Genomic DNA, 57,671 nt, shown 5'->3' with positions numbered 1-57,671 from the left:
CCTGGGTGAAGTTAATCAGTGTAGTTTAATGGCATTTGAGCATGGTTTATTTTTGGATGGGATAACCCGCATCCATCCAACTGCGCAACCCACCATTAAGTGAAAAGATTTGGGTGTATCCCATTTTTTGTAATGAATCAGCGACTAGAGCACAACGAAATCCACCACTGCAATACACCACTATGGGGGTATGAAGATCAGGGATCTGTTGTTCAATATCACGTTCAATAATTCCTTTACTTAAATGAATTGATGTGGGAATGTATCCATCAGATAATTCATGATCTTCCCGGATGTCTATTACTATGATGTGTTCTTTGTTATCAATCATTCGTTTTAGATTTTGAGGGCTTATTTCATTAATTCGTTTTTTTGCATCGTCTACTAAATTAAGAAATCCAGGGGAATGATTCTTCATAAACAATACTCCTCAAATTATTTTTGTTAAGCTTACCTTATTTTATTTAAAGTTGATAACTGAACCATTTTAAATTACTAATCAATAGTCTTAATCTGTATAAGAGGTAGCTAGTGTAATTTTATATTATAGGTCTGAAAATCAAGTTGGAGAGAATCATGCTAAAAATTACAACTCATGTTTTTATACCTATAGAGGAAATTGAGTTAACTCCAATACGAGCTCAGGGAGCTGGTGGGCAACATGTAAACAAAAATTCAACCGCCATCCATTTACGTTTTGATATTCACAAGTCTACTCTGCCTGAGGAATATAAATCGCGTCTTATGCTTTTAAATGATTATCGAATCACTGCTGAAGGTTTGATTATTATTAAGGCTCAGCGGTATAAAAGTCAGGAACAAAACAAGTCAGACGCTTTACAGCGATTAATTGGAATAATTAAAAAAGCCAGTTACGCACCCAAGAAACGTAGAGAAACGAAACCGTCAAAATCTTCAATAACTAAAAGACTGGATAGGAAAACGTTGAGAGGAACAATCAAAAAATTACGGCAACCTCCCTTATAAAAAGTACTCGTTAAGTTGGCTTTATTTGTATATTTTATTGAATAATGATGTACTGTAACGTACCGATTCAGGATTGATGGAGGTATCTCAGTGTTATGGATATCGGCACCCCATTTATGGGTTGCATTAGCGGCTACGCTTTTTTTAGTGATATTCCACTATTTAAGTCCATGGTTTGCAAATCATTTACCTGGCAATGGAAGTGCTTTTGTCTCTTTTGCAGGTGGCGTGGCTGTAGCCTATGTTTTTTTGCATATGCTGCCTAATCTGGTTGAGTACAATAAACCCATTGGTCGCTTTCTTATGACTAATCAATGGCTCACTCCCTTTACTGAGTTGTTAATTTATATAGTCGCACTACTAGGATTTCTTATCTATTACGGTTTTGATCTGGTTGCAGAACGGTATCGTGATGAAGGGGACTATGACGGCATGGTTTATGGATTGCATCTCACCATGTTCTGTCTCTATAACTTTTTGATTACCTATACCATGTCGTTACGGGCTTTAACCAGTATCTCTGCTACCGTTTTGTTTACTTTTGCTATGGCCTTACATTTTGTTTTGACGGATCGTAAATTCTGTCGATTTTATAGCACGCAATTTAATCATTTAGGGCGTTTTATATTGATAAGTGCTTTGTTAGTTGGCTGGATTTGTTCAGTACTTTTTGACCCTGTTAACGTATTAATTGCTGCTTTCATGCTGGCATTTCTTGCAGGCTCTGTGTTATTAAATGTGTTTAGAGAAGAAATACCTGTATCAGGTCTGGCCAGTTATTATTGGTTTTCTTTTGGTGCCTTGCTCATTATGTTTTTGTTATTATTACAAACATGGATACTGGTGTGGTATCCCGTTTCGATTAAACCAGAACTTGCCATGCTGACTTCTTCGTTGCATTAAAAGCAACTTCCTAAGGAATTGTCAACTTTCTCTGTTGAGTACAATTATTTAATCACTGGCTAAATAATGTACTATAATAATGGGAGAAATCCTAAGCTACATGGAGGTCTTATGGGCTATGTTATAGCAGTCAGCCAATCAAAGGGTGGAAGTACTAAAACAACTACAGCCATTAATTTGTGTGGTGCTTTATTAGAGAAAGGCTATAAAGCAATAGTTGCGGATATGGATAAAGATAAACCTGATGCTATAAATTGGGCTAAACAAGGGAATCACATCAATTTTGTAATCGAACTTTTTGAAGAAAAACCCATGGATACAATGGAGTCATTAAGGAGGACTTATGATTTTATTGTTTTGGATACTCCTCCCAACTACATGCCTGCCGCATTTAAAGCAATAATGCTTTCAGACTTAATTATTTTACCTTGTTCTCCAAGTTTTTTGGATCAAAGTAATCTCACGGATGCTATATCCATACCTAGAATGGCGCAAAAACCTTTTAAAATTTTGGGCTGCAAAATCAATAAACGACATAAATTATCAGAAAAATTATTGTCTGAACTCATTAAATCTGGACAAGCATTTGAAACGTCCATATCCACTAAAGCAGCAGTATTGGAAAGTCCATTTCAGGGGAAATGGCTAGGAAATTATCGTCCAGGATGTGATAGTCATAAAGAGTTTTTGTCTTTAGCAGATGAGGTCATTAAAATTGCTAATATATGGGCGAAACCATATCCTCCTCTCCATTCACAAAATACAGATACAGTGGCACAAAGGGTAAGTCCTGTATAGGAAAATGAAGGAGTACAAAATGCAGAATTTTTGTCTATCTGATGCGATCCTTGAACGATTTAAATCCGTTGAGCAGGAACTGGGATATTCTGAACATATTGTAAAGTTAGATTGTAACACAATTGATACATGGGAGTATCGCGAACGAAGCTCATTTGAATTAGGGTGTATTGATTCTTTAGCTTTAAGTATTAAACAAGCGGGGCAGTGTCAGCCTATCATTGTGGTCAGAGTATCTGAGACTTTCAAGCCTAAAGATAATCCATCCGCACAATATGTTGTCATTGCAGGGTATAGGAGATGGATGGCGTGCAAGACTCATCACCTTGAAGTTCAGGCAGTTATTAGAAATTTAAGTTTTGAGCAGGCAATAACCGTGCTTATAGCCGATTATGAGAAAGAAACTGTTTCTGATTATTCGAAAGGAATGCTCTATCATACTTTATTAACTACAGCGAAAATCACTCCTGATCAATTATGCCACAGATTAAATATAAGTCGACAACAACTTGAGAGTTACCTTGCGTTCGCTCAGGTACCAGCAGAACTCTGGCGAGCAGTTGGAGATATGTCCAAAGTATCTGCCAGGACTGCAGTTACAATCAAGACCCTATCTGATAAGGGAACCGTTTATCTTGATGCCTTATTCAGTATTGCAAAAAAAATTGCTCAGGGCTTTGGTGAAAAGCGAATAATCAGGGCAGTTGAGACTAAGATTAATCTTCAGCTGAAACGCAGACCACCCGAAAACCTCAGCGATCACCAAATTGAATTTAATGGAAAAATTTTGATGAACCTGCATCAAGGAAGAATCAAATTGGATAAATCGTTGGTCAATCATGGTAATTTTAAAGAGCTGGTCGGTACACTGGAGAAAAATATAACGGATTTTGCCAATAATTATTTTAAGGATAACTTCAAGGGATGATCCCATTGGCCCAGTTTATTGGGATTTTTTAGTGTTAACTCCAATAAATGTAGAAATTCTTTTCTACTGATGACGGTGGCACCCAACCGAAGTAAATGATTGGTTGGCATTTGGCAATCGATGAAATCAAACTCCCAATCTTTAAGTGTCTGGCACAGATAGTATAAAGCAATTTTTGATGCGTCAGTCACTTTATGGAACATGGACTCACCGAAGAAACCTTTTCCCAGGCTGATGCCGTATAATCCACCAACAAGCTTTTCATCCTGCCATACTTCAAATGAATGGGCATAGCCCATTGCGTGAAGAGTAGTGTAGGCGGTAATCATTTCATGGGTAATCCAGGTATTATTGAAACGCCCTGAACAGGTGGCGCATGAAGTAATGACCTGTTGAAATGCGGTATCTATGGATAATTTGAAGGGTTTTTTTAACGATTTTCCAAGACTCCTTGATACGTTCATTTGGTCAGGAAGCAGAATCAATCTGGGATTGGGCGACCACCATAGAATAGGACATCCTGGTTCAAACCAAGGGAAAATACCTTGAGTATAGGCTTGAATTATACGCTGTGGACATAAATCACCGCCTATAGCAAGCAGTCCTTGTTTGTCGCTGGTTTCAGGGTCCGGAAAAATATAGCCAGTATCAACCAATGTAGTCCTTAATCCTTAAGGTCATTTTATAAAGAATACAGCCAACACTCTCTGTTGGCTCTATTATCCTAAATTTGGCAGTTGGATCTTCTACGAAGCCCGACTGCACTATTTTATAATGAATCCAGATATTTCTCTGCATCCAGCGCTGCCATGCAGCCAAATCCTGCTGAAGTAATGGCTTGTCTGTATACATGATCAGCAACATCACCACAGGCAAATACACCGGGTATCGATGTACTGGTCGCCATCCCATCCAAACCAGACTTGATTGTCAGATAGCCGTCTTTCATTTTTAATTGGTTAGTGAACAATCCCGTATTGGGGGTGTGGCCAATAGCGATAAAAACCCCATCTAAGGCTAATTCTGTTTTTTCATCTGTAAGCACATTGCGAATGGTTGCCCCAGTTACTTTTTTTCCATCACCCAGAACTTCATCCAGAGTTGAGTTCCATATCAATTTAATGTTGCCAGTACGCGCCTTCTCAAACAACTTATCTTGGAGAATTTTTTCAGAACGTAAACTGTCTCTTCGGTGAATCAACGTAACCGATGCAGCAATATTAGATAAATAAAGTGCTTCTTCAACCGCTGTATTTCCACCTCCAATGACGCAGACTGCTTTGTTACGATAGAAAAATCCATCACAGGTTGCGCACGCTGAAACACCTTTCCCCTGATATGCTGATTCTGATTCCAGACCCAGATATCGGGCAGAAGCACCTGTAGCAATGATTAATGCGTCACAGGTATAAGTCGTGCTGTCTCCTTGTAATGTAAATGGAGCTTGTGCTAAATCAGCTTTGACAATATGATCAAATATGATTTGAGTATCAAAGCGCTCAGCATGCTTTTGCATCCGTTCCATTAGAGCAGGACCTTGCAGACCTTCAACGTCGCCAGGCCAGTTATCTACCTCGGTGGTAGTGGTTAATTGACCGCCCGGTTCCATACCAGTGATTAATACTGGATTTAAATTGGCTCTTGCGGCATAGACTGCGGCGGTGTAACCTGCTGGACCAGAACCAAGTATGATTAAGCGGTGGTGATTGCTTGTGCTCATCGTCTCTGCCTTCCTTATATTTTGTGTTAAGATGGCAAATATTATGACAAAAACGAAAATAATAAAATACCTATGGCAAAACAAGACTCGGGAAAACAGGCTGGAACCCCTAAAAAATCCATGCCGAATTATGTTACAAAGCGCTTGAGTGAAGGCGGCTTCATACTCATTTTATCAATTGCACTTTTCGTGCTTTTGTCCTTATTTACTTATAAGGTAAGTGATCCAGGTTGGTCTCATGCTACTCGGCCCGGAGTCGATATTGCCAATGCTGGTGGGCAAGTTGGTGCTTATCTGGCGGATGCATTGTATTTTGCTTTTGGTTATTTTGCATTTTTGCTACCAATAGCTTTTGTATACGTTGCCTGGTCGATATTAAAGGATTTTCAAACTTTAAAATTCATTGACAGAACCGTTCTGATGCTTCGTTCAGCTGGATTTCTTTTGATGGTACTTGGTGGATGTGGCCTGTTAACTCTTGAACCGGAGATTAAAGCAGTCGACTCTATTCATAGTGCAGGGGGAATTATAGGTCAGGCAGTAAGTAATGGATGGTACCACATGTTGAATTTCCAGGGCGCGACTCTTGTTTTATTAGCCATGTTTTTAGTGGGGACTACCTTGTTAACTGGCTTGTCCTGGCTTAACGCGATTGAATTAATTGGCAAGTATACACTTGTAGGGATTAATGCGACGTATATGGCTCTGAAAAAAGTCATTAATTTAGGTAAAGCCAGAGCGGCATCTATTAAATCCAGTGAAATAGCTTCGGAACCTGCAGAAGTATCCACTAAAGAAAAATCAGTACCGCAATTATTCAGACCGAAAAAGGAAAAAGAACGAGGAAGAGAGCGTGAAAAATCACCTCCTGTTCTCATCGCTCCTGAGGAAGTTAAACCGGAAGTGATAAAAAACGTACGAGAGTCCAGAGAAATTCGTCCTCCTAAATTAACTACATCAGGTACCTTACCGGGATTGAATTTATTGGATAAAGGTCAGCCGGGTAAACCTATGGGTGGTTATACACATCAGGAATTAGAAAATGTATCGCGCGATGTAGAGCAACATTTATTGGACTTTGGTATACAGGCCGACGTAGTGGCTGTGCATCCGGGACCTGTCGTTACTCGATTTGAATTGCAGCTTGCTGCCGGTGTTAAAGTAAGCAAATTAACGGCATTAGCCAAAGATTTAGCTCGTTCATTATCTGTGATTTCTGTTCGTGTGGTAGAAGTTATTCCAGGCAAGACGGTGGTTGGCCTTGAATTGCCAAATCATTCGCGTGAGGTGGTTCGATTATCCGATGTTTTATCTGCCGATGTATATCAGCAGGCTCATTCACCACTTACCTTGGCTTTGGGAGTGGATATTGCAGGGCATCCCATGATCGTGGATTTAGCTAAAATGCCTCATTTGTTGGTGGCTGGTACGACTGGTTCAGGAAAATCAGTGGGTATCAACGCCATGATATTAAGCATCTTGTTTAAAGCAACACCTGAGCAAGTTCGTTTGATTATGGTGGATCCCAAGATGCTTGAATTATCTGTATATGACGGTATTCCGCATTTATTAACGCCCGTTGTAACCGATATGAAAGAAGCAGCCAGTGCATTGCGTTGGTGTGTTGAGGAAATGGAACGAAGATATAAACTAATGGCTGCTCTGGGAGTACGTAATTTAGCAGGCTATAACACTAAAATCTCAGAAGGAATTGCTAATGGTGCGCCATTGGTTAATCCTTTATGGAAACCTGTAGATTCTATGGATGATACAGCGCCTCAATTACAAGCACTGCCTTATGTTGTGGTGGTCATTGATGAGCTTGCTGACATGATGATGGTGGTTGGCAAAAAGGTTGAGCAATTGATTGCACGTATCGCTCAAAAAGCTCGAGCAGCAGGGATTCATATGATTCTTGCTACGCAAAGACCCTCTGTTGACGTATTGACCGGACTGATTAAATCCAACATTCCAACGCGTATATCATTTCAAGTATCATCAAAAATTGATTCTCGTACTATACTTGACCAACAGGGCGCAGAACAGTTATTGGGTCATGGCGATATGTTGTATCTGGCTCCTGGAAGTGGCGCACCTTTGCGTGTCCATGGCGCATTTGTGGACGATAAGGAAGTCCATCGTATCGCTGATGATTGGCGCGCCAGAGGTGAGCCTGATTATATTGAAGACATTTTAAAGATGACCAATGATGGTGGTGAAGGAGGATTTGACGAAGAAGGGCAATCAACAGAAGATGATGATCCTTTATACGATCAGGCCGTAGAGTTTGTTATTCAAACCCGGAAAGCTAGCATTTCTGCAGTGCAAAGAAGATTAAAAATTGGATATAACCGTGCAGCACGAATGGTTGAGGAGATGGAGCGAACTGGAATAGTTGGCCCACTTGATGGTGGATACCGGGATGTTCTGGTTTCATCAGTAACTGAGGAATGAGAATGAAAAAATTAATTTTAATGATCCTGTTTTGTTTTTCCAGTAGTTTGTTCAGCCAGACTTCGGGTGAGTTATTACAAGAGAAACTTAATGCGATCAGAACTATGACTGCAAATTTTAATCAAATAGTAAAAGCTAAAAAGAAGGAAGTCTCTCGTTCTTCAGGAACAATGGCTCTACAGAGACCAGGACGTTTTCGTTGGCAAACGATCGATCCAATGGAGCAGCTTGTTGTTGCTGATGGAACGAAAATGTGGGTTTATGATGTGGATTTAGAGCAAGTCACAGTTAAAAAGCAGGAAAAAGGGTTAGGTGGAACTGCCGCGTTATTTTTGAGTGGTTATGATGATACAGTCACCAGAGATTTTGAAGTAACCCAGAAAACTGATGGGCAGGTAACTACTTTTGATTTGAAATCGAAATCTCCAAAAGAAAATTTTCAGCAAATTAAATTGATTTTCACAGAGGATAAATTAACGGGTCTGGAGTTGCATGATCAATTAGGGCAAGTAACTACTGTTAAATTAGTGCAAATAAAATCCAATCCTAAGTTACCAGCTAAACTGTTTCAATTTAAGCCGCCCAAAGGGGTCGATTTAGTCCAGCAATAAATAACTGACCGTTTTGAGCTGTTTTAGCGTTCAAATCGGTCAGCTTAGCTATTATAGATCATGGCATAATTCATAATGGTATGTACGAATGAGCTTGTTTAATACGGAACCTGTCCCTCCTTTAGCTGAATTTTTAAGGCCCAAGCATCTTGATGAAGTGATTGGACAAAGTCATTTGCTTGGTGAAGGTAAACCCTTACGATTGAGTTTTACCGGTCGGAAACTTCATTCCATGATACTTTGGGGGCCACCCGGGGTAGGTAAAACTACGATTGCGCGGTTAACAGCTCAGGCCTTTGACTGTGAGTGGATAGCCTTGTCTGCCGTTTTTTCAGGTGTTAAAGAAATTCGCGCAGCCATGGAGCAAGCGCAGGAACATTTAATACATGATAAACAGACTATTTTATTCATTGATGAAATTCATCGTTTCAATAAAGCACAACAAGATGCATTGCTGCCTTATACTGAATCAGGACTCGTAACATTTATTGGAGCGACCACCGAAAATCCTTCATTTGAAGTAAATTCAGCGCTGCTGTCCCGCGCACAGGTTTATGTTTTAAAATCTTTATCGGATGATGAATTAAAGGAGTTATTTCAACGAGCCCATACAGCTGTTTTACCCCATCTGCAATTTGATGATCAGGCTTTGGATGTCATTATCGCCTGTTCTGATGGTGACGCAAGAAGGCTCCTTAATCTGCTTGAGCAAATTAATACAGCTTGTACAGCAATGAATGTTACTGCAGTAACTAATGAATTGGTAACGAATGCATTGGCTCCAAATTCCAGACGTTTTGATAAAGGCGGCGACAATTTTTATGATCAAATTTCTGCATTGCATAAATCGGTACGTGGTTCTGATCCCGATGCAGCACTATATTGGTTATGTCGTATGCTTGATGGTGGAGTAGATCCGCATTATCTCGCCAGACGCATCGTTCGAATGGCCTGGGAAGATATTGGATTGGCTGATCCCAAGGGTATGCAAATAGCTAATGATGCAGCCACTACTTATGAGCGATTGGGTTCTCCCGAAGGGGAGTTAGCTTTGGCCCAGGCAGTAATTTACCTTGCGGTTGCCGCAAAAAGTAACGCCGGTTATGTTGCGTTCAATCAGGCCATGTCTTTTGTAAAAAAAGATAAGTCCAGAGAGGTTCCTGTCCATTTACGTAATGCTCCTACCAAGTTATTGAAAGAGTTGGGACATGGACGGGAATATCGTTATGCTCATGATGAGCCACTGGGTTATGCTGCTGGTGAACATTATTTTCCAGATGGCATTAAAGATCCTCAATGGTATAAACCGGTGCCAAGAGGATTGGAAATCAAAATCGCTGAAAAACTCGCATTTTTAAAAAAATTGGATGAAGATTCAGAAAGTTAGACTGTTACGTGTAACTTCCCAACAAATCCAGGAATTTCACCACCCAAAGCATAGTGAAGGATCTCTCAATGCAGGTACAGCACCACATTCAGGAGATCCCTCGTTTCACTCGGGATGACGGGTGTTTTTAATTCGTCATCCTGAGCTTAGTGGGGGATCTCCAATTGCAGGTATAGCACCACATCCAGGAGATCCCTCGTTTCACTCGGGATGACGGGTTTTTTAATTCGTCATTCGGAACTTAGTGAGGGATCTCCAATTGCAGGTACAGTACCACATTCAGGAGATCTCTCGTTTCACTCGGGATGACGGGTGTTCTATTTCGTCATCCTGAGCGTAGCGAAGGATCTCCAAATGCAGGAACAGCACCACATTCAGGAGAGCCCTCGTTTCACTCGTGATGCCGGGTGTTTTATTTCGTCATCCTGAGCGTAGCGAAGGATCTCCCCATACAGGCATTGTGCCGGCTTGAGGTGATGCTTACTGTATTCGAGAGGAGGGGGAGCGAGCTATTGAACACGTTAAATTTCAGTAGTTGCATTAAATTTTATCCAATCCACTGATTCTTTATTGATTTATATCACAAATTTCAGGTATAAATATCAATCTTAACAAATAAAGGGATTTATGTTCATGAAAAAATGTTACAAACTAGCTCCAGCTTGTCTTGCATTAAGTATTTCTTCAATAGCCGTTGCTGGAACTATGGGACCCGCTGTACAGCCAGAATCCTGGTATCTAGTTGGTGGAGCAGGTTCTTCCTGGTCAAACGATGCCGATATCACTGTTGACCCCGCAATCTGGGATTTTTCCAATCAAGGTTATTCAAATGATTTAGATTCAGCGGCACTGTTATTTTTTGGAGTGGGACGTTACATCACCGACTATCTGCGTTTGGACGCTCGATTTGAACACCGAGGTGATTACGACTATTCGAAGTATCAAACCGGATCAAACAATGGCGTTCCTGGATTTACCGGTGATGTACGAACCCGAAAATTTAAAATGGACAGTAACAGTGTCATGGTTAATGGTTGGGTTGATCTGGGCACTCTCACTTCAAAGTTATTATGGCAGGTTGGCACTTTTTCACTTCAACCCTATGTCGGTGGTGGAATTGGGGTAGATTATTTAAATGTTAAAGATTTTAGAACAATATCAGCACCTTTTGGAGCTGGTCGAACAGAAATCGCCTCGGTCAATCAAACAAGCACTGATAGTGAATTTGCCTGGCGGGTTGGTGCTGGTATCTCTGCTCAATTAACGCAACGAACTTCACTCGCAGTTGGTTATGATTACTTTGATGGGGGAAAGATACCATTTCCTAACTACATTCTGTCATCTTTATCAGCGCCTAGTGGTAGAACCGGTGTGAGTGTTACTCCCTGGAACGGTTCCTTTACGGCAAATGAGGTGTATGCAGAGTTACGCGTACTGATTTGATGCACAGATGTTGAATTATATCATTTATATCCAGGTGCCTGTTGCTGATTCATAGAAGCATGCACCGAATCGATTTCATGAGATTGCTCTGAACAATGTCATGAAATCGATGCTGTTTGAACTCATGCACGTCCAGTGTCAAAGTTATGACTAATATTTTCACTAATTCCTAAAAATACTGTGTTTTTTAATGATCTTTCAATTTTGAATGCATCATCCAGAGAGCTAATGGATAGCTCTGAAAAGCGCTGCTGAATAGGACTTTTGACTATTCAGTACTTCATGACATGTCAAAAAAATCTGGAATAAAGAGATTATCTTGTGCAAAAATTAAAAAACATTCACTTCAAAGTAATTAATTAATTGATTTTAAAGACATTTTCATTTTGGCGTGAAATTTGCTAAAGTCATAATTATTTATCTTATTAATTATTGATTTTATGCAATATTGTAATTACGAGACATGTGCGGTAAAACCACAGATTGAATTTTCTGAATGGGATATCTTATCCAGTTTACCTATTGCGCTTGTAATATTGAATGCACAAGGGCGTGTGGTATGGTTAAATCCTTCCGCTGAAGCGATGCTAGGCTATGGATTAATCGGATCCTTATGGTTGGATGTCATTCAACGGGCATTTGTTCCACGTGCTGATGATGGTCATGAGGTGTCTTTGGCTGATGGACGACGGGTACATGTTGCTATTTCATCTCTTGATAGTTTACCTGGTATCTTAATTACTCTATCGGATATTACTGCGACACGGGATTATGAGAAAGCGAGAGAAAATGAGAAACGATTGGTATCTATAGGAACGATGACTGCCCAGCTGGCTCATCAAATCAGAACTCCCTTGTCTTCAGCAATTTTATATACGGAGCATTTAAATAACTTACCTGAACTTGATCCCCGCATAAAAAACTGGATACGGCGATTACAGGAGTGTCATGGGAGTATTGAACAACAAATTCATGATTTACTCTTGTTTGCCCGAGGTACATCAATTAAACCGACATTTATAGATATGACTTACTGGTGCTCTCAATTAATGCAAAGAGCACAGCCTTATATAGAGTCATCTTCTGCATTATTTAAAGTAAACAATCAGTTGATAACTCGTGAATCATCCATTCACGGAGAGTCATTAATTGGTGCAGTTTTGAATCTTGTAATCAATGCTTTGCAATCAGAAGCGACAGAAATATATTTAACTCTTGCATCTATGGATGATTCAGGTATACAAATATCAGTAGAGGATAATGGAAAGGGGATGAGTGACGAGGTAAAAGCACAAGCCTTTTCACCATTCTTTACTACTAAAGCACAAGGCACTGGTTTAGGATTAGCGGTTGTTTTTGCAGTTGTGAAAGCTCATGGAGGTAAAGTGACCTTAGAATCTGTTGAAGGCGAAGGTACACAGGTAAATTTGTATATACCAGGTATGAACAGAATCGAATGAAACTAGAATAAAGGATATTTATGAGCCATGTTTTAATTGTTGAAGACGATCCGGTATTAAGAGAAGCTCTAGCTGAAACTATGACTATTTCCGGTCATACTTATATTACAGCCAAAGACGGCAAAGAAGCATTAACTTTGCTTGAGTTACATAATCCTGCAGTGGTATTAACTGATATCAGAATGGATAAACTGGATGGCAATCAATTATTAACGGAAATCCAAAAAAAACGTCCTGGATTACCTGTTATATTAATGACTGCTTTCGGATCTGTAGAGGATGCGGTTACTGCCATACGTCATGGTGCCGTTGATTATTTACAAAAACCGTTCAGTGCTCAGGTATTAACTGAAAAAATCAACCAATTCATTAAAATTGAAGTGGATGATAGTGGTGAACCTATAGCCCAGGATCCCAAAAGTCAGGCTTTACTCACTATGGCATTAAAGGTCGCGCAATCAGATGTTGGTGTCATGATTAGTGGGGAAAGTGGAACTGGAAAAGAAGTATTGGCTCACTTTATTCATGATCATTCTCCACGTAAAAAAAATCCGTTCATTGCAATTAACTGTGCAGCAATTCCAGAACAGATGCTTGAAGCAACTTTATTTGGTTATGAGAAAGGTTCATTCACCGGGGCTTATAAATCGACTCCTGGAAAATTTGAGCAAGCTCAGGGCGGCACCTTGCTTCTCGATGAAGTGAGTGAAATGTCTTTAAGTTTACAAGCTAAATTACTGAGAGTATTGCAGGAAAAAGAAGTAGAGCGAATCGGCTCGAATAAAATGATCAGCCTGGATGTTCGTATTCTCGCAACTACAAACAGACAATTGAAAGATGAGGTGCAGGCCGGTCGATTTCGTGAAGATTTGTTTTATCGATTAAATATATTTCCTTTGCAATGGCATCCTTTGAGAGAAAGGAAAAATGATATTATTCCATTGGCTAATTATTTAATCAGAAAACATTGTCAACACAAACAGCCTGTTGTTCCGGTAATTAGTCCGACGGCACAAAAACTGATGTTGTCTTATCCTTGGCCAGGTAATGCAAGAGAGCTGGATAATGTGATACAACGAGCTCTGGTGTTGCAAACTCAAGGGATAATTGAAGGGGAACATTTACAGTTATCACTAACCTCAACGATGACGCCTGAAACAACTGCAGCTGCAAGCAGTAAAAATTTACAAATACATGAATTTGAATTGATTGAGAAAACTTTATTGGAGCATGAAGGAAACAGACAACAGGTAGCAGCATTATTAGGCGTAAGTGAACGAACTTTAAGATATAAGCTGGCTAAAATGCGTGAAGAAGGATATGTCGTTTAACCTTAAGCAAATTCGATACAGTATGCTTTGATGGTTGAGTTGATTTCAATGGATAGGATAAGGGGCAGGGAAGTGAGTGAAATAAATACAGTAAATTTAATGAATCAAATACGAACAATGGCTGCTCAGGCAGAAGGGACAGTAAATGAGACGGATGTAAAACAAACGCCCTTTAATCTTGTTTTTCAAAAGGCCTTGAGTCAAGTCAATGATATGAATCAAACGGCAGATGCCTTGAAAACACGTTTCGAGCTCGGTGATCCCAATGTAAGTCTTGGTGAGGTAATGATCGCCAGTCAAAAATCCAATTTGGGTTTTGAAGCAACTTTACGGGTTAGAAATAAAGTGGTTCAGGCTTATCAGGACATAATGAATATGCCTGTGTAATACGGGTATTTGAATGGATCAGGACGTACGAAACACCCCAAGATAGAGGCAAACGGAATTTTTAACGAAGAGATTGGGTGTTATTCGTAAGTCCTGTGGAATCCTTGGGCTAATTCCTTGGGTACAGGACAAAACTACAGGAGTTTATAATGGCACTGGCTGATAATGCTTCTACTGCGGCGGCAAAATTTGCAAGCTTATCTATCCCTCGCCAAATTGGTTTGCTGGTAGGCTTGGCCGCAAGCGTCGCAATAGGTCTGGCCGTTGTTTTATGGTCACGCGATCCCAGTTATATTCCTCTCTACAGTCAATTGAACCCTCGAGATACATCGGACGTGCTGGCTGTTCTGGAGCGGAGTGGAATTGAGTATAAAATTGATCAAAATCATGGTACGTTGTTAGTACCTGCTGATGAATTACAAAGTGCGCGATTGAAACTGGCTGCAGAAGGATTGCCTCGTGATTCCAGCGGTACAGAAGGAATGTTTGCAGGAAATGGAACATTTAACAGCAGTCAATTTATGGAAAATGCCCGCTACAAACAGGCTCTTGAAACAGAGTTAGCACGTACCATCAGTAAATTTAATGACATTAAATCAGCACGGGTTCATTTGGCCATTCCAAGAGAGTCAGCATTTGTCAGAGACAGTCAGCAACCTAGTGCCTCAGTATTTATCGACGTGTATTCAGGCCTGGAGCTTAAAAAACACACGATTGCGGCTATAGTCAATCTGGTCGCTTCAAGCATCCCAAGTCTGAGTGCAAGCAGAGTCACTGTAGTGGATCAGGATGGCCAGTTACTGAATGAGGGGGCAGGGCAGACATTATTTTCAGATACAGAGCGTTTTCTTGATTATCGCCAAACTTTGGAACAACAATATTCACAAAAAATTCAGGAAATTTTAACCCCGATTCTGGGCTACGGCAGAGTACGAGCGAAAGTTTCAGCGGATATTGATTTTACCAGTTATGAACAGACACAGGAATTGTTTAATCCTGAACTGTCATCGCTTCGAAGTGAGCAGACCATGCAGGAACAACGAAGTGCAACCAATGACGCCAGTGGTGTTGCTGGTTCTCTTTCAAATACACCACAACCGAATGCTGCGATTGGTCAGAAAAATATTCCACCTAAAAATGCGGCTAATGGAGCAGCGCCCCAACAAACAACAACAGATCAAAGTAAAGCGAATGATATTCGCACCCAAAGTACAAAAAACTTTGAATTGGACAAGACAGTCAGTCATACAAAAAATCAACCAGGTACCATCAAACGATTATCTGTTGCTGTATTAGTTGATAATCGTGCCGTGATGAATGATAAAACTAAAAAAATGGAGAAAAAGCCTTTAACTCCACAGGAAATCGAGCAAATAAAACTGCTTGTATCCGATGCTATAGGTTTGAATGTTAAACGTGGCGATAGCTTGAATGTTATTAACAGTAATTTTGTGAAACCGGACCCCATTGAACGGTTACCCGATGAACATTTTTGGCAGAAGGACAGTTTTTGGTCAATCATAAAACAAATTTCAGGTGCATTATTTCTACTTGCCCTGATTTTTGGTGTGTTACGTCCCATGCTTAAAACTTTGGCCAATAATAAGGATGTAGAGCAGACTAATTCGAAAGTAGCTGGAGAATTAGGCTTGGATGGCCAAATGTCTTTAAGCGATGCAAGTGATTATGAATCTCAATTAAGTTTATTACGTCAGGTAGTAGATAAAGAGCCCAAGCGGGTAGCACAGGTTGTTAAATCATGGGTTGACAGAGGATAACGATGGACGGAATAGAGCGCGCAGCAATTTTGTTACTCAGCATGGGTGAGAAAAATGCTTCAGAAGTATTAAAACATCTTGAACCCAGACAGGTTCAAAAAGTTGGCATGGCCATGTCTACATTAAGTTCAGTTAGCAAGGCTAAAATGCAGACCGTTTTAATTGATTTTATCAGTGCCATCGAGGATCAAACCAGTTTGACTGTAGATACAGAGCATTATCTACGAACTGTACTCATTGAAGCATTGGGCGAAGAAAAGGCCACTCCTTTTATAGACAGGATTTTAGTCTCTGATAAAGACAGCGGTTTGAATCGATTAAAGTGGCTCGATGGACGATTAATTGCAGATGTCATCCGTAATGAACATCCACAGATTATAGCCACTATATTAATTCATCTTGACAGTGAACAATCAGCAGAAGTAGTCAGCTATTTCAGTGCAGAAAAGCGTGCTGAGGTTTTGTTACGTATGTGCAATATTGATACGGTAAAACCAGAAGCCATTTCTGAATTAGGAAAAGTTATTGAAAAACAATTGAGTGGCCAAACAGTAGGAAAATCAGCATCCGTAGGGGGGATTAAAACGGTTGCTGACGTAATTAACTTTCTGGATGGTGCCATGGAAGAAGAGGTTCTTGACAAGATTAAGGATTGGGATGAAGAGCTGAGTGATAAGATTCGCGATAAAATGTTTGTTTTTGAAAATATAGTCGATATGGACGATCGAAGCGTACAGACCTTATTGCGGGATATTACTTCCGAACAATTGAAGTTGGCATTGAAAGGTACTACTGAAACAACGAGAGATAAAATCTTTTCAAATATGTCTAAACGTGCTGCTGATTTGTTGCGTGATGATATTGAAGTACAAGGCCCAGTTAAGGTAAGTGACGTTGAGCGTGCGCAAAGAGATATTCTTGCTGTTGCCAGAAATCTTGCTGAAGACGGAAAGATCTCACTTGGTTCGAAGGGTGGCGACGAAATGATTTAATCGTGCCAGAAACGGTTGTATTGCGTCTATTCAGCACGTTATATACATGTATTCATGCCATGGTAGTTGGTGTGTTATTTGGTGAGTTCAGTCGTTCTCGCCAGATGGATGTCATTACTCAATAACAAAAGGAATTACGCCACTTACCGAGCAGTTACAGATAGAGTAATTAACGGTGTATTCCTATTTAACTTAATTTAAGGTATTTCATCCTATGTCTAATGAATTTGAACCTTTTCACCTGGAACGCAAAAACACCGAGTTTAATGCCTGGGATTATCAGGGGACTAAAGGTGATGAAACGCCAGAAATTAATCTGGAAGAACAGTTGGTTGATGAAATAGCGCTTTTAAAGCAAGAAGCAATTGAACAAGGTTTTGCTGAAGGAATGCGACAGGCGCAGGTCGCGATTGATGAAAAAAAGGCGGAACTGGTCCAATGGATGGATTTATTTAAAAATCCCGTCCAGCTTCTTGATGAACAGTTAACTCAGGAGTTGATTCAAACGGTTATTTGGTTAAGCCAACATTGTATTGGGGTTGAACTTACTGTGCATCCCGATAAATTTAAATCACTGTTCAATGAAATTAAGAATGAATTACCCTCATTGAGTGGATCCAATATTCTGGGTCTGAACCCCTCGGATGTTGAGTGGGTTAAAACTGAAATCGGAGATAAAGAAGTTCCGGGAATTACTAATGCTTTATTTGCCGATCCTGCTTTGAATAGAGGTGATTTTTATTTAAAGGGAGAGCATAGTGAATTGGACGGCAGACTACATACCCGATTGATGACTTTATTTGCTCAATATATTAATAAAGACAACCTTAACGATTCTATTGAGCACCAGGACTAAATAATGACTCTTTATAAGTCAAAATTACATCAGATCATTTCAGATATCACACAGAAAAAAAACTCTGGTTTATTGCATTGTGGCAGGATAAGTCGTGCTATAGGATTGACTCTTGAGGCTAAAGGATTTAATCAACCTGTTGGTGCACGTTGTCTTGTTACTATAGATGATTCACGTTCAGTTGAAGCTGAGGTAGTAGGGTTCAGTAATGAGAGTGTGTATTTAATGTCTATTGGAGCGATACAAGGTCTTGCTCCAGGAATGATTATCAGTCCAACTGGGCGAACTGCTCAGGTAGGAGTTGGCCCTCAATTATTAGGACGTATATTAAATGGTTCAGGGGCATTGATTGATGAAGGACCTTCGCTGGAGTTGGTCCATTCCTATCCGCTTATTGGTCCGATTATTAATCCGTTAAAAAGAGCCCCAGTGGACACTCCGCTGGATGTTGGAGTTCGTTCTATCAATGGCTTATTAACTATAGGCCGGGGGCAACGAATCGGGTTATTTGCAGGAAGCGGGGTAGGAAAATCCGTTTTGTTAGGGATGATGACCCGTTATACGAATGCCGATGTGGTCGTTGTCGGTTTAATAGGCGAGCGCGGTAGAGAAGTAAAGGAGTTTATAGAGTTTAATCTGGGAGAAGAAGGCCTTAAAAGGGCTGTTGTCGTTGCAGCACCCGCAGATGAAAGTCCTTTAATGCGATTGCATGGCGCAAAGGTCGCCACCAGCATTGCCGAATATTTTCGTGATCAGGGAAAGCATGTGCTGCTGCTCATGGATTCACTGACTCGATTTGCTCAGGCACAAAGAGAAATCGCTTTATCAATTGGAGAAGCACCAGCAACTAAAGGGTATCCTCCATCCGTATTTGCCAAACTACCCAAATTAGTTGAGCGAGCAGGAAATGGCATGCCAGGAAAAGGTTCAATAACGGCATTTTATACAGTATTAACTGAGGGAGACGATTTGCAAGATCCGATCGCTGATGCCGCACGAGCCATCCTGGATGGTCATATTGTTTTAAGCAGAACGCTTGCTGAAGAAGGACAGTATCCCGCTATCGATACGGAAGCGTCAATCAGTCGAGTGATGCAGTCTATAGTTACTAAAGAGCATATGAAAGACGCACTATCATTTAAAAAACTGGTTTCCGTCTATGAAAAAAATAAAGATTTGATATTGCTTGGAGCCTATGCAAAGGGAAGTGATCCTTTGCTGGATAAAGCCATATTGGTTATAGACCGATTTAAAGAGTATATAGCCCAGGGCATCAATGAGCAGGTAAATTATAAAGAAAGTGTCTTAAATCTTTCACAATTGATTTCAACCTCTATTGGAGGTAATTAATGAGTCAGCGATTGGAACGTTTAATTCAGTTACTTCAGTTAAAAAGAGAAATAACAAATCAATCTTTAATGGAATTAATAAAATCCAAAGAACAATTTAATCAAAATAAATCACGTCATGATCAGCTTGTAATGTATCGACAGGATTATTTGCATGAATTGGAGCAAATAGGCAATGAGGGCAGCACAGTAGGGCGTTTAAGAAATCGTATTGATTTTATTAGTCATTTAGATACAGCTCTAATACAATTGAATTCTCATTTGGCTCATCTTGCTAAAGCAAGAAGTAAGCTGGAGTTGAACTACAAACATGCAAAAGCGGCTGAAGAAGGTGTAGCCAAACTTATTGAACGGGTTAAAAAAACGGAACAAATCAAATTAGAGCGTCAAGATCAAAAAGAAAGTGATGAGTATGCTCAAAAGCAATGGTATAGTAAAAAACCTTATGATCAATCGAATCCTTTCGGTGAATAATATAATAAAGAAAATCTGGATAGCACTGGCTATCCTAATTATATTAGCGGCTGTTTTTTCAAGCATATTCCGCTCTTTAACCCCATGGGCGAAACAATATAAAGGTGAAGTAGAACACCATTTAACTCTTCTTTTAGGTCAACCAGTTACTATTCAAACGATGGAAACAGGATGGTATTGGTTTCAACCGGTACTCAAGCTAAAGCATCTGAGTATTCAGGATGGTAAAGAAAAAGCATTACATTTGGAGCAGCTGCTGGTAGGGATTAACTTATTCAAATCACTTTGGTACTGGCGTATTCAGCCGGGAGTTCTTTATATAGATGATATCCATCTTATGTTCCGTGAGAAAGACGGTCATTGGAAAATTGATGGTATTTCTCCCGCTTCAATTAAAGATAATGAATTTACTCCAGAACGGACACAGCAAATTCTAGGTTGGCTTTCCCAACAAGAACGGTTAATAATCAAACACGTTTCAGCCCATTTTTATTTTAGCGATGGTGGAATTATTCCGGTTAGCGGCCTTAATGTCTCCATTGTTAATCGAAGTGGTCGGTACAAGATTAGAGGTGAAGCACGGCTTGAGCAAACAGACAGTACTGATTTTCAACTCTTGGGTGATTTGCGGTTTGATCCCAATCATATTGATCATACTCAAGGGCAAATCTATTTCGCTGCAAAACATATAGTCCCCGCTCAATGGCAAACTGTTTTTCCAAAAACCACTGAGCAATTGGAAGGGGGGAAAGGTGACATAGCTGTGTGGCTGGATCTGGATAAAGGAACTGTTACTTCAGCTCAGGCTCAGGTGAAATTTAAACGATTAGCCTGGCGTTTAACCAATAGGAAAACGAGTGAGTTAATCCAATCTTTCTATGCAAATCTAGCATGGAAACCTAAAGTTACAGGATGGGAGCTTCAGGCCAATCATATTAAATTGCGTGCTGCCGGAATCAGTTGGCCAGAGAATCAATTGTTGATTAACTACAACAAATCGGAACATCGTTATCAGATCTTTGTCAAATCAATAATTATTGAATCGTTGTTAACAGACGCAATAAACTGGCCTTCTTCGCTACTTCCTTTATTACAGGCAAAGCCACATGGTGTATTGACTGATACTCAGGTCTTCATAAAGGATAAAGAAGTAAATTATATCCTTACCCGATTTGATCATCTGGGTTGGAACCCAATAAATTCTATTCCAGCGGTGGAAAACCTCTCAGGTGCAATAAACTGGCAGCCAGAGGAAGGTCGACTTGAGCTGGATTCAGAGAATACTACTGTTAAAATAAAAAACTATCCCGAACAGCAATTGGATCTTTTTAATGGAGCATTTGAGTGGAAGGAATTAAGCAATGGTTTAAGGGTAAGTATTGAACGATTCATTTTAAGCAAACCTGATTTGACGATTAGCGCACAGGGTGTGCTTGATCAGGTAACCCAGCAATCTGTTGGACATGTCCGTCTTGATGTTGATTTTTCTGGCAAAAATTTGCAACAATGGGCTGCGTACCTACCAAAAGAATATTTGAAACCTAAATTGTATCTATGGTTAACCACTGACATCAAAAAAATAGCCAATGCAACTGGAACAATACGATTGAATGGTATGGCTAGTGATTTCCCATTTGATAATAATAATGGGGAATTTACTATAGTAAGTCATGCCAGCGGAGGGGAATTATTCATTACTTCCAAATGGCAGCTAATTAAAGATCTGGAAGGTTATATTCGGTTAAAAAATCGCAATCTTGAAATTGATCTGGTGCATGGTGATTTTCAAGGTGTTCCAGTGAATCAAATGAATTTTCGTATTGATGATATTGGCAAGGATAAAGAAACGCTGTTAATTCATGGAATTATCCATGGACAGGCACAAAAAATGATGAATTTTGTGATGTCATCCCCATTAAAACAAAAACTTGCTGCATTAAAAAGGCTGGCAGTTGATGGTTTGATCTTATTAAATTTACGTGTGGAACTGCCTTTATATCCTGAAAATGATGATAACCTCGTTAGAGGAGATCTGTCTTTTGAAAATAACACAGTTTCAGTGAAACATCAGGTAGGATCAGTTAAAGTTGAGGATGTACGCGGTGACTTATCTTTTGATGAAGACGGTGTGACCCATAGTGCTTTGGTAGCCAATGCATTTGGCTTTCCTTTAAATATCAAAATTCAATCCGTTAAAAAACCAGAACCCGAAACGTCCGTACTCGTTGAGGGTGAGTGTACAGTGGATTCATTAAAAAAACAGTTTAATATTCCCTTATTATCGGTTCTTAAAGGGATGTTTTCAGTCAATGCGACAATTAAAATGACTGATGATCCTAATGATATGGACAGTATTATACTAAAATCCAACTTGCAGGGATTAGCTATTAATCTTCCCTCCCCAATGGGAAAACCGTTTAATACTCAGGTGCCATTGGAAGTTAAACTGGATTTTAATCCTCAAAAAGCAATACGATTACGATCAAATTATAACGGTCGCTTAAGTTCAGATGTATTGTTACAGGAACATAACGGAGCATTTGAATTTAAGTCTGGGCAAATCAGATTAGGGAGTTCAGAAGCCATCTATCAAGATAAACCGGGTTTGTCCGTAGTCGGTACTTTAGCCGGTTTTGATTTATATGAATGGAAAAAAGTATATGATACTTTTGCTACCGAGCAGACAGGAACTTCTTTATTAGACCAACTACGAATAATTAATGTCAAATTGGGCAAGTTAAGTTTTCTCAATCAACATTTTGATAATATGACTGTGAAAGCTAAAGTCCTTCCTGGAAGAGATTGGTCATTTAATCTGAATCAGAACAACATATCAGGTGATTTGACTTATCGTTCTGCATCACATTCACTGAGTGGATTTATTAAGTACTTACATTTGGCTTCATTTGAAAAAACGGGAAATTATTCTGAGGGCTCAGATAAATCGAGTCCTGATCACATTCCTAACCTCAATTTACGTATCGATAATTTCTCGATAGGGACAAAGCGGATCGGTAATATGACCTTGAAGAGTCAATCCTCTCCAGAACGGTGGTTTATTGATTACTGTAGAATTGATTCATCATTTTATCAGGTTAATATTAATGGCGAATGGACACAGAAAGGAAAGGTCAATCAATCGAAATTGCAGGTTAAATTGCATTTAAAAGATTTGGCTAAAAGCCTGGAGCTCTGGCAGATTACACCCGCGGTTGATGCCAGCAAAGGCGATATGGAATTTAATGGAGGCTGGAATGGTACTTTGTATGATTTTTCTTTAGCTTCATTAAATGGAACCATGTACCTGCAGCTTAAAAATGGCCGAATAACTCATTTGAGCCCTGAAACCGAGGAAAAACTCGGTTTAGGAAAGCTATTAAGTATTTTGAGTCTACAAACCATTCCAAGACGTTTGAAACTCGACTTTAGTGATCTCTCTCATCAAGGCTACAGTTTTGATGTATTTAAGGGTAATTTTACCGTTAAAAAGGGCATTATGAATACACAGGACAGTTATATTGATGGACCTGTTGCATACGCCAGTATGAAAGGGGATCTTGATTTGGTTCGTCGATTGTATGATTTGAATTTGAGTATTTCGCCCCACATCACTGCCAGTTTGCCAATAGTTGCTACCATAGCGGGTGGTCCTATTGCTGGTCTTGCTGCCTGGGTAGCAAATAAGATTATTAATCAAAGTATGCAGAAAATTACTGGATATAGTTATAAGGTTTCGGGTCCATGGAATCAACCTATAGTTCAGCAGTTGAGCATTGAAAAGAAAATTATCAAGAAATGATTTAATTATGCTGGCATCACTATTTTTAGTCTATTGGAAGCTTATCAGGTTTCAGGAAACTCCTGACAATACCCCCTATTCGCATTTTTTATTGGGTATCAGTATTCTATTCTTAACTTTGGTAATGACCCTTCAATGGAGATTTTCAGAATTTGAGTTCTCTGATGATTTGTTACTTACCACTTTGATTGCAGTAAGTTTGGTTTTTTCTTTTGTATTGTATACTTATGCCATTCTTTATTTTAGAGGTCTTGGTTCGCGATGGGTGCAGACAGTGACTTGTTTATGCACCTCGCATGCCATTATTCATCTATTGGCCAGTCCCTTATTTTTAGTTGATCCCTACCTGGAACATACCAGTTTAAAAAATCCACTCGTTTTATTTATTGCTGTGATATATTTATTCGTAACTCTGGGTTTGTCTGTATGGCAATTTGTAATAACTGCCTATATCTATAAATCTGCAATGGACAGTACCAATGTTCAATCTGTTTTGGCTGCTTTTGGTTTAATTGCAGTTAATGTATTAACGGTTTCTTTTTGGCGATGAAATTATGACACATTTACATGTATTAGGTTTAAGTGGAACGTTCATGAGTGCTTTAGCTTTGCTTGCGAGGGATGCTGGATTTAAAGTTACCGGAAGTGATGCTAACTGTTATCCGCCTGTAAGTGATTTGCTTGCAGCCAAAGGTATCACCTGGACAGAAGGATATGAAGACAGCACACAGGCTTTGCAAGCAGATTTGGTGGTCGTTGGCAATGCCATCAAACGTGGAATGCCCGTTTTGGAGGCCGTTATTGAAGCTGGCAAAAATTATACTTCGGGTCCACAATGGCTTGCAGAGAATATTTTACCTCGATATCAGGTTATAGCCGTAGCGGGTACTCATGGAAAAACAACAACTACGTCTATGATTGCCTGGATACTCGATCAGGCAGGATTAAATCCTGGTTTTTTGATTGGTGGCGTCGCAACAGATTTTAATACCAGTGCCTGTCTGGGCAAAGGATCATGGTTTGTTATCGAAGCGGATGAATATGACTCTGCTTTTTTTGATAAACGCCCCAAATTTATGCATTACCGACCAAGAGTCGCAGTTTTAAATAATCTTGAATTTGATCATGCGGATATTTATCCCGATTTAGCGGCCATTCAACAGCAATTCCATTTTTTATTAAGAACAATCCCAGCCAGTGGTGTTGCTATAAAGCCAGGTGATGACAAAGCGTTGAATGAGGTTTTAGCTCGTGGTAAGTATTCTCGAGTAGAAGAGTTATCCCTGACGGGTGAGGCAGACTGGGCTGCTGAACTGCTGGATGAGAGTGGCTCAGCATTTAAAGTACGTCATTCAGGTAAGGTAGTAGCGGAGATCCATTGGAATTTGATTGGACGGTTTAATGTGGAGAATGCTTTGGCTGCTATTGCTGCCAGTGCCAATGCCGGCGTGAGCCCTGAGGTTGCCGCAAGGGCCCTGGAGCGTTTTACACCGGTTAAAAGACGTTTGGAGGTAAAATCGAATCGTCATGGCATCACGGTATATGATGATTTTGCACATCATCCTACGGCCATTACCAAAACGATTGATGCATTAACCCGTAGCAAAAGGCATCAGCGCATTTTTGCGGTCATGGAATTTGCTTCTTATACTATGCGTACTGGTGTTCATGCTGGCGAAATGGCGCATGCTTTGGCACCTGTCGATGGCGCATATGTACTGGAGCCACAGGATTTTAATTTGAATGAAACAGTGTCTGCATGGACTTGTCCTTATAAGATTTGTAAAAACAACGATGAGATTGTGAAGGAAATTACTGGAATAGTAAGGGAAGGAGACGCTGTTTTAGTAATGAGTAACAGAGGATTCAACGGTATTCATCAACAATTGGTACACTCGATAGATCAGCGTTATTTATAATCTCTATCTCTTTCGTCATCCTAAACATGTTCGTCATCCTGAACGTAGTGAAGGATCTCCTCAACGTGGCACAAGAATCATTTTCTTGCCGCATTCAGGAGATCCCTCGTTTTACTCGGGATGACGGTTTATTATTCGTCATTCCGAATAAGTTCGTCATCCTGAACATGTTCGTCATCCTGAACGTAGTGAAGGATCTCCACGAAGTGGCACAAGAATCATTTCCCTGCCACATTCAGGAGATCCCTCGTTTTACTCGGGATGACGGTTGATTATTCGTCACTCTCAACATGTTCGTCATCCTGAATGTAGTAAAGGATGACGACATTGAGCAGTTACTTCCCTGCGTTAATTTAACGATTTGAAATATTTGTTGTCAAATAGATAAATTAATAGTTGCAATATTTTTTATAGGTTGATATAAAAAATGAAGGTGTCTTGATTATTAGGGACAAATTACTCGCTGCTGTTTTTGCGGGTGAACACAAGCGGGAGGACAGCCATGCTCGAGTTTGCCGTATTTAAGCAAAACGCAATGCTACTTACCAGAAAGTTAACGCGAAGCAATTCTCAATATCTGGGCTGCATGGGCTTCTTTTCTGCATTAATACCTGACACTGGTTCTTTGGATGACTCAATAACTATTGGCATGATAGCCAATAATTTCAATACGGATCTTGATGCCAGTTTACTTTTATACGTAAGATCATTTTTTTGTCATTCAGTAGTTAAACCTGAAGAGTTTATAGATTTTAAAAACAAGGTGCTTATAGGAATATACATAGTGATGCTATCGCGTTATAGTTCAACTGTTTGTTCTTATGTAAATAAAAATTTTATCGATCTATTGCAACACGATTTAGGTATCAGCTCATTGTCGGATCTCAATAATGATGTGTTTAATCAAAGTTTGACAGCACTGAGCCAATATTGTTCTTATGTTTATGAACATAAAACTGATGATAAAATTTATACTGATTTAAATAATCGTTTGGGCATAAAGATACAAGGGGAAATTGAAGAAGTTCGAAATTCCAGAGTGCTTCCAGATGATTCATGGTATGGTGCTTATTGTGGTATGTTTTGTTCAATATGGATGACTAATAAGTCTTAAAGGAGGTTGTATGCCATTTACTCCACCCTCATTTCCAAGTTTAAGAGCAGATACTCTTAATTTGGATGAAAAGCTTTCAATTACCCTCGGCAGGTATAAAATTGTCCCCGTTGCTCAACCTTCAGCATCTTCATCGTCAATACAGGAGCAAGTTATACCAAGCGCCCTGGAAATTCTCCTGGCCAGAACTGATGGTGTTATTAATTGTAAAAGCGATCGACTCACTGTCAAGGAGGCTCTAAATCTGTTAAGTATCGAGTTGCGGGAAATATTGAAAGAAGGCAAAGAAGATAAATGCAAACAGGCTACGCAGTTTTTGCTGGGGGCTTTGTTGCATCGATATTTTAGATTATTAAAAGAATACGATAAATCTAATTCATATGTCTCTTATTTTTATAAGCCTTTTGATGAACGAAATTGCCAGCTCTTTGTTGCAGTAAGAAAAGCCCTGGGGCTTCCCGATGACATGCCCAAAGACTACAGAAAGCGTGATTTGGAAAAACTTGATGTAACCACCGTAGTCACTGCTTTAACTGCATTTCGTGAGAATATGAAGTTAAATGATCGATTTCTCAAATACCCTCACTATGCTGATGATCCAAATTTTCAACCTTATCTGGAAGAGATTATCAAAGAACATCTAAGTCGTGGACAAGCGGTTTTACAGCAATTTAAAGCCATTAGATTTATTCAATCTTTAGTTAGACAGGTCGATGCCGATCAGAAGCAAACAGAAGAGACTATAGTACAATGGTGTAAGCAGTTAGCTAAAGATCACCGGGATTTTAAATTATTAAAAATTGCTGATATAGAGCAACATTTGATTAAGAATGTAGAGTCAGAATCAATTAGAGATAAGATTGCTGATCTGTTATATACCCCTATGATTGAGGACAATCTTGTAACTATGGATCATTCCGTGTTTGTCTCTTCTATGACGAAGGCTAATCTACATACAGCAACCTATACGATAGTGGGTGGTTATTCTTTATTATTGTTATCAGGTAGGATACAGCGAGAGTTGTCTTTTGAGCTTCATAATGCTTTGGGTATTTCGATGTCACCAGACGATTTAACTTTTAAAGACATGTTAAATGGCGCTTATTTTTTTCAACAATATATGAAATATAATCCGTCAGTCGTTTTAGATTATGAGTACTTTAATGATCGCTCCGGCTTGGATACTTATCTTAGCAATTGCATTATTAAATTAACGGAGAAATGTAAAGTACAGGAAGTAGAGAGTCCTGAAGAGAAGAAATTTGTAGTGATGTAGTCTTTCTATTTAAGATGCATGTTTCACTTGATGTATCGTCATTCCAATGACGTATTCCAGACCAGTGGACGTAATAGCAGATGTTTTCTTCATCTTAGCTTCACTACCATTATGGAAATTGACTATTGTTCGTAGCCTGTATTAGCGGAGCGTAATACAGGATCGAAGCGGCAACAAACACAATTGTTTCCCCGTATTACGCTTCGCTAATTAATACAGGCTACAAATGCTTAATTTAATAGCAATAACGTTAATCCTCTCCCCCCACGCTGTGGTGGGAGAGTGGGGAAAGAGCGCGGGAGATCTGCAATAACGTCGGACAAGTCGCGGAACGTCAGTCTTTATTCATCCCGATTTCCCGCATCTACAATTCTGAATATAAAAATCATCATCTTAATGCGCAGTAAACTGCAGTTGCCCCTCCTTATAAGTGACCTTTATAGTTTCTCCTGAGCGGAATGTTCCAGTTAATAAAGATTGAGCAAGAGGATTTTCCAGTTTTTGCTGAATCGTTCTTTTTAAAGGTCTGGCTCCATATACCGGATCAAAGCCTGCTTCAGCCAGATAGGCCAGCGCCTCAGGTGTAACCTCCAGATTGATATCCTGCTGTTTTAACCGGTGATGCAAATAAGAGATTTGAATTTCCGCGATTTTGGCGATCTGTTCCTTAAGCAGGGAATGGAACACCACTGTTTCATCAATACGGTTAATAAATTCAGGGCGAAAATGCTGTCCAACCATCTCCATGACTGCAGATTTTATTTGGTTGTAATCAAATTTGTCTCCCATCTCTTGAATCAGTTGAGATCCTAAATTAGATGTCATCACTATAACGGTATTGCGAAAATCCACAGTACGTCCCTGACCATCAGTGAGCCGACCATCGTCCATTACCTGTAATAGAATATTAAATACATCGGAATGAGCTTTTTCCACTTCGTCTAGAAGAATTACGGAGTACGGTCTGCGTCTTACTGCTTCTGTTAAATATCCTCCTTCTTCATATCCTACATATCCTGGAGGAGCGCCAATTAATCGGGCTACAGAATGTTTCTCCATGAATTCAGACATGTCGATACGTACCATGGCTTCTTCAGTATCAAAAAGGAATGAGGCCAGAGCTTTACATAATTCTGTTTTTCCTACACCGGTAGGACCCAGAAAGAGGAACGAACCAATGGGACGATTTGGGTCAGATAAACCGGCACGTGATCGTCTGATTGCATTGGAAACAGCATCGACAGCTTCATTCTGTCCAATCAGTCTGTTATGGAGTGCTTCTTCCATTTTAAGTAGTTTTTCTTTTTCGCCTTCCATCATTTTTGAAACGGGAATACCTGTCCATTTCGAAACCACTTCGGCAACCTCATCTTCAGTTACTTTATTGCGTACTAATTTGGTTTCTACACTATCCAGAGCGGCGACCTGACTCAGCCTTTTTTCCAGTTCAGGGATTCGGCCGTACTGTAATTCCGACATTCGGCTCAAATCACCGGCTCTTCTGGCTGTTTCCATTTCAAGTTTGGCCTGTTCCAGTGCTTCTTTAATTTGAGTGGAACCTTGCATGGTTGCTTTTTCAGCCTTCCAGATTTCCTCAAGATCAGAGTAGTTTTTTTCCAGTTCATCAATGCTGTGTTGTAAATCTACCAAACGTTTTTTGGACGCTTCATCATTTTCTTTTTTCAAAGCCTCTCTTTCGATTTTTAACTGGATTAACCGTCTGTCCAGCTTATCCATGCTTTCGGGCTTGGAATCAATTTCCATACGGATTAAACTTCCTGCTTCATCAATCAAATCAATCGCTTTGTCGGGTAACTGACGGTCACTGATGTATCGATGAGACAGTGTTGCTGCTGCTACTATCGCTGGATCAGTGATTTCTATTCCATGATGTACTTCATATCGTTCTTTTAATCCTCTAAGGATCGCTATAGTATCCTCAACACTGGGCTCATCAACGAGCACTTTCTGGAATCGACGTTCCAGCGCTGCATCTTTTTCAATGTATTGCCGGTATTCATCAAGAGTTGTAGCTCCAATACAATGAAGCTCACCACGAGCCAGAGCTGGTTTAAGCATATTTCCGGCGTCCATGGCACCTTCAGCTTTTCCTGCGCCCACCATGGTATGAATTTCATCGATAAATAGAATAATCTGGCCTTCCTGTTTCGACAGATCATTGAGTACTGCTTTCAGCCGTTCTTCAAATTCTCCACGGAATTTTGCTCCAGCGATCAACGCGCCCATATCCAGAGAAAGCAATCGTTTATCTTTCAACCCCTCTGGAACCTCTCCATTGATTATCCGTTGAGCTAAACCCTCGACTATAGCCGTTTTACCAACGCCTGGCTCGCCGATGAGAACGGGGTTATTTTTGGTTCTTCTTTGCAGAACCTGAATGGTACGACGTATTTCATCATCACGACCGATGACCGGATCCAGTTTCCCTTGTTCAGCCCGTTCGGTCAGATCAAGAGTATATTTTTCAAGAGCCTGGCGCTGTTCTTCTGCATTCGCGTCATTTACTGTTTCGCCGCCTCTTAAATCATCAATGGCTTTTTCAATGGCTTTTACGTCGCCACCAGCCTGTTTTAACATTTTAGCGAGCGAACTGTCCTCAGTAATTGCTGCCAGAACAAATAATTCACTGGATATAAAATTATCTTTTCGTTGTTGGGATAGTTTATCCGTTAGATTAAGCAGTCGATTGAGGGCATTTGATATATGGATATCTCCACCAGTTCCAGACACTTTAGGTAATTTTTCCAAAGCTTGATCTAAAAGTGTTCTTAAGAGTGCGATATTGACGCCTGCTTTTGTGAGCAGGGGTCTGCAGCTACCTCCCTGTTGATCCAATAAAGCTTTCATTAAGTGTTCGGGTTCTATAAATCCATTATCTCTACCTAGCGCCAATGACTGGGCATCGGCCAAAGCCATTTGAAATTTAGAAGTTAGTTTGTCCATTCGCATAGCTTCACCTTTTATAGTTATATTAGGGTATTATTTCATCTCTTACTGCCGTAAAATGGGGACAGTTTTAATTTTTTCAAGAGCTTAAAATGAATAATGAATTACCTAATTCTAATGTAGATTCGCAATCTTTGCTTAATCAAATTGTTCTTGATTATATGAAAGAAAAAAAGAGGAAGCGTAGATGGCGATGGATTTCACGAACTCTGTATGTTCTTATTATAGCGTTTATAGGCTATAAAATTTTCTCATACAGTAGTGATGGCACGGGCACGAATACAAAAGCCCATGTTGGTTTAATCGATTTGAATGGAGAGATTTTTGATTCAAAGAACGCAAGTTCGGATAATTTTGCCAAAGGAATGCAAAGCGCTTATAAAAATAAAGGATTGAATGCTTTAATTCTCAGGATTAACAGTCCGGGTGGCAGCCCTGTTCAAGCTGAGTATATGTATAATACCATCAAGTATTATCAAGCACGGTATCCTAACATCAAAATCTATTCTGTCTGTGTGGATATGTGTACTTCAGCCGCATATTATATTGCTGTAGCTGCTGACAGTATTTATGCCAGTCCGTCAAGTCTGGTGGGATCTATAGGCGTATTATACAATGGATTTGGTTTCGTTGATGGCATGGAGAAAATCGGAGTAACCCGCCGATTGGTTACTTCGGGTACTAATAAAGGATTTTTGGATCCGTTTTCACCGATTACTGATGCTCAGAAACAAAAACTGCAAACCATGCTCGACATAATTCATCAACAATTTATCAATCGGGTGAAAGAAGGAAGAGGCAGCCGTTTGCATATCGATGAAGATACGTTTTCTGGCTTATTCTGGACGGGTGAGCAGGCACTGGCAAATGGTTTGATTGATGGGTATGGCAGTAGTGGTCAGGTGGCACGTGAAATAATCAAGATAGATAATATTATTGACTACACCCAAAAACAAAACTTCTTTGAACGGGTAACTCAAAATATTGGTACTGCTATGGCTGATGAATTACCTTTAAGTTTTGGAGTGAAACCAGGCTTGAAGTAGGAGTTGTCGGCAATTTCTATATTGCTGTTTTGCGATGTGCTTCTAAATGATCCGTCTTCCTCGCGAAGGCGGGAATCCATGCATCACATTAGAACCTGAGTGTGTTTGCTTAATGGATTCCCGCTTTCGCGAGGATGACTGCCTGAGAGTGTGTTGATCATTCCAACATCGACGTCGTGAAACGTTGGAAATGAATTGATGACTTGTTACATCCCCTGACTTAACCGTATTATTTCAATGCTGGAGCAATCGTCTGTAGCAGTGATTTGAATACTTTAGGTGTACCCGCAACCACATCACCGTTTTGCAGAAAATCTTCTCCGCCATGAATATCACTAATCAAACCTCCTGCTTCTCTAATTAATAGAGAGCCTGCTGCGATATCCCAGGGACGTAAACCCAATTCCCAGAATCCATCAAGACGACCACTGGCAACATAAGCTAAATCAAGAGCAGCGGAACCCGTTCTTCTAACCCCAGCGCATTTACCCATTAATGCTTCGAAAGTCGGTAAATATCTTTGAGCCAGACTGAGGTTACGAAAGGGCACACCGGTACCAAGAAGTGATGCGCTTAATAGCGTTTGTTTGGATACTCTGATTCGTCTATCGTTTAATCGAGCGCCGCGACCTCTGCTGGCAGCATAACATTCATGACGTAGTGGATCATAAATAACACCATGTTCAATTCTGTTTTTAATTTTCAAAGCAATGGAAACGGAGAAAAATGGAAATCCATGTAAGTAATTGGAAGTGCCATCCAGGGGATCAATAATCCAGACTGATTCACCATCACCTTCCTGAAAGCCACTTTCTTCTGCAAGAATACCGTGTTTTGGATAAGCCTTATGGATTGCATTAATAATGGTTTGCTCTGCCTTTATATCCACTTCGCTAAAATACTCCTGACTGTTTTTAGCTGTAATCTTTAAGCGGTCCACTTGTTCCATGTGTCGGATAATGATTTCGCCGGCTTGACGTGCTGCACTGACTGCTATATTTAAAAGTGGTTCCATGGATATACTCTTTATCTACAAAATCAGCAATTCTACCACAAATTTTTTGTACATAGAGAAGTCCAATCAATAAATGCTGTGATATAGTTAGAGAAAGTATTAAATATAAGTTTTTTTTATGAAGTTAAGTTCAATCCGTATAGTATTAGTTGCAACCTCACATCCAGGAAATATAGGTTCAACAGCTCGTGCCATGAAAACTATGGGTTTAAATTCCCTCTATCTGGTCACACCCAAGTCATTTCCAGATTATAAAGCCAAGGAAATGGCAGCTGGGGCAGATGATGTATTAGAAACAGCCGTAGTTACCAATACTCTAGAGGAAGCGCTGAGTGGATGTCAGCTAATTCTGGCAACCAGCGCGAGACCGAGAGGTCTTTCTTTGCCAGGGTTACTTCCTGTTTCGAGCGCGGAGCTGATTGGACGACAATCCGATAACACTCAGGTAGCTATTGTATTTGGCAGAGAACATGCAGGACTTACAAATGAAGAGTTATTGAAATGTCATTATCATATCAATATTCCAAGTAATCCTGAATACAGTTCACTTAATTTGGCACAGGCAGTTCAGATTATGGCATATGAAATACGAATGAATCTGTTATCGCCAAAAGCTGAAGTTTCATCACGGACTGATGAATATGCGACTGCGGATGAAATCGAGCAGTTTTATGATCATTTAAAAGATGTATTTATTGAAATTCAATTTTTGAAAGCCGCTAATCCCCGACGATTAATGCAACGAGTTCGGAGATTATTTAATCGAGTTATTTTGGAAAAAATGGAAGTCAGCATTTTACGTGGGATACTGAGTCAGGTTCAAAAATCTCTGGAATGGGCTGGCAAAAAAAACAGGAGTGACATTGATGTCTAATTTGCCAATATATTTGGATTATATGGCTACTACACCCGTTGATCCCCGAGTTATAGAACACATGATCCGTTACTTAGGTCCAGATGGCCATTTTGGTAACCCGGCTTCGTCTACGCATATTTATGGCAAAACAGCTGCCCTTGCAGTTGAGAGGGCTCGTTTACACATTGCGGATGCAGTAAACGCATCAGCCCAGGATATAGTTTTTACCTCTGGTGCCACAGAGTCTGATAATTTGGCGATTCTAGGTGCAGCGCGATTTTATAAAAATAAGGGAATGCATCTCATTACCATGAGTACTGAACATAAAGCAGTACTGGACAGCTTTCATCAATTAGAAAAAGAAGGTTTTCAGATTACCTACCTCCAACCTGAATCGGATGGTTTGCTTGATTTAAAAAAACTTGAAAACGCACTGAGAGAAGACACCATTTTAGTATCTATTATGCATGTTAATAATGAAATCGGTGTGATTCAGGATATTGCGGCAATTGGTGAATTATTGAAAAACAAAGGCATCATTTTTCACGTTGACGCAGCGCAAAGCGCAGGAAAGTTAGCCATAGATTTAGGAACGCTTCCAGTAGATTTAATGTCCTTTTCAGCACATAAAATGTACGGTCCCAAGGGGATAGGGGCTTTATACGTTCGACATAAACCTCGTATCAGATTACAGCCTCAAACTTTTGGCGGTGGCCATGAAGGTGGTTTGCGTTCTGGTACACTGGCTACTCACCAGATAGTCGGTTTTGGAGAAGCATTTGCGTTGGCGGAACAGGAACGGGAAGAAGAGCAGAGCCGTCTACTGGCTTATCGACAGCAATTATGGGCTGGCGTCAGACATTTAGCAGGAATTCAATTAAATGGTAATGAGGATATGCGTATTGCCGGGAACCTGAATATGTCCTTTTCGGGTTTGGATGGGGACGCTTTATTATTAGCATTGAGGGAATTGGCTATTTCTACTACTTCAGCCTGTACCTCGGCAAGTATACAGCCCTCGTATGTCCTCAGAGCTATTGGTCTGACCGATGATATGGCGCAAAGCTCCATCAGATTATCGATAGGACGATTTACTACAAAAGAACAAATTGATAAGGCTATATCAGTAATTTGCCATCAGGTGAATCGATTGCGTGAAATGTTACCAATATGATGTATAATAAAATAGTGCAGGATTGTTTTTTTCAACCCAGACATGTTGGAATTCTTGATTTAACAGAACCGTTGGTTAGTTACTATAGAATTGAACAGCAAAAACCGACAGTGATTATTGATTTATACATTCAATGTTCACGTATCGGATTGATCACTAAGGCGTGTTTCAAGGCGAATGGAAATCCTTTTGTTATTGCCGCTATGGAATGGTTGTGTCGAAGGGTTGAAGGCACTGATGTATTGAAACCAGAGTCCGTTAATTATCAGTTGTTAATTAATGAGTTGGAAATTCCGATAAGCCAATATCCTGTTGCTTTACTCATAGAAGATGTTTATAAAGAGAGCTTGATATTGATGAAGAAGAAACTAGAGGGGTATGAATCATGAGCGTGGTAATGCAACACGTCAGCAATGTTGATCCGGGGATTACTTTAACTGAATCCGCAATTAAGCACCTGGTTTCCTATTTGGATAAAAACCCTGATAATCATGGTGTACGATTGTCTGTTAAAAAAACAGGTTGTTCAGGTCTGTCTTATGTAGTGGATTATGTAAAATCGCCATTGGAAGGGGATGTTGTGATGACTCTGTCTGGTGACTATTTAATCTGTATTGATAAGTCCAGTGTCCCATTTCTTAAAAACATGCATGTTGATTATGTCAAGCAGGGGTTAAATTATAAGTTTATTTTTAATAATCCTAATCAAACTGGCCAGTGTGGTTGTGGAGAGAGTTTTACGGTTGCTTAAATGGAGTATCTATCCGTTAAAATTCTCAATGCGAATATGATTATTATTGAAAATAGGTCTCAACCTCCTAACGAATTCCATATAACCATCTAATCTCTTGACGATCGATAAATATATCCATAATAGTAGTAAGTACAATTGTTCTATCTCTCCAGTAGATAGAATTACGCTGATAAATCGAACTTGTACTGCCTTTTAGTATCTAATTCAATGAAATCAATATGAAGATCCCTGAACTGGTAATTGGCACATCATGTTCTGCTTGGTACGCATTATCAGATGGGAATGCATCTATCTTAAAACTAAATTGAATTATTCATATTCTGTATACCCAATGTTACATATGAACACTTTGACTCATTATTTGTTAAGCCCCTTTCTTTAAAATTTGAATTGAGACCAGAACAAATTATGGTCAAAATTGAGTAATTTCATCATTATTGATTTGAAGAATATTACGACTAAATCCAACTGAAAGGAGTTAAATTATGTCAAAAGAAAACACAACTATTATATCCCTACCTGACCAGGATAATCCGGTGGTATCGGGTGAAAATGCAGAATATGGTTTTGGCTATTGCGAAAATCAAGGCAACAGATCAGAGCAAGAAGACACTTTAGTCTGGCATTTGCTGTCTGAAGCAGATTTAACGGCAAAAGGGACATTGACCTCATTAAGCCCTGAACAAATTGGTCACCGCTTATGGACAAGTTATCTGATTATTGACGAACAACGGGATGAATCAGGCGCGACAGCATCAACAACCATCTACGATGGTAAAGGTAATTTAATTACGGCGACCCTTGCTGATACAGTTTCATTTGCTGCGGTTTATGGCAAGGATGGCAAGGTGATTAATGTTATCCGTTTAAATAGTGTTACACATAATCCAACTTTACCAGGAGAAACAGCCCGAGTTGAAGCTGCTGGTGGTCGTATTGTCAAAAATAGAGTAGCTTTTATACCACAAAAACCTTCTATTGGTAGCATTGCAGTTTCACGTGCAATTGGGGACGATTACTATAAAGAGAAAGGATGGCTTATTGCTGAGTCCACTATAGATATTACAAATTTTGATAAAATTGCTGCTGATTGTAACATTGATAAAGAGAACATTGATAAAATACAAATCATCAGTACCTGTGATGGTTATACGGAACCAGCAGGGGAAAAAAAGCAAACTAAAGAAGATCATGAAGCCTTTTTATTAAGTAACTTAAAGGAAATTGAGGAAGCAAAAGGGACGCAATTATCCCCACGTGAACTGGCAGAAGCACTCTCAGCCAGTGCATTGGCGAAGGGCTCCAATGATAATGTGTCCGTTGCTGTTCAATCATTAACCCTTGATTCAAAAAATCCTGTGTTTTTAGGTGTTTATGATGGTCATGGAGGTTCTGTTACATCAATACTCACTGCCCAGAATATTGTTCGAGTATTTAAAGAGCAATGTGCATTAAGCCTCTCAGCCTATGCAGCCCAAGAGTTAAGTGTCCATAGAAAACAAGCAGCCTTTGAGAGAGACAACCAGCCATTAAGTGCTGAAGTGATGCATCTCGCTGAAGAGAGGCCCATAATTAAAGTTGTTGAATCTGTTAATGAGGTTGAGGTTACTGACGTACGTGGTGTTCAAGAGTTAGTTAACCCTGTGTCTGCAGCTGTTAGTAGCAGTCTAGCGTCAAAATCGAGCGCAAAATGTGATATTTCGGAGCTTGATTTAAGTAATGTAGCGACCTTTGAAGACTTCGAAAGGCTATATCCGGATTTTGAGCCTCGTTTTGACTTTAAAAATTTTGTTGCAATGTCAAGGGCTTATCCGTTTATAGGTAATGAAGGGAGACAGTATGAACGTCCTGTAAAAAAAATCAGTGAGTTGGAGCGGATGGTAAGTCCTAGTGCCTCTTATAAAAAAGTAGGTGATCAATATGTCGCTGCATGGACTCACATGTATAATATTTCAGATTTACAAGCAATAAGTCCTGATGAATTAGACATCAGGTTATATGAAGATGAAGATTTCGTCATTTTACCTAAGCACGCATCACGTCATGATCTTGGGATAGCCAAGATTGGCAAATTATTGATTGAATATGCTGGCAATGGAGGAGATACTTATACGATACGTATACAAGAAATTGATAAAAATGATAAAAAGCTCATCCCGTTTTTATCTTTAAAAGCTACATCCTATCCAGAAGTTCAATTTGAATGTTTGTTGCCATTTTCTTTGATTACCGTCAATTCATCAAACACCATGACTAGCTCATTAAATAGTAATCACTCTTTTGAATCATTAAGTTATGCGTATGAGGTAAAAACCATTTTAACCAAATGCATGTTCAATCAAGATATCAGTTTGGAAGAAAGAGAGAGTGTTGTAGCGAATTGTAAAAAAATAAAGAAACTTGAGGTGTTTGATCCAAATTTTGATCCTCATAGAGCAGAATCCAGACCAGTACAAAATCCTATCAATGAGGTTGTTGACATTAAAACTGAAGTGGACTTAGCATCTCATGAACAAGATGTTAAATCAGATTTTGAAAACGTAACAATTCCAGCTGGTCATGCAGAGACACTCGATGTGGTTGGAACCTTAGAGGCAGATCAACCTGTTAATGGTTCGCATCAAGAAATTCCACAAAAACTTCAGGTTCAATTGGATTTAATTCTCCAAAAAAGCATTAATATGCATTATTATGCTGTTGAATTACGGAAGCAAAATAACTTTAGAAAAGCGTCACAGGTTCAAGAAGCATCCAATTCAGCCTATAAACTGCATGAGGCGATTACTGCTGCAGCTGTAGACCATTATGTGAACAAGAACAGTACTCTGAAAGAATTTGGAGACGCATGCACTGAGGTCATAGCGGAAGTTCGCCCTGTTCTGGAAACTCATCGTGGATGGAAGGAAATCCTGGGTAACCTGGCTCTATTTATCGCAGGTCTTGGAGTAGGGTTTGTAGTTGCAGGACTTATCAATAAGGCTGTTACAGGTAATTTCTTGTTCTTTAAAACAGACTCAGAAGAAAAACTTGATGCTCTGGAACATACTGTTAAGGAACTAGCAGCTCCTTCAGGAAGGAACTAATCTCTTCTCTTGTAACTATTTGCCCCCACTAAAATGGGGGCGTTTATTGATAATTGGAAAAAGAACTACGTTTCTTGTTCTATCTTGTCCTATTCAGTTTTTTACTTGTTGGCTTTGTACTGTCCATTGAAGACATTGTCACTTTTTTTTGCTCATGTTAGCATGAGCACATTACCTGATGAATATCTTAATCTGATACCTGTCTTTTTGGTAAAACTTATCATTGCGAACTGTTGCAACTGGCTCAAATAGGGAGAGAAGCCTCCATGTACGAAACTGGATTTTATAAAAGAAGGCCTTTGGAAAAACCATCTTTAGATCTTTGTTTTGAACATCCTGATAAAAATAAATTAGTGATGATAACGGAACTTAAATCCAGTTGTATCAGAGGTGTAGTCATTAATCGACAAAGTGAGCATACCATAACACTGACGGCGGTTCCTCTTATAACGTGCAGTGCGTATATTTTTTCTTTCACTAATTATGATGGTGTTGAAAAAGCAATAATCTATCATGCGACCAGTCCTGGTCCGAGATATGCAGGATGGATTGCTTCGCAAATCAAATCTGAAACCGATTTGTCAACTGTATCTATTATTATTGCCACTCCTGGAAATCCTTCCAGGCATCCCGATTTAAATGAAATTGGTGATATCCATTCCGAGTATTTGCACAGCGTGGGATTCACGAGCAAAATTCAAATTCTGTTTGATTGTGATCGTTATATGATTAACAACAAAGGCAAACACGGGGTTGAGAAATTTGAGCACGATTTGGTTTTTCATAAAGTGCCACATCTTGAAGAGTGTACTGAGTATCCAGTGAAGGAACACATTCTTGATGAAAACACCTGTTCTTGCTTGCTCCTGTAAATTTTTAACCAGTATTAAACCAATAGATCTGCATTTATAACATAACATGAAGCGCTCGTAGTAAGATATTTCTTATTTCACCGATGTAACATAGTTTAATCTAAAACATTAAGTTACATGCATATTGTGTAAGAATCTCTTAGGACAAATCATAAAGACTTGTTAATCAATTAATAATCTTTCAATAAACAAAAAAATATTTAAATTTTTTACATGGCTTTAAATGACTTTTATTTTTAAATAAATCATACAATTATTTTAACAATCCTTTCGAAAATGATACAATAAATCTTCTTAATATTTCCTTAAGAAATGAATATCATTGAAACAATGTTTACACTCTTTGAGATATTTGCTATTATATCGGTCATGGTGTTCGGTGCGTGGATCTGCCGAACATAATATATTATTCATTATTTTGTACTAGGAGATTAAAATGAATGCAGTTATGCAAGAAGTGGTTCAAGGTAACGAAGCACTGTCGCATCAAGTTATTAGTGCAGTAAAAGGTTATTTAACCAGTGTTGGTAATAAGGATGCGAATTTAAATTTATATCAATTAATCGTTGAAGAAGTAGAAGCTCCATTATTTCGCACTGTTATGGAACTTACTCGTTACAACCAATCAAAAGCAGCTCGAGTTCTTGGTGTTAGCCGTGGTACTTTACGCACCAAACTGAAACGTTATTTTGATGATGAATTTATTGGAACTCGTGATTTCTAATTTGGATATTTATTATCTGGATACAGCACTTTCTTCAGTAGTTTTCAGTATTTATTCATCGGTATATGTGGTCTTTAGGTAAGCACTCTGCTACTATTGATAACAGAGTCGGTCAGGCAATCGCTCTTTGTTTCGACAAAGGGAGGAAAGTCCGGGCTCCAAAGGGCAGGGTGCCAGGTAACTCCTGGGAGGTGTGAACCTACGGAAAGTGCCACAGAAAATATACCGCCCGCTTGTTCTTCATTTTGAGGCTCGTTCTTAAATTGATTAGAGCAAGCGGGTAAGGGTGAAATGGTGCGGTAAGAGCGCACCGCACGATTGGCAACAGTCGTGGCAGGGAAAACCCCACCCGGAGCAAGACCAAATAGGAATCCATTTGACTGCAAAGTCATATCGTGCGGCCCGCACGGGATTCGGGTAGGTCGCTTGAGGCATACGGTGACGTGTGTCCCAGATGAATGATTGTCCGCGACAGAACCCGGCTTATCGACCGACTCCTTTTTATTCTTCATTATGTTGTCACTACCTGTGACATAAACTTCACGTTTTGATGTTTGAGTTTGCGGTATTTGATCTAACATAAAAACCTTTTAAACGACAGTTTGCAATTATCTTATTACTATTTATTGATGACTGATTCGAGTGACTATTTGATTACCTCTTAAGTCACTATAAATAATCATTCAGTCTCTTTTAAATAATTAATGGGATGTTAACGTCGGAGTCAATCCATCTGCCGAAGGGGCGTCATCCTCTGATTCATCCCACTCATTTAGCTCATCATTTTGCACCACTGATTCATATCTCCTGGTATTTAAATTCCATGGTGTTTTATCATAGTAAACGTTTTCGATTTCGATATCTGAATTGAGATTAAAGTAATTCATTAAAAATAAAATAATTTTTTGAACTATATTCACCTGGTTTGACTCCAGATAAGCAAACGCGTTTTTAGCTTCTGGGCTATCAGAAATTTGAGTAATGATGCATTTATCGAGAGCAACTCGATTTGGAGTAATATCAACCTCCGTTCTGGCAGTTAACTCAGGTTCTGTGGTGGTTTTGGTAATATCTCGCCAACCGGCTGAATAGATAAGTTTCACTCGTTGATTATTTTTTACTTCAATACTGAGATTGTAATCAGCCGTTAAATAAAATTGGTGTTGACTGTCAGTAAATAAAGCATTGAAGGCAGAACCCAGGCCAAATTGTATCCCGGCTTTACTTTGTAATATTAGAGACAATATTTTGTTTTGAAAGGTACGATCAGAAATACCACGGCGTGCTAAACTAGTTCTGAAGTCATCAAGTGTAATTTGGTGTTGTTGTTTCACCTGCTGCACTAGTTCCGGAAAAACGGCATAGGAATCGGATCTTCCTATTTCCGTTTCATCATCGCTACTAAAATCATTAATTATGTCCTCTTTTTTAAATTTCAGAACGATATTATTCATCAGTTTTATTTTACTAAAAAAATTAGAGGGTTTGTTCGTTTTGGAAGAGTAAATTAAATTTAAAGACCTGTTACTCATTATTATTACCTCCAGATACTGCTTTAGAGATGATTATATCGAACTCACATTAACTCAATATTAAGTTGTCAATATCACTAAATATCACATGCGGCAATAAGTTGATTAAGCAGGGGTAGTAAAGCCTGATAAGCTGGATTTATGTCAGGCTTTGTTAAAATAATGCAGAACTATTAGCTGGAAATAAGATGTTTTTTAACTAAGGCATTGATTTGCTCCGGATTTGCCTGTCCTTTGGTCTGTTTCATAATTTGACCGACAAAAAATCCGAGCAGTTTTTCTTTGCCTGCTTTATATTCTGCTGCCTGATCTGGATATTGGTGAATGATTTTTACTATCATTTCTTCGAGAGCGGCACTATTATCCATTTGTTGATAGCCTTCGCGTTGTATTATGGCGTCAACATCATCCTCACCATCCCAGAGTTTGGTGAAAATAATTTTCGCGATATTCGAAGAAATTGTATTATCTTGAATTTTATCCAATAACTTAGCCATAGTTTGCGCTGAAATGGGTGGTGTCTCAAAAGACAAATTATGTTCATTGAGGGAAGCAGCATACTGTCCTTTTAACCAGTTAATAATCAATTTATCCGTACTGTTGGTGTAGGTTTTTACAGTTTTATAAAATTGATATGCTTCTGGGGATGATAATATAAAATTCATATCCTCATCATTTAAAGAGGGAATTGCTTTTAATTCCCGAGCAATTTGTTCGGGTAAATCAGGTAGGTTATTTTTTATTTCTGCGATTTGAAAGCGAGTTACTTGAATGGGTAATAAATCAGGATCAGGAAAATATCGATAATCGTTTTCATTCTCTTTATCTCTCATCGCATGCGTTGAATTCGTATCAGGATTATAAAGACGTGTTTCCTGAATTATTTGTTTCCCACTTTCTAGTACATCCTGATGTCTTGAACGTTCAAATGCGATAGCTTTTTCAATAAATCTGAATGAGTTCAAATTTTTGAGTTCCGTTCGGGTACCCAGAACTGTAGAACCTTTAGGTTTAATGGACAGATTGACGTCGCATCTGAAAGAGCCCTCTTGCATATTACCATCGCAAATACCCAGAAATCTTACGAGTTGATGAAGTGTTTTTAAGTATTTAATGGCCTCTTCTGCAGAATACAGGCAGGGAGCAGTAACAATTTCAAGTAATGGTGTGCCCGCGCGATTTAAATCAATCCCCGTATAATCATTGTGAGCTTCGTGCAAGGATTTTCCCGCATCCTCCTCCAGATGTGCTCGAACAATGTCTACTATTTTAAGACTGCCATCATCCAGTTGGATTTTCAGTTGCCCATTACTGACTATAGGTTTTTGGAATTGACTGATTTGATAGCCTTTTGGCAGGTCAGGGTAAAAATAATTTTTTCTTTCGAATATGGATAAATCATTAATATCCGCATTGATTGCCAATCCTAATTGAATAGCCATAATCACTGCTTGCTGGTTTAATACAGGTAATACTCCAGGTAATCCAGAGTCAATAAAACAGGTATGTGAGTTAGGTACTGCGCCAAAGGCAGTCGATGCCCCTGAAAATAATTTGGATTTTGTTTTTAATTGAGCATGTACTTCAAGCCCAATTACGGTATCCCATTCCATAAATCACCCTATGTTGTTTGGGCTGGACAAATGCCAGCTGGTCTGTTGTTGGTATTGATGGGCTATGTTAAGCAGGCGACCTTCACTAAAGTGTTTACCCATTAACTGCAACCCTATGGGTAATCCATTATCAAACCCAGTTGGTATTGAAAGAGCAGGCAATCCAGCCAGGTTAGCCGCTACAGTAAATACATCGGCAAGATAATTTTGAATCGGGTCAGCAATTTTTTCTCCCAGTTTAAACGCGCAGGTTGGCGTGGTGGGGCCAAGAATAACGTCTACTGAATTCAACGTTGTCGTTAATTCTTCCTGAATTAACCGTCTGATTTTCTGTGCTTGCACATAATATGCGTCAAAATACCCGGCAGAAAGCACATGGGTACCGGTAAGGATTCTGCGCTTCACTTCTGCGCCAAAGCCTTCACTGCGTGAATGAGTGATTAATTCCATGAGGCTGTTTGATTTGTTACTTCGGTGACCAAAACGTATCCCATCATAACGAGACAGATTGGATGATGCCTCGGCGCATGCGATAACATAATAACAAGGAACCCATAATGGTTGCAGTTTCAAGTCCATTTCAACGATTTGTGCTCCAAGGCTTTTAAATACTTCGACTGCTTCCAAAATGGCTTGTTGAATTCCTGTATCAACTTCTGGCTGAAAGAAGCAGGATGGTAGACCAATGCGTACTGTATTCAATGGGTTATTAATTTCAGCAACATAATCCGGGAGCGGATGATCAACCGACGTAGAATCTCTATGATCGAAACCCGCCATTGCCTGTAAAATCAACGCGAGATCTTCTGCACTTTTCGCTAAAGGTCCTGCTTGATCCAGGCTTGATGCGTAGGCAACCATACCGTAACGCGACACTAACCCATAAGTTGGTTTAATACCGCTGATGCCGCAAAAAGCGGCTGGTTGTCGTATGGAGCCTCCAGTATCAGAACCAATGGCGTAGGGCACAATACCTGCTGCGACAGCCGCAGCTGAACCACCTGATGAACCGCCCGGTACACGCTCATTATCCCAGGGGTTTTTTACTGCCCCGAAATAACTGTTTTCATTGGCGGATCCCATGGCAAACTCATCCATATTGGTTTTGCCTATCAGTATCGCCCCATGTCCTTTTAACTTTGTTGCTATGGTCGCTTCATACGGAGCCTTGAAATCTGCCAACATTCTGGAGCCGCAGGTCGTCGTCATCGTTTTGGTACAAAAGAGATCTTTAAGCGCCATAGGAATTCCTGTCAGCACCGTGCCTTGGCCTTTTTTCAATAACTGATCTGCTTGTTGCGCATCAATGAGCGCCTGATCTGCATCAAAACTGATAAATGCATTAAGATGTTTATTAGTCTGGATTTTATTAATGCAATTCTGTGTCATTTCGACACTGCTTAATTCGCCGTTACGGAGCGCCCTGGAGAGTTGGTTCAGAGAAAATTGTTCCATAATTATTTACCGGATTCTATAACTTTAGGGACTAAATACAGATTGTCTTCAAACATGGGGGCAATTGCCTCAAGTTCAGCGATACAATCCGCTTCCGTAACTTCATCAGCTCTTAAGCGTTGATGCAGTGCAAAAGGATGAAAAAGTGGGGCTATATCAGTGGTATCAACTGCCCGTAGTTGATCCACAAAATCCATTATTGAACTAATTTCCTGAGTTAATTGAGCTGAATGTTCCGCATCAATTTCCAAATAAGCCAAACGCGCAATTTTTTCTAAATCTTGGGTCGAGATAGTCATAATGGCATCCAAATCGAAAGTTCCCCATTATAGCGAGATTGTAATGAAAATGAAGTCTTGGAGCAGTTGGATAACGAATTATATAGATTAGGATTCACTGTGTGCCAATTCAGTTCTTTGATTAGGTCCTGTGGACAGTTGTTTTAAAATTCCTAAATGAGGAAGATACGCCCTGAACGAACCGCACTTGTTATATGTCATCCTCGCGAAAGCTGGCATCCATTCAACAATGTGGCATGGTGCTAAATTTGTGGATGGATGCAGCTTTCGCGAGGATGACGGATAAAAGTAATGAATTCCAGGTGGCAAACCTGGTATTAGGTACTTAGGAATAATTGAAAAGTACAGTGTCAATAGACCATTGTGTTTCATAACAGGAATTTTATGGATTATTAGGATTGTTCCGAGATTAAATAAATCACTTTCTTGCAGAAGGATTTAATTACAGTAGAATGAATAGCAGTTCATTATTATAGAGTGTTACAACCATGTTACAGCATTATAAAACCCAAGGTGGTGTTCATGTCGAGTTTTCTCAACATTCTCTGGATTATAATCAGGGAATTGAGTCATTGCTTGAACGCATCGATTCTCATCGAGGCGCATTGTTTGCCTCAAGTTTTGAGTTCCCTGGGCGTTATACCTGTTGGGATATTGGATTTTATAACCCTCCACTGGCGATAGTATGTAAACAGAATTTAATTAAAATAGAAGCTTTAAATCAACGAGGGGAAGTATTATTGGCTTTTCTTTATCCTTTATTAACAACGCAGGATAATCTGGAAATAAGCATTAATACGAATGTTTTATGTCAACTCAAAATTAAATCGTCTGATAGGGTGTTCAGCGAAGAGGAACGAAGTCATCAACCTTCAGTATTCAGTGTTATCCGATTAATTCTGGCGTTTTTTAAATCGGAAGAGGAACACTATCTGGGATTATATGGTGCATTTGGTTTTGATTTAATCCACCAATTTGAACAATTAACCCAGCATAAAAAAAGAGAAGATGCTCAAAGAGAAATGGTGATTTATTTACCGGATGAAATTTATATTGTAAATCACCGTAAAGAAGAGGCCTTTTTAAGACGTTATGATTTTCAATATCAAGGTAAATCTACAGAGTCTTTAGCTCGAGACGGGATTTACTCACCCTATCAGTCACCGAATAAACCCCAAAAAGAATGTGATCATGCTCCTGGGGAATATGCTCAGGTTGTTGAGAAAGCGAAGGAACGTTTTGCATGCGGGGATTTATTTGAAGTAGTTCCCAGTCAGACTTTTTACACTCATTTTGCTGATCAACCCTCTTCATTATTTAGTAAAATGCGTCGGACCAATCCTTCTCCTTATGGTTTTTTCATTAATTTGGGTGAAGGAGAGTATCTGGTTGGAGCATCACCTGAAATGTATGTACGAGTACAAGGGAGGCGCGTAGAAACCTGTCCTATCTCCGGGACAGTTAAACGAGGCGCTGATGCTATTGAAGACGCACAGAACATTCAGTTTTTATTGGATTCTGAAAAGGAAGAATCTGAATTGACGATGTGTACTGACGTGGATCGCAATGATAAATCACGGATATGTGAAGCTGGGAGTGTCAAGGTTATTGGACGACGTCAAATTGAAATGTATTCACGGCTTATCCATACCGTAGATCATGTTGAAGGCATTTTAAGGGACGAGTTTGATTCTGTGGATGCTTTTTTAACGCATATGTGGGTGGTTACTGTAACAGGCGCTCCCAAAATTTGGGCGATGAACTTTATAGAACAGCATGAAAAATCACCGCGTAAATGGTATGCAGGTGCGGTAGGCTGGTTTGGGTTTGATGGTAATTTAAATACAGGCCTGGTATTGCGTACAGTGCGAATCGAAGAAGGTATTGCTGAAGTCAGGGTAGGGGCTACTTTACTTTATGATTCAGTTCCTGAGTCAGAAGAACAGGAAACTCGTTTGAAAGCATCCGCTTTTCTGGATCTTCTGAGAAATACGGAACCTCAACATAATAAAAGTGTCCTATCCTTGCCCCAGACAGGCAAGAATAAAAAAGTTTTGCTTATTGATCACCAGGATTCTTTTGTTCACACTTTGGCCAATTACCTCCGTCAGACAGGAGCTACCGTAAGTACTATTCGTTATGATAATGCTCTAAGCTATTTAAAAAATAATAAGTACGATTTGGTGGTTTTATCACCTGGGCCAGGAAGACCTGCAGATTTTAATTTATCGGCAACCATCCAGGACATCATCAATCGAGGAATACCGTTATTTGGTGTATGTCTCGGTCTGCAAGGCATTGTGGAACATTTCGGCGGTACTTTGGATGTGCTCGATTATCCCATGCATGGAAAATCATCACAGATCACTATTTTAAAATCAGATGATTTATTTAAGGGGATGGGACAATCCATTAAAGCAGGAAGATATCATTCTCTTTATGCTCGATTAGCAGCAATGCCAAAAGAATTGTTGGTTACCGCAATGAGTGATGACGGGGTAGTTATGGCTATTAGCCATCAACATCTGCCGGTGCACGCTGTTCAGTTTCATCCAGAAACCATTCTGTCTTTAACCCATCAGACTGGTCTTAGAATTATTACTAATTTAATGGATATGGTGAAATGACATGGGCAAAAAAATACTGATTCTTTATGCTGTATCTATCGTTTTAGGGGTACTAACCGGTACTATAGCATCATTATTTCAGTTAGCTATCGCCGGCCTGGTGTCCTTAATGAATTCATTTTATAGTCTGGTCAGTGCTCATGGTTGGCCTGAAGGGTTAATTTCTGCGCTGGTGACTATGGTGATGGTTCTGCTGGCTTTTCTCTTGGTTAAATATGTTGCTCCCGAGGCTTCGGGTAGCGGGGTACCTGAAATAGAAGGTACTTTGCTTCATATCCGTCCTATTTTTTGGAAGCGTTTAATTCCGGTAAAGTTTTTTGGTGGAATTTTATCCATATCTGCAAATATGGTTATGGGACGTGAAGGTCCTACCATTCAGATGGGCGGTAATCTGGGAGACATGTTGGGTGATTTACTTCGACTCTCGCCTGAGAGACGAGATACTTTAATTGCTGCGGGATCTGCCGCCGGTCTTGCTGCAGCATTTAATGCACCACTTGCTGGTGTATTATTCGTAATGGAAGAAATGCGTAATCAATTTAATTATTCATTCACCAATTTTAAAATGGTCATTATTTGTTGTGTCATGGCAACGATTACCTTACATGGGATTATTGGGCCAGATCCAGCAATTAAAATGCAATTATTTGAATTACCCAGTTTGAGTGCTTTGTGGTGGTTTTGCTTGTTTGGTATTGTTGTGGGATTCGTGGGTGTCGCGTTTAATTTAGTTTTAATGGGAACACTTCGCATACTGGATAAACTTCATCCCAGAAATAAGATGATCTATGTGATGATCGTTGGATTTTTGGTGGGATATCTGGCTTATATTCATCCTCAAATGGTAGGTGGTGGTTATGACATTATAAATCAGGCGCTGACCATGTCTCCTGCATTCGGTATTTTGTGTTTATTAATAGTTATCAGATTTTTTACAACGATGATGTCCTATTCTACAAGCATCCCCGGAGGAATTTTTGCCCCGATGCTTGCTTTGGGAACATTGCTGGGTTTGGCTGCTTACCATATATTTGGATATTTTAGTATTGATACGTCAATACATCCGGGGATGTTTGCTGTAGCAGGGATGGGAGCACTGTTCGCTGCCTCAGTACGTTCGCCAATAACAGGCGTCGTTTTGGTTGTAGAAATGACCCAAAATTATTCATTAATACTGCCTTTGATGATTACTTGCATTACTTCAACAACAATAGTGCAATTAATGGGTAATGAACCCATTTATACGCAATTGTTGGAACGTACTTTAAAACTTGGTTCAAAGGCTGAAGAAAAGAAAGCTGGAATTTCTAAATAATTGAGTACGTAGTAGGGATTGATGACAATTCAACTTTCGACTTCCTGCGACTTGTTCCTGAGCTAACTCACCTTGTATCAGGTTGTCATCCTCGCGAATGCGGGGATCCATCCTCAAAAAGAGTACAATGCCACATTTTTGCATGGATCTCCGCTTTCGCGAGGATGACGTATAAAAAGTGCGGATAGTTCAGGAATACATGGCAGGAGGTTGAGAACTAATTGATGGCGTGTCTACACAGCCTGCTTACTTTTTGAATCAATAACACTTTAATCAATAAGAACCACAATTTTTCCAAAGTGTTTTCCTTCTTGCATTCGTGCATGTGCCTGTTCCATTTGATTGAAATGGAATTCCGAATCGATTATGGGTTTGAGTGAACGATTTTGGAGATGTTCAAACCATTTTTGATGGGCTAATCGCCATAGTCTGGCTTTTTCTTTAACACTTTGTGCTCTCAATACGAATCCAATAATCTGCAACCTTTTACGCATGATCAGAGCCAGGTTGCATTCAACGCTGCTTCCTTTCAGGCAGGCGATTTGTACCAGTTTTCCTTTGGGCTTTAATAAATGAAGATGCTTGTTAAAATAATCTCCACCTATAAAATCGATAATTAAACTAATGCTGTGATCTTCAATTAAATTTTCAAAATCATTTTCTTTATAATTGATTACCAGATCAGCCCCCAATTCAAGTGCCTTTTGTCGTTTGCTTTCGTCTCCAACAGTAGTAATTACCTTTGCCTGGCTGAGTTTGGCCATTTGAATTGCCAAAGAAGCAATGCCACTTCCTGCTCCATGAATCAATAAAGTGTGTCCTTTTTTTAAAGATCCCAGATCGAAAAGAGTCGCATACACAGTGGTTAAAGCCTCAGGAATAGCCGCTGCCATAGAATAGTTCCACTGTGCCGGGATACGATGAGCTAATGAAGACTCAACAGCACAATAGCTGGCATAGCCTCCACTACCAACCAGTCCATAAACTTTATCGCCAGGTTTAAACTGTTTTACATTGGCTCCAATAGCAATCACTTCTCCTGCCACTTCAAGACCTGGAATGTTTGATTCACCCGAAGGAGGAGGATATTTTCCAAACCGTTGCATTAAATCGGCTCTGTTTAATGCCGTAGCATGGACTTTAATGAGTATTTGATTTGGAGAGAATACAGGTTTGGCTCCCTCAGTCATTATTAATTGGCTGTGTGAACCTGGATTTTCTATATGAATGTATCGCAAAATATCTCCCTTTGTGAACGTAACATCTTAATAACCCTGAAAAACGTTATTCCGAATGCAACCAAGAATCTCTCGAACATGGTGCTGTTCGTGCATTTGTAGATTCTTCATTGCGCTCAGGGGTACGAAATTCCCGCATGAATAGAGAAGTTACTTATGAACGCTCTAACTCAATGATACTAATATTAATAATTTATACTATATTATCGCTATTAGCGCTCGCAAATTGATTCAAATTAGCTATATAATCTTTATTTAGAGAGTTGTAATTATTATTACATCATTTACCGCTCCATGGTTGGCTAATGGCTAAATTTAATCACCAAAGTTTCTATGCTTGGCTATTTATAGTACCGCAACTTTTTATCACCGTAGTGTTTTTTATTTGGCCTGCTTGTGGCGCATTAGTTCAGTCATTTTATTATACTGATGCCTTCGGCTTGCATCAGCATTTTGCAGGTTTAAGCAATTTTTCAGATCTGTTTGATGATCCCAGTTATGTTAAGGCAGTTTGGGTTACCTTTATCATCGCAATCAGTGTTACGGCAATTACAATGAGTCTTGGCTTATTGATGGCTACCTTGGTTAATAACAGAGTTAGGAGTCAGGGTGTATATAAATCTTTGTTAATTTGGCCCTATGCTATAGCCCCGGCAGTTGCAGCCATACTCTGGCGCTTCCTGTGCCACCCGACTTTAGGTTGGATGACTCATTTTTTAAATGCAATCGGAATTCATTTTGATTATGTAAATAATGCGAATCAAGCATTGCTGGTTGTCATTTTAACGGCAAGCTGGCAACAATTCAGTTACAATTTTTTATTTTATTTTGCTGCTTTAAAAGCCATCCCTCAAACCTTAATTGATGCGGCGATAATGGATGGTGCGTCTTCCTGGCAACGATTTTGGCAGATTATAGTTCCTTTATTATCTCCAACCACCTTTTTCCTCTTAATTATGAATTTAATTTATGGGTTTTTTGATACCTTTGGGATTATTCAGGTCATGACTCATGGCGGACCAGGGAATAGCACAACCAATTTGATTTATAAAGTTTATGAGGATGGTTTTGAAGGAATGGATCTGGGAAGTTCATCAGCTCAATCGGTGTTATTGATGGTCATTGTAATTCTTGTTTCATTAGTTCAATTCAAATATCTTGAAAAAAAGGTACATTACGAATGAACCATTTTAATCGTTTCTTATCTCATGGCCTTTTGATAGTTTTTATTCTTTTTATGTTACTGCCTTTATACCTTGCAATAGTTGCCGCCAGTCATGAAGGTTCTGCCATGATGCAATCCCAGCTTCCTTTACTTCCAGGCACTTCCTTTTTTAAAAATCTGAAACTGGTTTTAACGGAAGGAATGGCGGTTACTGGAGGCGAGCCAATTACCGTGATGCTTTTGAATAGTCTGCTCATGGCGTTTGGTATTGCTTTTGGAAAAATTATATTGGCTTTAGGTTCTGCCTTTGCTCTGGTTTACTTTGATTTTCCTTTTAAAAAATCATGTTTTGCACTTATTTTTGCAACAATGATGTTACCTGTTGAAGTCAGGATAGTTCCTACTTTTCAGGTTGTGGCATCATTCGGATTATTGAATTCATTTACTGGATTATCTCTGCCATTATTGGCATCAGCGACAGGCACCTTCTTGTTCCGTCAATTTTTCAAGACCATTCCCAAGGAACTGGTGGATGCCGCCAAACTGGATGGTGCAGGGCCGGTACGATTTTTCTTTGATATTGTATTACCTTTATCCCGTACTCAAATTTCCGCTTTATTTGTCATATTATTTGTATATGGATGGAATCAATATCTCTGGCCTCTGGTAATTACTACAGAAACCAAAATGGCCACTATAGTTATGGGCATTCGTTATCTTGCCGGTGTCGCCGATCAAGTTCCGGAGTGGCATTATATTATGGCCGTTGCGCTTATCGCTTTAATTCCACCATGCATGGTCGTTATGTTCATGCAGCGCTGGTTTGAAAAAGGATTAAAATAAATATGGCTACAGTCGATTTAATTGAAGTCACTAAAAAGGTAGGAACAACATCCATTTTGGAACAACTGACGGTCAGTATCAAAAAGGGTGAGTTTATGGTGGTCGTTGGACCATCGGGTTGTGGAAAATCTACTTTATTACGGCTTATTGCGGGACTGGACAATTTAAGTTCTGGAACAATACGGATTAATAACCAATGTGTAAACGACATCCCGGCAGCCAAAAGAGACATGGCGATGGTATTTCAAAACTACGCCCTCTACCCTCACATGACGGTATTCGATAACATGGCTTATGGATTAAAAATGCGACGGCTGAGCAAATTTGATATTAATCAGCGAGTAAGGGATGTAGCCAAATTATTGCATCTGACACCGTATCTTGAGCGAAAACCTCAGGAACTTTCTGGTGGCCAAAAGCAAAGGGTGGCTATGGGTAGAGCCATAGTACGATCACCTGCCGTTTATTTATTTGATGAACCATTATCCAATCTGGATGCCAAGTTACGTACGGAAATGCGTCATGAAATAAAGAAACTGCATCAACAATTCAACACAACCAGTTTATATGTTACTCATGATCAAACTGAAGCTATGACTATGGCAGAACGCGTATTAGTATTGAATCAGGGAGTAGTGGAACAACTCGGTACACCGCAGGAATTGTATCAAAGTCCTGCAACTGAGTTTGTTGCTGGATTTACAGGTCACTATCCAATTAATTTCTTTACTGGTATTTTTAAAAAAGGATCGAAGACTATTCAAACTGGATTGGGAGTCGATTTTCCTGCCCCACAATGGACAGAAGCTGTAGAGGACAATACTGCGCTTACTTTGGCTGTCCGGCCGGAACATATCCAGCATTCCAGCGAAAACAATAAACATTCCATAGAATTAAAGATTGAATTTATAGATGATATGGGCGCGGACAAATTGATACAGGCAAAAAGTATTCATAATGGAGAGCGTATTAATTTACGCTTACCCGCTGATTATTCATTTCCTGATGGACAAATCTTTGTAGAGTTACCTAAAATGAAAGTACATGTTTTTCATCAAAAATCAGGTAAGCGTATTGGAGAATGGTGTGGCGAAAATTAAAGATAAAAATAAATTAAAACCATTTGATGCCCCAGTCTATAGCTACTGGTCAGCACTTTATATGTCCTTTTATTCAAAAAGATTATATATCGATGTAGGGAAACGCTGGCGTGGAATCGGGCTACTCTATCTTTTATTAGCTATCGCGATTGGCGCTATTCCTTACTCTTTAAAAATGAGCGGTGAATTTAATTCTGAGTTTCATAATCAATTGATAGCACCGATACTCTCGTTACCTACAATTTATATCCAAAACGGAGCGCTTAATTTTGATAAACCAATGCCTTATCTTATTAAAAATGATAAAGGTCTTGTATCCGTTATTATCGATTCAACCGGAACCATATCTGAGTTTACAAAGGAATACCCTTATCTAACCTTGCTTATCAATAAAAATACTATGTCGATAAAAATTCCTTCGCCTTCAATAATGGCTGTTGGTACTGATCAAACAATCAGAGGGCCTGTAATAGTTCAGCCTTTTGATAAAGGCATGAATATGATGTTTGACGGTAAAAGCATCATTAACAGCAGCTCCATATATGGTTTAAAATATGCGGCACAATTAATGATTTATCCCGTAGTTGTTGCTATCTTTTATTCGTTGTTGGTGGTTTTTTTCCTTGTTCTGGCTTTTCTGGGACAGGTTTTTTCAAGAATTTTTTTCTCATTTAAACTTAAATTTAGCCAATCCTGTCGTTTATTTATGGTATCGTCTACTCCAATGCTGCTTGTCATGATGATATTTATCACGTTGAATGCTATTTTCTATGGATTTGGATTCATTTTACTGGCTTTGATTGGTGTCTATTTTAGTTTTGCGGTCAGATCATTACGCTCTGATAGTAAGAAAATGGTGTCATGATGAAGGACTTAGTCCATTTTGCTCATGGCAATGGATTTCCTTCATTATGTTATAAGCAATTTTTAGATCAGTTGGCTGTCCGGTTTGATTTGTGTTACGTGGACAGGATTGGGCATAATCCAGATTATCCCGTGACAGAAAACTGGCATAATCTGGTTGATGAGGTAATTGCGAGTATTGAACAACAAGCGAATCAAAAGGTGATTGCAGTCGGTCATTCTTTAGGCGGTGTTTTAAGTTTGTTGGCGGCGATTGAGCGACCTGATTTATTTAAAGCAGTGGTATTATTGGATTCACCTTTGATTGGTCCCCTTAAATCGAGTATGGTTCGATTGGCTAAAGCTTTAGGTGTTATTGACAGGGTGACACCGGCATATAGAACAAAAGGCAGAAGGACTCATTGGCAAGATCATGATCAATTGCTTCGCTATTTGAAAACAAGAGATTTATTTAAAACGTTCACTGATGAATGTTTAAATGATTACATCACGTACGGTCTTGATTTAAAAGAAGACGGTTATCATTTGAAATTTGACAGGCATATTGAATATCAAATATATAGAACGATCCCGCACGTCATACCGAGTTTTGAAGGGAAGTTAACGGTTCCAGCAGCTTTATTGTATGGAGATAGAAGTACTGTTGTTGATCGTTTGGATGTACGTTATATGCGGAAAAATTTTCATATAAAAAGTTTTAAAACCAAGGGGACACATTTATTTCCAATGGAACACCCAAAGTCTGTTGCTAAGCAGGTTATAGAAGCTATTGATGCTATACTTCTAATATAACCACAAGTTACTTTTAATTGGCTGATAATAAGGAGAACTCTGTGTTACATGTACTATTAATACTTGCGACAATAGGTGCGGCAGGGATATTGATAACTCGTCAGGCCGCAATATCGGTATGGGCTATCAGCTTTACAATTTATATGAGTTTGATCCTTCATTTTGGCTCTCCAGGTTGGTTTGCGCAATCTTTGTTATGGACTATAGAACTTGTCTTAATCGCAGGAACAATAAAACCATTGCGAAGAGAGTTAATATCAAAACATCTGTTTAAGGTGATCAGCAAGGCAATGCCGGCAATGTCCAGCACTGAACGAGAAGCATTGGAAGCAGGGACAGTGAGTTGGGAAGGCGATATCTTCAGTGGTGCTCCTAATTTTACAGAGCTAAGAAGCGCTCCCGTCGTTCATTTGACTGAAGAAGAACAAGAGTTTCTTGATGGACCGGTAAATATTTTATGCTCCATGCTCGACGATTGGGATATTACTCATAATCGCACTGATTTACCTCCTGAAGTATGGCAATTTATCAAAGATAATCGTTTCTTGGGCATGATTATTCCTAAACGATATGGTGGGTTAGAATTTTCTGCAACAGCACAAATGTCTATTTTGGTGAAAATTTACGGTCGTTCAATAACTGCAGCAACAACAATCTCTGTGCCCAACTCTTTAGGTCCAGGCGAATTATTACTTAAATATGGAACTGAAGAGCAAAAGAATTATTATCTGCCACGATTGGCTGATGGACGTGAAGTACCCTGTTTTGCATTGACAGGACCAAATGCCGGTTCTGATGCTGCCTCTATTCCAGATCAGGGCATTGTTTGTCGTCAGGAGTTTAATGGAGAAGAAGTGGTTGGGGTTCGCTTGAATTGGGATAAGCGCTATATCACTCTATGTCCAGTTGCAACTGTAGTTGGATTGGCATTCAGAATGTTCGATCCGGAAAATATACTCGGTAAAGGCGAAGATATAGGTATAAGCTGTGCGTTAATACCGGCTACAACACCTGGTGTGATTAAGGGTAGAAGACATTTCCCGTTAAATACAGGGTTTTTAAATGGACCAACGCAGGGTAAAAATGTATTTATTCCTCTGGATTATTTAATTGGTGGTGCCGCTATGGCCGGTCAGGGTTGGCGCATGTTAATGGAATGTCTCAGTGCCGGACGGGCTATTTCATTGCCTTCAAGTGCAAGTGGTGGTGCTCAGGCCGTGGCTCTTGCTTCTGGAGCTTATGCACGTATTCGAAAACAATTTAATCAACCAATTGGTAAGTTTGAAGGTATTGAAGAGCCCTTGGCTCGAATTGCAGCCAATACCTATATTATCGATGCTTCATTAACCATGGCTGCAGCAGCTATTGATCATGGTGCCAAACCTTCAGTTGCTGGTGCAATTCTAAAATATCATACTACTGAACGTGCCAGAGCAATCGCTTTGGATGCTATGGACATTCATGGTGGAAAGGGCATTTGTCTCGGACCTAATAACTATTTAGGCAGAGGTTACCAAGGATCTCCAATTGGAATTACGGTAGAGGGTGCTAATATTTTAACGCGCAGCTTAATTATTTTTGGTCAAGGTGCCGTTCGTTGTCATCCTTATGTGTTTAAAGAATTGGAAAGTGTGCGTAATAATGATTTGGAGCAATTTGATAAAGCATTTTTTGCTCATGCAGGATTTACTATCGCGAACTTTACCAAGTCGCTCTTGTTTGCCTGGACTGATGCTCATATGTCGAAAGCTCCGGCCAGTTCAGTAAAACGATATTATCAATTAATACATAAATACAGCGCGAATCTTGCATTTCTTGCTGATTTTTCAATGGTCGTAATGGGTGGTGAATTAAAACGAAGGGAAAAACTCTCTGCTCGGTTGGGTGATATGTTAAGTTGCTTGTATATGGCATCCAGTGTCCTGAAACGGTTTTATGAAGACGGTGAACCCCCGGCTGATCTGCCTTTGGTACAATGGAGCTGTCAACAATTATTACATGAATGTGAAGATGCAATGCATGGTGTGATTATTAACTTCCCAGCACGTTGGGCTCGAATTGTCTTGCCATTAATCTTAAAACCATTCGGTAACCGAAGGCACATACCTAACGACCGATTAGGGCATAAATTAGCCAGAATGTTAATTGAACCTAATGAAACACGTTCTCGATTAACACGTCTGGTTTATAGTAAGCCTGGTGAAAATTGCCCATTAGGTCGAATGGAAGAAGCATTTCATAAAATTTGTGCTGTTGAAGATTTGGAGCGCAAGGTAATGAAAGCAGCCAAAGAGCATGTGTTGCAATCATTGACCTTTAAAGATCAAATTGAAGAAGCGTTAAATTGCGGGATCCTGACTTCTGCTGAAGC

General features: G+C 39.5%; 49 protein-coding genes and 1 other RNA gene (1 of these 50 only partly in view). 40 read left to right on the top strand and 10 right to left on the bottom strand.

The window, feature by feature from the left end; all coding sequences use genetic code 11:
• Positions 1 to 46: 46 nt before the first annotated feature.
• On the bottom strand, positions 47 to 418 hold the full coding sequence (locus IZU94_RS03435; protein ID WP_203108028.1) for a rhodanese-like domain-containing protein: 372 nt from the start codon (positions 416 to 418) through the stop codon (positions 47 to 49).
• Between the two features lie 158 nt (positions 419 to 576).
• Between IZU94_RS03435 and arfB the strand changes: the two genes are divergently transcribed.
• From arfB to IZU94_RS03415, 4 genes are all read left to right on the top strand, one after another.
• Complete coding sequence (gene arfB / locus IZU94_RS03430) at positions 577 to 987, top strand: alternative ribosome rescue aminoacyl-tRNA hydrolase ArfB (RefSeq protein ID WP_203108026.1); 411 nt, start codon at positions 577 to 579, stop codon at positions 985 to 987.
• 90 nt (positions 988 to 1,077) lie between these two features.
• Complete coding sequence (locus tag IZU94_RS03425; protein WP_203108024.1) at positions 1,078 to 1,890, top strand: hypothetical protein; 813 nt, start codon at positions 1,078 to 1,080, stop codon at positions 1,888 to 1,890.
• Positions 1,891 to 2,001: 111 nt separating this feature from the next.
• The gene (locus tag IZU94_RS03420) at positions 2,002 to 2,688 is read left to right on the top strand and encodes a ParA family protein (RefSeq protein WP_203108022.1); all 687 of its coding nucleotides are present in this window, start codon (positions 2,002 to 2,004) and stop codon (positions 2,686 to 2,688) included.
• 19 nt (positions 2,689 to 2,707) lie between these two features.
• A complete protein-coding gene (locus IZU94_RS03415) occupies positions 2,708 to 3,616 on the top strand; it encodes a ParB/RepB/Spo0J family partition protein (RefSeq protein ID WP_203108021.1) in 909 nt (302 codons plus the stop codon).
• Here IZU94_RS03415 and aat read toward each other — a convergent pair.
• Together aat and trxB are read right to left on the bottom strand one after the other, a co-directional pair.
• A complete protein-coding gene (gene aat, locus IZU94_RS03410; RefSeq protein WP_203108019.1) occupies positions 3,589 to 4,272 on the bottom strand; it encodes a leucyl/phenylalanyl-tRNA--protein transferase in 684 nt (227 codons plus the stop codon). The two genes, IZU94_RS03415 and aat, sit on opposite strands and share 28 nt — an antisense overlap.
• Before the next feature lie 113 nt (positions 4,273 to 4,385).
• On the bottom strand, positions 4,386 to 5,336 hold the full coding sequence (gene trxB, locus IZU94_RS03405; RefSeq protein ID WP_203108017.1) for a thioredoxin-disulfide reductase: 951 nt from the start codon (positions 5,334 to 5,336) through the stop codon (positions 4,386 to 4,388).
• 72 nt (positions 5,337 to 5,408) lie between these two features.
• On the opposite strand from trxB, the gene IZU94_RS03400 reads away from it, so the two are divergent.
• The 19 genes from IZU94_RS03400 to IZU94_RS03315 all read left to right on the top strand — a co-directional run bounded on the left by IZU94_RS03400 (position 5,409) and on the right by IZU94_RS03315 (position 27,966).
• On the top strand, positions 5,409 to 7,790 hold the full coding sequence (locus IZU94_RS03400) for a DNA translocase FtsK (RefSeq protein WP_203108015.1): 2,382 nt from the start codon (positions 5,409 to 5,411) through the stop codon (positions 7,788 to 7,790).
• 2 nt (positions 7,791 to 7,792) lie between these two features.
• Complete coding sequence (gene lolA / locus IZU94_RS03395; protein ID WP_203108013.1) at positions 7,793 to 8,401, top strand: outer membrane lipoprotein periplasmic chaperone LolA; 609 nt, start codon at positions 7,793 to 7,795, stop codon at positions 8,399 to 8,401.
• Between the two features lie 88 nt (positions 8,402 to 8,489).
• Positions 8,490 to 9,788, top strand: coding sequence for a replication-associated recombination protein A (locus IZU94_RS03390; protein ID WP_203108011.1), 1,299 nt, complete (start codon positions 8,490 to 8,492; stop codon positions 9,786 to 9,788).
• A gap of 633 nt (positions 9,789 to 10,421) precedes the next feature.
• The gene (locus tag IZU94_RS03385; RefSeq protein ID WP_203108009.1) at positions 10,422 to 11,231 is read left to right on the top strand and encodes an outer membrane protein; all 810 of its coding nucleotides are present in this window, start codon (positions 10,422 to 10,424) and stop codon (positions 11,229 to 11,231) included.
• A 440-nt stretch (positions 11,232 to 11,671) separates the two neighbouring features.
• On the top strand, positions 11,672 to 12,691 hold the full coding sequence (locus tag IZU94_RS03380) for a sensor histidine kinase (protein WP_238400485.1): 1,020 nt from the start codon (positions 11,672 to 11,674) through the stop codon (positions 12,689 to 12,691).
• A 20-nt stretch (positions 12,692 to 12,711) separates the two neighbouring features.
• A complete protein-coding gene (locus tag IZU94_RS03375; protein ID WP_203108007.1) occupies positions 12,712 to 14,022 on the top strand; it encodes a sigma-54-dependent transcriptional regulator in 1,311 nt (436 codons plus the stop codon).
• Between the two features lie 72 nt (positions 14,023 to 14,094).
• On the top strand, positions 14,095 to 14,409 hold the full coding sequence (gene fliE / locus IZU94_RS03370) for a flagellar hook-basal body complex protein FliE (RefSeq protein ID WP_369410896.1): 315 nt from the start codon (positions 14,095 to 14,097) through the stop codon (positions 14,407 to 14,409).
• 149 nt (positions 14,410 to 14,558) lie between these two features.
• Positions 14,559 to 16,187, top strand: a complete 1,629-nt coding sequence (gene fliF / locus IZU94_RS03365) for a flagellar basal-body MS-ring/collar protein FliF (RefSeq protein ID WP_203108003.1) — start codon at positions 14,559 to 14,561, stop codon at positions 16,185 to 16,187.
• 2 nt (positions 16,188 to 16,189) lie between these two features.
• Positions 16,190 to 17,179, top strand: coding sequence for a flagellar motor switch protein FliG (gene fliG, locus IZU94_RS03360; RefSeq protein ID WP_058473543.1), 990 nt, complete (start codon positions 16,190 to 16,192; stop codon positions 17,177 to 17,179).
• A gap of 2 nt (positions 17,180 to 17,181) precedes the next feature.
• Positions 17,182 to 17,304, top strand: coding sequence for a hypothetical protein (locus IZU94_RS18285; RefSeq protein WP_255541666.1), 123 nt, complete (start codon positions 17,182 to 17,184; stop codon positions 17,302 to 17,304).
• 89 nt (positions 17,305 to 17,393) lie between these two features.
• Positions 17,394 to 18,035: a flagellar assembly protein FliH gene (locus IZU94_RS03355; protein ID WP_203108001.1), complete on the top strand. Its 642-nt coding sequence runs from the start codon at positions 17,394 to 17,396 to the stop codon at positions 18,033 to 18,035.
• 3 nt (positions 18,036 to 18,038) lie between these two features.
• The gene (gene fliI / locus IZU94_RS03350; protein ID WP_203107999.1) at positions 18,039 to 19,385 is read left to right on the top strand and encodes a flagellar protein export ATPase FliI; all 1,347 of its coding nucleotides are present in this window, start codon (positions 18,039 to 18,041) and stop codon (positions 19,383 to 19,385) included.
• Complete coding sequence (gene fliJ / locus IZU94_RS03345) at positions 19,385 to 19,858, top strand: flagellar export protein FliJ (protein WP_203107997.1); 474 nt, start codon at positions 19,385 to 19,387, stop codon at positions 19,856 to 19,858. Before fliI ends, fliJ begins: the two co-directional genes overlap by 1 nt.
• Entirely contained in the window at positions 19,830 to 23,657 is a 3,828-nt protein-coding gene (locus tag IZU94_RS03340) for a YhdP family protein (protein WP_203107995.1), read from the top strand. The genes fliJ and IZU94_RS03340 overlap by 29 nt, the downstream gene beginning before the upstream one ends.
• A gap of 7 nt (positions 23,658 to 23,664) precedes the next feature.
• Positions 23,665 to 24,207 (top strand): hypothetical protein, encoded by a 543-nt coding sequence (locus tag IZU94_RS03335; protein WP_203107993.1) that lies wholly within the window; start codon positions 23,665 to 23,667, stop codon positions 24,205 to 24,207.
• Position 24,208: 1 nt separating this feature from the next.
• Positions 24,209 to 25,576, top strand: a complete 1,368-nt coding sequence (gene mpl / locus IZU94_RS03330; protein WP_203108109.1) for a UDP-N-acetylmuramate:L-alanyl-gamma-D-glutamyl-meso-diaminopimelate ligase — start codon at positions 24,209 to 24,211, stop codon at positions 25,574 to 25,576.
• Between the two features lie 65 nt (positions 25,577 to 25,641).
• Positions 25,642 to 25,848, top strand: coding sequence for a hypothetical protein (locus tag IZU94_RS03325; RefSeq protein ID WP_203107991.1), 207 nt, complete (start codon positions 25,642 to 25,644; stop codon positions 25,846 to 25,848).
• A 230-nt stretch (positions 25,849 to 26,078) separates the two neighbouring features.
• A complete protein-coding gene (locus IZU94_RS03320) occupies positions 26,079 to 26,690 on the top strand; it encodes a hypothetical protein (protein WP_203107989.1) in 612 nt (203 codons plus the stop codon).
• A 10-nt stretch (positions 26,691 to 26,700) separates the two neighbouring features.
• Positions 26,701 to 27,966, top strand: coding sequence for a type IV secretion protein Dot (locus IZU94_RS03315; protein ID WP_203107987.1), 1,266 nt, complete (start codon positions 26,701 to 26,703; stop codon positions 27,964 to 27,966).
• Positions 27,967 to 28,359: 393 nt separating this feature from the next.
• Here the strand turns inward: IZU94_RS03315 and clpB are convergent, their stop codons facing one another.
• On the bottom strand, positions 28,360 to 30,936 hold the full coding sequence (gene clpB, locus IZU94_RS03310; protein ID WP_203107985.1) for an ATP-dependent chaperone ClpB: 2,577 nt from the start codon (positions 30,934 to 30,936) through the stop codon (positions 28,360 to 28,362).
• An 89-nt stretch (positions 30,937 to 31,025) separates the two neighbouring features.
• Here clpB and IZU94_RS03305 point away from each other — a divergent pair, with 89 nt between their 5' ends.
• Positions 31,026 to 31,979, top strand: coding sequence for a S49 family peptidase (locus tag IZU94_RS03305; RefSeq protein WP_203107983.1), 954 nt, complete (start codon positions 31,026 to 31,028; stop codon positions 31,977 to 31,979).
• A 229-nt stretch (positions 31,980 to 32,208) separates the two neighbouring features.
• Here the strand turns inward: IZU94_RS03305 and IZU94_RS03300 are convergent, their stop codons facing one another.
• On the bottom strand, positions 32,209 to 32,994 hold the full coding sequence (locus IZU94_RS03300) for an inositol monophosphatase family protein (RefSeq protein WP_203107981.1): 786 nt from the start codon (positions 32,992 to 32,994) through the stop codon (positions 32,209 to 32,211).
• A 118-nt stretch (positions 32,995 to 33,112) separates the two neighbouring features.
• Between IZU94_RS03300 and trmJ the strand changes: the two genes are divergently transcribed.
• The 8 genes from trmJ (at position 33,113) to rnpB (ending at position 40,959) form a co-directional block, all read left to right on the top strand.
• Positions 33,113 to 33,868 carry a tRNA (cytosine(32)/uridine(32)-2'-O)-methyltransferase TrmJ gene (gene trmJ, locus IZU94_RS03295; protein WP_203107979.1) on the top strand — a complete coding sequence of 252 codons (756 nt, stop codon included), beginning with the start codon at positions 33,113 to 33,115 and terminating at the stop codon, positions 33,866 to 33,868.
• Positions 33,861 to 35,024, top strand: a complete 1,164-nt coding sequence (locus tag IZU94_RS03290) for an IscS subfamily cysteine desulfurase (RefSeq protein ID WP_203107977.1) — start codon at positions 33,861 to 33,863, stop codon at positions 35,022 to 35,024. The genes trmJ and IZU94_RS03290 overlap by 8 nt, the downstream gene beginning before the upstream one ends.
• A complete protein-coding gene (locus IZU94_RS03285; RefSeq protein ID WP_203107976.1) occupies positions 35,021 to 35,413 on the top strand; it encodes an iron-sulfur cluster assembly scaffold protein in 393 nt (130 codons plus the stop codon). The genes IZU94_RS03290 and IZU94_RS03285 overlap by 4 nt, the downstream gene beginning before the upstream one ends.
• Positions 35,410 to 35,775, top strand: coding sequence for a HesB/IscA family protein (locus IZU94_RS03280; RefSeq protein WP_203107974.1), 366 nt, complete (start codon positions 35,410 to 35,412; stop codon positions 35,773 to 35,775). Before IZU94_RS03285 ends, IZU94_RS03280 begins: the two co-directional genes overlap by 4 nt.
• A gap of 488 nt (positions 35,776 to 36,263) precedes the next feature.
• Positions 36,264 to 38,861 carry a PP2C family serine/threonine-protein phosphatase gene (locus IZU94_RS03275; RefSeq protein WP_203107973.1) on the top strand — a complete coding sequence of 866 codons (2,598 nt, stop codon included), beginning with the start codon at positions 36,264 to 36,266 and terminating at the stop codon, positions 38,859 to 38,861.
• A gap of 266 nt (positions 38,862 to 39,127) precedes the next feature.
• Positions 39,128 to 39,733, top strand: a complete 606-nt coding sequence (locus IZU94_RS03270) for a hypothetical protein (RefSeq protein ID WP_203107971.1) — start codon at positions 39,128 to 39,130, stop codon at positions 39,731 to 39,733.
• A 436-nt stretch (positions 39,734 to 40,169) separates the two neighbouring features.
• Positions 40,170 to 40,457 carry a helix-turn-helix domain-containing protein gene (locus IZU94_RS03265; protein WP_058473529.1) on the top strand — a complete coding sequence of 96 codons (288 nt, stop codon included), beginning with the start codon at positions 40,170 to 40,172 and terminating at the stop codon, positions 40,455 to 40,457.
• 104 nt (positions 40,458 to 40,561) lie between these two features.
• An RNA gene (gene rnpB / locus IZU94_RS03260) (RNase P RNA component class A) lies at positions 40,562 to 40,959 on the top strand.
• 199 nt (positions 40,960 to 41,158) lie between these two features.
• Here rnpB and IZU94_RS03255 read toward each other — a convergent pair.
• The 4 genes from IZU94_RS03255 to gatC all read right to left on the bottom strand — a co-directional run bounded on the left by IZU94_RS03255 (position 41,159) and on the right by gatC (position 45,356).
• Positions 41,159 to 41,989 carry a hypothetical protein gene (locus IZU94_RS03255; protein WP_203107969.1) on the bottom strand — a complete coding sequence of 277 codons (831 nt, stop codon included), beginning with the start codon at positions 41,987 to 41,989 and terminating at the stop codon, positions 41,159 to 41,161.
• Between the two features lie 173 nt (positions 41,990 to 42,162).
• A complete protein-coding gene (gene gatB / locus IZU94_RS03250; protein ID WP_203107967.1) occupies positions 42,163 to 43,602 on the bottom strand; it encodes an Asp-tRNA(Asn)/Glu-tRNA(Gln) amidotransferase subunit GatB in 1,440 nt (479 codons plus the stop codon).
• A 3-nt stretch (positions 43,603 to 43,605) separates the two neighbouring features.
• Positions 43,606 to 45,057: an Asp-tRNA(Asn)/Glu-tRNA(Gln) amidotransferase subunit GatA gene (gene gatA / locus IZU94_RS03245; protein WP_203107965.1), complete on the bottom strand. Its 1,452-nt coding sequence runs from the start codon at positions 45,055 to 45,057 to the stop codon at positions 43,606 to 43,608.
• 2 nt (positions 45,058 to 45,059) lie between these two features.
• Positions 45,060 to 45,356: an Asp-tRNA(Asn)/Glu-tRNA(Gln) amidotransferase subunit GatC gene (gene gatC / locus IZU94_RS03240; RefSeq protein ID WP_203107963.1), complete on the bottom strand. Its 297-nt coding sequence runs from the start codon at positions 45,354 to 45,356 to the stop codon at positions 45,060 to 45,062.
• A 488-nt stretch (positions 45,357 to 45,844) separates the two neighbouring features.
• On the opposite strand from gatC, the gene IZU94_RS03235 reads away from it, so the two are divergent.
• Positions 45,845 to 47,983 carry an anthranilate synthase component I gene (locus IZU94_RS03235; protein WP_203107961.1) on the top strand — a complete coding sequence of 713 codons (2,139 nt, stop codon included), beginning with the start codon at positions 45,845 to 45,847 and terminating at the stop codon, positions 47,981 to 47,983.
• A 1-nt stretch (position 47,984) separates the two neighbouring features.
• The gene (gene clcA / locus IZU94_RS03230) at positions 47,985 to 49,298 is read left to right on the top strand and encodes a H(+)/Cl(-) exchange transporter ClcA (protein WP_203107959.1); all 1,314 of its coding nucleotides are present in this window, start codon (positions 47,985 to 47,987) and stop codon (positions 49,296 to 49,298) included.
• Between the two features lie 269 nt (positions 49,299 to 49,567).
• Here clcA and IZU94_RS03225 read toward each other — a convergent pair whose 3' ends face one another.
• On the bottom strand, positions 49,568 to 50,536 hold the full coding sequence (locus IZU94_RS03225) for an NAD(P)H-quinone oxidoreductase (RefSeq protein WP_203107957.1): 969 nt from the start codon (positions 50,534 to 50,536) through the stop codon (positions 49,568 to 49,570).
• 305 nt (positions 50,537 to 50,841) lie between these two features.
• Between IZU94_RS03225 and IZU94_RS03220 the strand changes: the two genes are divergently transcribed.
• The 6 genes in view from IZU94_RS03220 to IZU94_RS03195 are tightly spaced (at most 41 nt apart) and all read left to right on the top strand, a layout consistent with a single transcriptional unit that may run on beyond the window.
• Positions 50,842 to 51,720 (top strand): ABC transporter permease subunit, encoded by an 879-nt coding sequence (locus tag IZU94_RS03220; RefSeq protein WP_203107955.1) that lies wholly within the window; start codon positions 50,842 to 50,844, stop codon positions 51,718 to 51,720.
• The gene (gene ugpE / locus IZU94_RS03215; protein ID WP_203107953.1) at positions 51,717 to 52,544 is read left to right on the top strand and encodes a sn-glycerol-3-phosphate ABC transporter permease UgpE; all 828 of its coding nucleotides are present in this window, start codon (positions 51,717 to 51,719) and stop codon (positions 52,542 to 52,544) included. Before IZU94_RS03220 ends, ugpE begins: the two co-directional genes overlap by 4 nt.
• 2 nt (positions 52,545 to 52,546) lie before the next feature.
• Positions 52,547 to 53,644 carry an ABC transporter ATP-binding protein gene (locus IZU94_RS03210; RefSeq protein ID WP_203107951.1) on the top strand — a complete coding sequence of 366 codons (1,098 nt, stop codon included), beginning with the start codon at positions 52,547 to 52,549 and terminating at the stop codon, positions 53,642 to 53,644.
• Positions 53,589 to 54,509: a DUF1189 family protein gene (locus IZU94_RS03205; RefSeq protein ID WP_203107948.1), complete on the top strand. Its 921-nt coding sequence runs from the start codon at positions 53,589 to 53,591 to the stop codon at positions 54,507 to 54,509. The genes IZU94_RS03210 and IZU94_RS03205 overlap by 56 nt, the downstream gene beginning before the upstream one ends.
• Positions 54,509 to 55,300 (top strand): alpha/beta fold hydrolase, encoded by a 792-nt coding sequence (locus IZU94_RS03200; RefSeq protein WP_203108107.1) that lies wholly within the window; start codon positions 54,509 to 54,511, stop codon positions 55,298 to 55,300. Before IZU94_RS03205 ends, IZU94_RS03200 begins: the two co-directional genes overlap by 1 nt.
• Before the next feature lie 41 nt (positions 55,301 to 55,341).
• Positions 55,342 to 57,671, top strand: partial view of an acyl-CoA dehydrogenase gene (locus IZU94_RS03195; RefSeq protein WP_203107946.1) — the 5' portion only. The gene runs 154 nt beyond the window's last position; the window shows 2,330 of its 2,484 coding nt (coding positions 1–2,330); it begins with the start codon at positions 55,342 to 55,344; its stop codon lies beyond the right edge, outside the window.

The organism is Legionella bononiensis (genome assembly GCF_016786215.1).
Taxonomy (GTDB): domain Bacteria; phylum Pseudomonadota; class Gammaproteobacteria; order Legionellales; family Legionellaceae; genus Legionella; species Legionella bononiensis.
The sequence above is the reverse complement of the archived record's forward strand: the minus strand, read 5'-3'. Positions and strand labels throughout refer to the sequence as shown.

What these genes read in the sequence shown, in the direction of transcription:
- IZU94_RS03435 (WP_203108028.1), bottom strand. Translation starts at nt 418, where the DNA reads ATGAAGAATCATTCCCCTGGATTTCTTAATTTAGTAGACGATGCAAAA.
- arfB (WP_203108026.1), top strand. Translation starts at nt 577, where the DNA reads ATGCTAAAAATTACAACTCATGTTTTTATACCTATAGAGGAAATTGAG.
- IZU94_RS03420 (WP_203108022.1), top strand. Translation starts at nt 2,002, where the DNA reads ATGGGCTATGTTATAGCAGTCAGCCAATCAAAGGGTGGAAGTACTAAA.
- IZU94_RS03415 (WP_203108021.1), top strand. Translation starts at nt 2,708, where the DNA reads ATGCAGAATTTTTGTCTATCTGATGCGATCCTTGAACGATTTAAATCC.
- trxB (WP_203108017.1), bottom strand. Translation starts at nt 5,336, where the DNA reads ATGAGCACAAGCAATCACCACCGCTTAATCATACTTGGTTCTGGTCCA.
- IZU94_RS03400 (WP_203108015.1), top strand. Translation starts at nt 5,409, where the DNA reads ATGGCAAAACAAGACTCGGGAAAACAGGCTGGAACCCCTAAAAAATCC.
- lolA (WP_203108013.1), top strand. Translation starts at nt 7,793, where the DNA reads ATGAAAAAATTAATTTTAATGATCCTGTTTTGTTTTTCCAGTAGTTTG.
- IZU94_RS03390 (WP_203108011.1), top strand. Translation starts at nt 8,490, where the DNA reads ATGAGCTTGTTTAATACGGAACCTGTCCCTCCTTTAGCTGAATTTTTA.
- IZU94_RS03385 (WP_203108009.1), top strand. Translation starts at nt 10,422, where the DNA reads ATGAAAAAATGTTACAAACTAGCTCCAGCTTGTCTTGCATTAAGTATT.
- IZU94_RS03380 (WP_238400485.1), top strand. Translation starts at nt 11,672, where the DNA reads ATGCAATATTGTAATTACGAGACATGTGCGGTAAAACCACAGATTGAA.
- IZU94_RS03375 (WP_203108007.1), top strand. Translation starts at nt 12,712, where the DNA reads ATGAGCCATGTTTTAATTGTTGAAGACGATCCGGTATTAAGAGAAGCT.
- fliF (WP_203108003.1), top strand. Translation starts at nt 14,559, where the DNA reads ATGGCACTGGCTGATAATGCTTCTACTGCGGCGGCAAAATTTGCAAGC.
- fliG (WP_058473543.1), top strand. Translation starts at nt 16,190, where the DNA reads ATGGACGGAATAGAGCGCGCAGCAATTTTGTTACTCAGCATGGGTGAG.
- IZU94_RS03355 (WP_203108001.1), top strand. Translation starts at nt 17,394, where the DNA reads ATGTCTAATGAATTTGAACCTTTTCACCTGGAACGCAAAAACACCGAG.
- fliI (WP_203107999.1), top strand. Translation starts at nt 18,039, where the DNA reads ATGACTCTTTATAAGTCAAAATTACATCAGATCATTTCAGATATCACA.
- fliJ (WP_203107997.1), top strand. Translation starts at nt 19,385, where the DNA reads ATGAGTCAGCGATTGGAACGTTTAATTCAGTTACTTCAGTTAAAAAGA.
- IZU94_RS03340 (WP_203107995.1), top strand. Translation starts at nt 19,830, where the DNA reads ATGATCAATCGAATCCTTTCGGTGAATAATATAATAAAGAAAATCTGG.
- IZU94_RS03335 (WP_203107993.1), top strand. Translation starts at nt 23,665, where the DNA reads ATGCTGGCATCACTATTTTTAGTCTATTGGAAGCTTATCAGGTTTCAG.
- IZU94_RS03320 (WP_203107989.1), top strand. Translation starts at nt 26,079, where the DNA reads ATGCTCGAGTTTGCCGTATTTAAGCAAAACGCAATGCTACTTACCAGA.
- IZU94_RS03315 (WP_203107987.1), top strand. Translation starts at nt 26,701, where the DNA reads ATGCCATTTACTCCACCCTCATTTCCAAGTTTAAGAGCAGATACTCTT.
- clpB (WP_203107985.1), bottom strand. Translation starts at nt 30,936, where the DNA reads ATGCGAATGGACAAACTAACTTCTAAATTTCAAATGGCTTTGGCCGAT.
- IZU94_RS03305 (WP_203107983.1), top strand. Translation starts at nt 31,026, where the DNA reads ATGAATAATGAATTACCTAATTCTAATGTAGATTCGCAATCTTTGCTT.
- IZU94_RS03300 (WP_203107981.1), bottom strand. Translation starts at nt 32,994, where the DNA reads ATGGAACCACTTTTAAATATAGCAGTCAGTGCAGCACGTCAAGCCGGC.
- trmJ (WP_203107979.1), top strand. Translation starts at nt 33,113, where the DNA reads ATGAAGTTAAGTTCAATCCGTATAGTATTAGTTGCAACCTCACATCCA.
- IZU94_RS03290 (WP_203107977.1), top strand. Translation starts at nt 33,861, where the DNA reads ATGTCTAATTTGCCAATATATTTGGATTATATGGCTACTACACCCGTT.
- IZU94_RS03285 (WP_203107976.1), top strand. Translation starts at nt 35,021, where the DNA reads ATGATGTATAATAAAATAGTGCAGGATTGTTTTTTTCAACCCAGACAT.
- IZU94_RS03280 (WP_203107974.1), top strand. Translation starts at nt 35,410, where the DNA reads ATGAGCGTGGTAATGCAACACGTCAGCAATGTTGATCCGGGGATTACT.
- IZU94_RS03275 (WP_203107973.1), top strand. Translation starts at nt 36,264, where the DNA reads ATGTCAAAAGAAAACACAACTATTATATCCCTACCTGACCAGGATAAT.
- IZU94_RS03270 (WP_203107971.1), top strand. Translation starts at nt 39,128, where the DNA reads ATGTACGAAACTGGATTTTATAAAAGAAGGCCTTTGGAAAAACCATCT.
- IZU94_RS03265 (WP_058473529.1), top strand. Translation starts at nt 40,170, where the DNA reads ATGAATGCAGTTATGCAAGAAGTGGTTCAAGGTAACGAAGCACTGTCG.
- IZU94_RS03255 (WP_203107969.1), bottom strand. Translation starts at nt 41,989, where the DNA reads ATGAGTAACAGGTCTTTAAATTTAATTTACTCTTCCAAAACGAACAAA.
- gatB (WP_203107967.1), bottom strand. Translation starts at nt 43,602, where the DNA reads ATGGAATGGGATACCGTAATTGGGCTTGAAGTACATGCTCAATTAAAA.
- gatA (WP_203107965.1), bottom strand. Translation starts at nt 45,057, where the DNA reads ATGGAACAATTTTCTCTGAACCAACTCTCCAGGGCGCTCCGTAACGGC.
- gatC (WP_203107963.1), bottom strand. Translation starts at nt 45,356, where the DNA reads ATGACTATCTCGACCCAAGATTTAGAAAAAATTGCGCGTTTGGCTTAT.
- IZU94_RS03235 (WP_203107961.1), top strand. Translation starts at nt 45,845, where the DNA reads ATGTTACAGCATTATAAAACCCAAGGTGGTGTTCATGTCGAGTTTTCT.
- clcA (WP_203107959.1), top strand. Translation starts at nt 47,985, where the DNA reads ATGGGCAAAAAAATACTGATTCTTTATGCTGTATCTATCGTTTTAGGG.
- IZU94_RS03220 (WP_203107955.1), top strand. Translation starts at nt 50,842, where the DNA reads ATGGCTAAATTTAATCACCAAAGTTTCTATGCTTGGCTATTTATAGTA.
- ugpE (WP_203107953.1), top strand. Translation starts at nt 51,717, where the DNA reads ATGAACCATTTTAATCGTTTCTTATCTCATGGCCTTTTGATAGTTTTT.
- IZU94_RS03210 (WP_203107951.1), top strand. Translation starts at nt 52,547, where the DNA reads ATGGCTACAGTCGATTTAATTGAAGTCACTAAAAAGGTAGGAACAACA.
- IZU94_RS03205 (WP_203107948.1), top strand. Translation starts at nt 53,589, where the DNA reads ATGTTTTTCATCAAAAATCAGGTAAGCGTATTGGAGAATGGTGTGGCG.
- IZU94_RS03200 (WP_203108107.1), top strand. Translation starts at nt 54,509, where the DNA reads ATGAAGGACTTAGTCCATTTTGCTCATGGCAATGGATTTCCTTCATTA.